The sequence below is a fragment of the Virgibacillus salarius genome, from assembly GCF_039521925.1.
In the GTDB taxonomy this organism is placed as follows: Bacteria; Bacillota; Bacilli; order Bacillales; family Amphibacillaceae; genus Virgibacillus; species Virgibacillus salarius.
Window position 1 is genome coordinate 1 of sequence record NZ_BAAACY010000145.1, and the last position, 57,486, is coordinate 57,486.

General features: G+C 36.7%; 60 protein-coding genes, 1 pseudogene and 1 riboswitch. Of the genes and pseudogenes, 45 read left to right on the forward strand and 16 right to left on the reverse strand.

From position 1 onward, the window contains the following. Positions 1–725: 725 nt before the first annotated feature. Positions 726–1,451, forward strand: coding sequence for a ZIP family metal transporter (locus ABDZ84_RS17515; RefSeq protein ID WP_121604954.1), 726 nt, complete (start codon positions 726–728; stop codon positions 1,449–1,451). Between the two features lie 483 nt (positions 1,452–1,934). Here ABDZ84_RS17515 and ABDZ84_RS17520 read toward each other — a convergent pair whose 3' ends face one another. Genes ABDZ84_RS17520 through ABDZ84_RS17530 form a run of 3 tightly spaced genes read right to left on the reverse strand, consistent with a single transcriptional unit; the run spans position 1,935 to position 4,308 of the window. Then, complete coding sequence (locus tag ABDZ84_RS17520; protein WP_026682251.1) at positions 1,935–3,335, reverse strand: nucleoside recognition domain-containing protein; 1,401 nt, start codon at positions 3,333–3,335, stop codon at positions 1,935–1,937. Next, on the reverse strand, positions 3,325–4,056 hold the full coding sequence (locus ABDZ84_RS17525) for a FeoB small GTPase domain-containing protein (RefSeq protein WP_026682250.1): 732 nt from the start codon (positions 4,054–4,056) through the stop codon (positions 3,325–3,327). The genes ABDZ84_RS17520 and ABDZ84_RS17525 overlap by 11 nt, the downstream gene beginning before the upstream one ends. Continuing rightward, on the reverse strand, positions 4,057–4,308 hold the full coding sequence (locus ABDZ84_RS17530) for a FeoA family protein (RefSeq protein WP_318279949.1): 252 nt from the start codon (positions 4,306–4,308) through the stop codon (positions 4,057–4,059). Positions 4,309–4,637: 329 nt separating this feature from the next. On the opposite strand from ABDZ84_RS17530, the pseudogene ABDZ84_RS17535 reads away from it, so the two are divergent. Beyond that, positions 4,638–5,602, forward strand: a pseudogene (locus ABDZ84_RS17535) (bile acid:sodium symporter family protein). A 74-nt stretch (positions 5,603–5,676) separates the two neighbouring features. Here ABDZ84_RS17535 and ABDZ84_RS17540 read toward each other — a convergent pair. Continuing rightward, positions 5,677–6,096 carry an Hsp20/alpha crystallin family protein gene (locus ABDZ84_RS17540; RefSeq protein WP_051388387.1) on the reverse strand — a complete coding sequence of 140 codons (420 nt, stop codon included), beginning with the start codon at positions 6,094–6,096 and terminating at the stop codon, positions 5,677–5,679. Positions 6,097–6,694: 598 nt separating this feature from the next. On the opposite strand from ABDZ84_RS17540, the gene ABDZ84_RS17545 reads away from it, so the two are divergent. The 8 genes from ABDZ84_RS17545 (at position 6,695) to ABDZ84_RS17580 (ending at position 14,111) form a co-directional block, all read left to right on the forward strand. Then, the gene (locus tag ABDZ84_RS17545; protein WP_343782423.1) at positions 6,695–7,855 is read left to right on the forward strand and encodes a hypothetical protein; all 1,161 of its coding nucleotides are present in this window, start codon (positions 6,695–6,697) and stop codon (positions 7,853–7,855) included. A 13-nt stretch (positions 7,856–7,868) separates the two neighbouring features. Further along, on the forward strand, positions 7,869–9,134 hold the full coding sequence (locus ABDZ84_RS17550; protein ID WP_026682246.1) for a metal-dependent hydrolase family protein: 1,266 nt from the start codon (positions 7,869–7,871) through the stop codon (positions 9,132–9,134). Positions 9,135–9,589: 455 nt separating this feature from the next. Next, a complete protein-coding gene (gene ectA, locus ABDZ84_RS17555) occupies positions 9,590–10,069 on the forward strand; it encodes a diaminobutyrate acetyltransferase (RefSeq protein ID WP_051388386.1) in 480 nt (159 codons plus the stop codon). A 42-nt stretch (positions 10,070–10,111) separates the two neighbouring features. Then, positions 10,112–11,356, forward strand: coding sequence for a diaminobutyrate--2-oxoglutarate transaminase (gene ectB, locus ABDZ84_RS17560; protein ID WP_343782495.1), 1,245 nt, complete (start codon positions 10,112–10,114; stop codon positions 11,354–11,356). 35 nt (positions 11,357–11,391) lie between these two features. Then, positions 11,392–11,778, forward strand: a complete 387-nt coding sequence (locus ABDZ84_RS17565; protein ID WP_026682243.1) for an ectoine synthase — start codon at positions 11,392–11,394, stop codon at positions 11,776–11,778. Between the two features lie 645 nt (positions 11,779–12,423). Continuing rightward, a complete protein-coding gene (locus ABDZ84_RS17570; protein ID WP_026682242.1) occupies positions 12,424–12,894 on the forward strand; it encodes a GNAT family N-acetyltransferase in 471 nt (156 codons plus the stop codon). Positions 12,895–12,948: 54 nt separating this feature from the next. Next, the gene (locus tag ABDZ84_RS17575) at positions 12,949–13,419 is read left to right on the forward strand and encodes a GNAT family N-acetyltransferase (protein WP_026682241.1); all 471 of its coding nucleotides are present in this window, start codon (positions 12,949–12,951) and stop codon (positions 13,417–13,419) included. Then, positions 13,416–14,111 carry an HAD family hydrolase gene (locus ABDZ84_RS17580; protein WP_026682240.1) on the forward strand — a complete coding sequence of 232 codons (696 nt, stop codon included), beginning with the start codon at positions 13,416–13,418 and terminating at the stop codon, positions 14,109–14,111. The genes ABDZ84_RS17575 and ABDZ84_RS17580 overlap by 4 nt, the downstream gene beginning before the upstream one ends. A gap of 41 nt (positions 14,112–14,152) precedes the next feature. Here the strand turns inward: ABDZ84_RS17580 and ABDZ84_RS17585 are convergent, their stop codons facing one another. The 3 genes from ABDZ84_RS17585 to ABDZ84_RS17595 are packed head-to-tail and all read right to left on the reverse strand — an operon-like array spanning position 14,153 to position 15,404. Beyond that, positions 14,153–14,503, reverse strand: a complete 351-nt coding sequence (locus tag ABDZ84_RS17585; RefSeq protein ID WP_026682239.1) for a DMT family transporter — start codon at positions 14,501–14,503, stop codon at positions 14,153–14,155. Between the two features lie 22 nt (positions 14,504–14,525). Then, positions 14,526–14,849: a DMT family transporter gene (locus tag ABDZ84_RS17590; protein ID WP_026682238.1), complete on the reverse strand. Its 324-nt coding sequence runs from the start codon at positions 14,847–14,849 to the stop codon at positions 14,526–14,528. 15 nt (positions 14,850–14,864) lie between these two features. Continuing rightward, entirely contained in the window at positions 14,865–15,404 is a 540-nt protein-coding gene (locus ABDZ84_RS17595; protein WP_026682237.1) for a TetR/AcrR family transcriptional regulator, read from the reverse strand. Positions 15,405–15,876: 472 nt separating this feature from the next. Here ABDZ84_RS17595 and ABDZ84_RS17600 point away from each other — a divergent pair, with 472 nt between their 5' ends. Continuing rightward, positions 15,877–16,713, forward strand: coding sequence for a metallophosphoesterase (locus ABDZ84_RS17600; protein ID WP_034679388.1), 837 nt, complete (start codon positions 15,877–15,879; stop codon positions 16,711–16,713). A 224-nt stretch (positions 16,714–16,937) separates the two neighbouring features. Here the strand turns inward: ABDZ84_RS17600 and ABDZ84_RS17605 are convergent, their stop codons facing one another. Then, positions 16,938–17,690 carry a DUF899 domain-containing protein gene (locus ABDZ84_RS17605; protein WP_226983503.1) on the reverse strand — a complete coding sequence of 251 codons (753 nt, stop codon included), beginning with the start codon at positions 17,688–17,690 and terminating at the stop codon, positions 16,938–16,940. 208 nt (positions 17,691–17,898) lie between these two features. On the opposite strand from ABDZ84_RS17605, the gene ABDZ84_RS17610 reads away from it, so the two are divergent. The 9 genes from ABDZ84_RS17610 (at position 17,899) to splB (ending at position 26,509) form a co-directional block, all read left to right on the forward strand. Next, positions 17,899–19,113, forward strand: coding sequence for a DUF819 family protein (locus ABDZ84_RS17610; RefSeq protein WP_343782430.1), 1,215 nt, complete (start codon positions 17,899–17,901; stop codon positions 19,111–19,113). Between the two features lie 247 nt (positions 19,114–19,360). Beyond that, positions 19,361–20,572, forward strand: coding sequence for a phosphoenolpyruvate hydrolase family protein (locus tag ABDZ84_RS17615; protein WP_026682233.1), 1,212 nt, complete (start codon positions 19,361–19,363; stop codon positions 20,570–20,572). A 51-nt stretch (positions 20,573–20,623) separates the two neighbouring features. Then, the gene (locus ABDZ84_RS17620; RefSeq protein ID WP_161629282.1) at positions 20,624–20,788 is read left to right on the forward strand and encodes a hypothetical protein; all 165 of its coding nucleotides are present in this window, start codon (positions 20,624–20,626) and stop codon (positions 20,786–20,788) included. Positions 20,789–20,883: 95 nt separating this feature from the next. Beyond that, complete coding sequence (locus ABDZ84_RS17625; RefSeq protein ID WP_343782433.1) at positions 20,884–22,110, forward strand: Tm-1-like ATP-binding domain-containing protein; 1,227 nt, start codon at positions 20,884–20,886, stop codon at positions 22,108–22,110. Position 22,111: 1 nt separating this feature from the next. After that, positions 22,112–22,936, forward strand: a complete 825-nt coding sequence (locus tag ABDZ84_RS17630; protein ID WP_281949159.1) for a phosphoenolpyruvate hydrolase family protein — start codon at positions 22,112–22,114, stop codon at positions 22,934–22,936. 53 nt (positions 22,937–22,989) lie between these two features. Beyond that, on the forward strand, positions 22,990–23,712 hold the full coding sequence (locus tag ABDZ84_RS17635; RefSeq protein ID WP_121604965.1) for a DUF981 family protein: 723 nt from the start codon (positions 22,990–22,992) through the stop codon (positions 23,710–23,712). A 257-nt stretch (positions 23,713–23,969) separates the two neighbouring features. Further along, the gene (locus tag ABDZ84_RS17640; protein ID WP_343782436.1) at positions 23,970–25,064 is read left to right on the forward strand and encodes an NAD(P)-dependent alcohol dehydrogenase; all 1,095 of its coding nucleotides are present in this window, start codon (positions 23,970–23,972) and stop codon (positions 25,062–25,064) included. A 181-nt stretch (positions 25,065–25,245) separates the two neighbouring features. Further along, a complete protein-coding gene (locus ABDZ84_RS17645) occupies positions 25,246–25,488 on the forward strand; it encodes a transcriptional regulator SplA domain-containing protein (protein ID WP_318279728.1) in 243 nt (80 codons plus the stop codon). Next, positions 25,481–26,509 carry a spore photoproduct lyase gene (gene splB / locus ABDZ84_RS17650; RefSeq protein WP_026682227.1) on the forward strand — a complete coding sequence of 343 codons (1,029 nt, stop codon included), beginning with the start codon at positions 25,481–25,483 and terminating at the stop codon, positions 26,507–26,509. Before ABDZ84_RS17645 ends, splB begins: the two co-directional genes overlap by 8 nt. A 280-nt stretch (positions 26,510–26,789) precedes the next feature. Here splB and ABDZ84_RS17655 read toward each other — a convergent pair whose 3' ends face one another. Beyond that, positions 26,790–27,179 carry a TIGR02328 family protein gene (locus ABDZ84_RS17655; RefSeq protein WP_026682226.1) on the reverse strand — a complete coding sequence of 130 codons (390 nt, stop codon included), beginning with the start codon at positions 27,177–27,179 and terminating at the stop codon, positions 26,790–26,792. 107 nt (positions 27,180–27,286) lie between these two features. Here ABDZ84_RS17655 and ABDZ84_RS17660 point away from each other — a divergent pair, with 107 nt between their 5' ends. From ABDZ84_RS17660 to ABDZ84_RS17710, 11 genes are all read left to right on the forward strand, one after another. Next, positions 27,287–27,913 carry a DUF1361 domain-containing protein gene (locus ABDZ84_RS17660; RefSeq protein WP_026682225.1) on the forward strand — a complete coding sequence of 209 codons (627 nt, stop codon included), beginning with the start codon at positions 27,287–27,289 and terminating at the stop codon, positions 27,911–27,913. Further along, complete coding sequence (locus tag ABDZ84_RS17665) at positions 27,903–28,214, forward strand: hypothetical protein (RefSeq protein WP_034679386.1); 312 nt, start codon at positions 27,903–27,905, stop codon at positions 28,212–28,214. The genes ABDZ84_RS17660 and ABDZ84_RS17665 overlap by 11 nt, the downstream gene beginning before the upstream one ends. Before the next feature lie 77 nt (positions 28,215–28,291). Beyond that, a complete protein-coding gene (locus ABDZ84_RS17670) occupies positions 28,292–28,633 on the forward strand; it encodes a hypothetical protein (protein WP_034679384.1) in 342 nt (113 codons plus the stop codon). A gap of 20 nt (positions 28,634–28,653) precedes the next feature. Next, a complete protein-coding gene (locus ABDZ84_RS17675; RefSeq protein WP_026682222.1) occupies positions 28,654–28,914 on the forward strand; it encodes a metal-sensitive transcriptional regulator in 261 nt (86 codons plus the stop codon). 121 nt (positions 28,915–29,035) lie between these two features. Next, complete coding sequence (locus ABDZ84_RS17680) at positions 29,036–29,515, forward strand: DsrE/DsrF/DrsH-like family protein (protein ID WP_281949157.1); 480 nt, start codon at positions 29,036–29,038, stop codon at positions 29,513–29,515. A 72-nt stretch (positions 29,516–29,587) separates the two neighbouring features. Continuing rightward, positions 29,588–29,887, forward strand: coding sequence for a rhodanese-like domain-containing protein (locus ABDZ84_RS17685; RefSeq protein ID WP_026682220.1), 300 nt, complete (start codon positions 29,588–29,590; stop codon positions 29,885–29,887). A 10-nt stretch (positions 29,888–29,897) separates the two neighbouring features. Continuing rightward, positions 29,898–30,470 (forward strand): sulfurtransferase TusA family protein, encoded by a 573-nt coding sequence (locus tag ABDZ84_RS17690; protein WP_121604972.1) that lies wholly within the window; start codon positions 29,898–29,900, stop codon positions 30,468–30,470. 12 nt (positions 30,471–30,482) lie between these two features. Further along, the gene (locus tag ABDZ84_RS17695) at positions 30,483–30,881 is read left to right on the forward strand and encodes a DsrE/DsrF/DrsH-like family protein (RefSeq protein ID WP_026682218.1); all 399 of its coding nucleotides are present in this window, start codon (positions 30,483–30,485) and stop codon (positions 30,879–30,881) included. Positions 30,882–30,896: 15 nt separating this feature from the next. Next, on the forward strand, positions 30,897–32,027 hold the full coding sequence (locus tag ABDZ84_RS17700; RefSeq protein ID WP_026682217.1) for an MBL fold metallo-hydrolase: 1,131 nt from the start codon (positions 30,897–30,899) through the stop codon (positions 32,025–32,027). 20 nt (positions 32,028–32,047) lie between these two features. Beyond that, the gene (locus ABDZ84_RS17705; RefSeq protein ID WP_026682216.1) at positions 32,048–32,275 is read left to right on the forward strand and encodes a sulfurtransferase TusA family protein; all 228 of its coding nucleotides are present in this window, start codon (positions 32,048–32,050) and stop codon (positions 32,273–32,275) included. Positions 32,276–32,321: 46 nt separating this feature from the next. After that, positions 32,322–33,110 (forward strand): sulfite exporter TauE/SafE family protein, encoded by a 789-nt coding sequence (locus tag ABDZ84_RS17710; RefSeq protein ID WP_026682215.1) that lies wholly within the window; start codon positions 32,322–32,324, stop codon positions 33,108–33,110. 150 nt (positions 33,111–33,260) lie between these two features. Here ABDZ84_RS17710 and ABDZ84_RS17715 read toward each other — a convergent pair whose 3' ends face one another. Next, entirely contained in the window at positions 33,261–34,724 is a 1,464-nt protein-coding gene (locus tag ABDZ84_RS17715; RefSeq protein ID WP_051388385.1) for a catalase, read from the reverse strand. Between the two features lie 276 nt (positions 34,725–35,000). Here ABDZ84_RS17715 and ABDZ84_RS17720 point away from each other — a divergent pair, with 276 nt between their 5' ends. After that, entirely contained in the window at positions 35,001–35,813 is an 813-nt protein-coding gene (locus tag ABDZ84_RS17720; protein WP_246484555.1) for a ZIP family metal transporter, read from the forward strand. Positions 35,814–35,968: 155 nt separating this feature from the next. On the opposite strand, the gene pabB is transcribed toward ABDZ84_RS17720, so the two are convergent. The 3 genes from pabB to ABDZ84_RS17735 are packed head-to-tail and all read right to left on the reverse strand — an operon-like array spanning position 35,969 to position 39,466. Next, positions 35,969–37,720 carry an aminodeoxychorismate synthase component I gene (gene pabB, locus ABDZ84_RS17725; RefSeq protein WP_026682213.1) on the reverse strand — a complete coding sequence of 584 codons (1,752 nt, stop codon included), beginning with the start codon at positions 37,718–37,720 and terminating at the stop codon, positions 35,969–35,971. Further along, complete coding sequence (locus ABDZ84_RS17730; RefSeq protein ID WP_026682212.1) at positions 37,686–38,297, reverse strand: anthranilate synthase component II; 612 nt, start codon at positions 38,295–38,297, stop codon at positions 37,686–37,688. The genes pabB and ABDZ84_RS17730 overlap by 35 nt, the downstream gene beginning before the upstream one ends. A gap of 53 nt (positions 38,298–38,350) precedes the next feature. Beyond that, positions 38,351–39,466 (reverse strand): methionine biosynthesis PLP-dependent protein, encoded by a 1,116-nt coding sequence (locus ABDZ84_RS17735; protein WP_026682211.1) that lies wholly within the window; start codon positions 39,464–39,466, stop codon positions 38,351–38,353. Between the two features lie 75 nt (positions 39,467–39,541). Next, positions 39,542–39,645, reverse strand: a riboswitch (SAM riboswitch). Between the two features lie 342 nt (positions 39,646–39,987). Between ABDZ84_RS17735 and ABDZ84_RS17740 the strand changes: the two genes are divergently transcribed. From ABDZ84_RS17740 to ABDZ84_RS17785, 10 genes are read left to right on the forward strand one after another with little or no spacing between them, the layout of a single operon-like run. Next, a complete protein-coding gene (locus ABDZ84_RS17740; protein ID WP_026682210.1) occupies positions 39,988–41,157 on the forward strand; it encodes an ROK family transcriptional regulator in 1,170 nt (389 codons plus the stop codon). 3 nt (positions 41,158–41,160) lie between these two features. Next, entirely contained in the window at positions 41,161–42,156 is a 996-nt protein-coding gene (locus ABDZ84_RS17745) for an asparaginase (protein WP_166529945.1), read from the forward strand. 15 nt (positions 42,157–42,171) lie between these two features. Continuing rightward, entirely contained in the window at positions 42,172–43,737 is a 1,566-nt protein-coding gene (locus tag ABDZ84_RS17750; RefSeq protein ID WP_166529946.1) for a glutathione ABC transporter substrate-binding protein, read from the forward strand. Between the two features lie 55 nt (positions 43,738–43,792). Beyond that, positions 43,793–44,713, forward strand: coding sequence for an ABC transporter permease subunit (locus ABDZ84_RS17755; RefSeq protein ID WP_166529947.1), 921 nt, complete (start codon positions 43,793–43,795; stop codon positions 44,711–44,713). A gap of 23 nt (positions 44,714–44,736) precedes the next feature. After that, positions 44,737–45,624, forward strand: a complete 888-nt coding sequence (locus tag ABDZ84_RS17760) for an ABC transporter permease (RefSeq protein WP_034679379.1) — start codon at positions 44,737–44,739, stop codon at positions 45,622–45,624. 16 nt (positions 45,625–45,640) lie between these two features. Then, complete coding sequence (locus ABDZ84_RS17765; RefSeq protein WP_200862567.1) at positions 45,641–46,627, forward strand: ABC transporter ATP-binding protein; 987 nt, start codon at positions 45,641–45,643, stop codon at positions 46,625–46,627. Next, positions 46,627–47,598, forward strand: coding sequence for an ABC transporter ATP-binding protein (locus ABDZ84_RS17770; protein ID WP_026682204.1), 972 nt, complete (start codon positions 46,627–46,629; stop codon positions 47,596–47,598). Before ABDZ84_RS17765 ends, ABDZ84_RS17770 begins: the two co-directional genes overlap by 1 nt. 59 nt (positions 47,599–47,657) lie before the next feature. Beyond that, positions 47,658–49,043, forward strand: coding sequence for a leucyl aminopeptidase family protein (locus ABDZ84_RS17775; RefSeq protein WP_166529948.1), 1,386 nt, complete (start codon positions 47,658–47,660; stop codon positions 49,041–49,043). Further along, positions 49,040–49,729 carry a copper homeostasis protein CutC gene (locus ABDZ84_RS17780; RefSeq protein WP_026682203.1) on the forward strand — a complete coding sequence of 230 codons (690 nt, stop codon included), beginning with the start codon at positions 49,040–49,042 and terminating at the stop codon, positions 49,727–49,729. The genes ABDZ84_RS17775 and ABDZ84_RS17780 overlap by 4 nt, the downstream gene beginning before the upstream one ends. A gap of 12 nt (positions 49,730–49,741) precedes the next feature. After that, on the forward strand, positions 49,742–51,034 hold the full coding sequence (locus ABDZ84_RS17785) for an alpha-L-fucosidase (RefSeq protein ID WP_121604981.1): 1,293 nt from the start codon (positions 49,742–49,744) through the stop codon (positions 51,032–51,034). 105 nt (positions 51,035–51,139) lie between these two features. Here the strand turns inward: ABDZ84_RS17785 and ABDZ84_RS17790 are convergent, their stop codons facing one another. The 3 genes from ABDZ84_RS17790 to ABDZ84_RS17800 all read right to left on the reverse strand — a co-directional run bounded on the left by ABDZ84_RS17790 (position 51,140) and on the right by ABDZ84_RS17800 (position 53,448). Next, positions 51,140–51,658, reverse strand: coding sequence for a spore coat protein (locus tag ABDZ84_RS17790; protein ID WP_026682201.1), 519 nt, complete (start codon positions 51,656–51,658; stop codon positions 51,140–51,142). An 80-nt stretch (positions 51,659–51,738) separates the two neighbouring features. After that, positions 51,739–52,788, reverse strand: a complete 1,050-nt coding sequence (locus tag ABDZ84_RS17795; protein ID WP_166529949.1) for a C45 family autoproteolytic acyltransferase/hydrolase — start codon at positions 52,786–52,788, stop codon at positions 51,739–51,741. A gap of 522 nt (positions 52,789–53,310) precedes the next feature. Continuing rightward, on the reverse strand, positions 53,311–53,448 hold the full coding sequence (locus ABDZ84_RS17800) for a hypothetical protein (protein WP_162986396.1): 138 nt from the start codon (positions 53,446–53,448) through the stop codon (positions 53,311–53,313). Between the two features lie 369 nt (positions 53,449–53,817). Here ABDZ84_RS17800 and ABDZ84_RS17805 point away from each other — a divergent pair, with 369 nt between their 5' ends. From ABDZ84_RS17805 to ABDZ84_RS17815, 3 genes are all read left to right on the forward strand, one after another. Further along, positions 53,818–55,071 carry a YeeE/YedE family protein gene (locus ABDZ84_RS17805; protein WP_166529950.1) on the forward strand — a complete coding sequence of 418 codons (1,254 nt, stop codon included), beginning with the start codon at positions 53,818–53,820 and terminating at the stop codon, positions 55,069–55,071. A gap of 228 nt (positions 55,072–55,299) precedes the next feature. Next, positions 55,300–56,673: an alkaline phosphatase gene (locus ABDZ84_RS17810; protein WP_240455738.1), complete on the forward strand. Its 1,374-nt coding sequence runs from the start codon at positions 55,300–55,302 to the stop codon at positions 56,671–56,673. 83 nt (positions 56,674–56,756) lie between these two features. Next, entirely contained in the window at positions 56,757–57,440 is a 684-nt protein-coding gene (locus ABDZ84_RS17815) for a hypothetical protein (RefSeq protein ID WP_343782451.1), read from the forward strand. The last annotated feature ends 46 nt before the right edge of the window (positions 57,441–57,486 follow it).

Sequence of the window (57,486 nt, forward strand, 5' to 3'; positions counted from 1 at the left end):
TTTGAATGATATAAAGTAAACGGGAGAAAAACGGAGTAATTCTGAGATAATTTTAATTTATAGAGGGAGGTGTCTCCAAAGACAAAACATGAAGGGTGAACTATAAAATTATCCTCCCAGATAAATTAACTGTAGTTGGCTATCATAAAGAATTAAAAAACATCATCCATTAGTAATGAGTCAATGGGCGATAAATGCTTTTGTTCCGAATATGCGCAGATGCACATACTCCGTCCTCAGTGAAGTTACCTAAATCAGGTGAGTGGCCAGTCTTCAATGCAGATGGTGAATTATTTAATTAGCTGGTTTATGAATTTAGCAAATAGTATTTTAGTGGATGCATATCTTTTGAGCAGAAATTAATTATGGACTAAATGGATTAAGAAGGTTGTAGCTTGAAAGGGAGTTGCTTTTCTTGCATACATAGAAAATTAAACATAGTAGATAATCATAGCCATAAGACAAATAGCAACTTTGGCAAGAAACCTCATTTGGATCCCTCCATACATGTATTATCTATAGCTTTAATTCAAGTATAAAGCAGCATTTTTAAGTATGTATGAAATGATGGTAAACAATGTGTAAAAAATGGATGAAAAATACACGTATTCATGAACATTTATCCCACATATAACTGGCAGTAAAACCCTCACTGATTGAATTTTCACTTTCATTCATAATTTTTTCTGAGCTTGTATAAATATATCCTTAAGGAGAGGTTGTGAATGAAATTAGTAGTCATCGTAGGTGTTCTTGTTTTTATTGGTCTTTTATTTGGAGGTTTCTTAGCATCGATTATGAAAATTATTTTTAACAAACAGACTGCAAATCTCTATCTGTTTGCTTCTGGTATACTTATAGGAATTGTAGTTTTCATGTTAGTTCCTGAGGCTATGGGTCATTATAATCGTTTAGGATTAATAATTGGAATTCTAGGTGGCGTATCCTTTATGTTATTTCTTGAAACCAATGTATTAAAATCTGTTAATAGTGACCAGCTGAGACCACGGATGATTTTAAGTTCGTTTTTTTTAATCATAGGAATTGTATTTCATAATCTGCCAGTTGGACTGATGGTAGGTATGGAATTAGATAGTGCTACCTGGTTGTTAGATGGAACACTATTAGGGCCATTTGTGATTCACCAGATACCTGAAGGAATGGCTTTATTTGTGTCTTTTTTAGCTTGGACAGATACGCTTTCTCCCTTTCTGATTACTGCGTTTTCGTTAGCATTTTTTATGATTTTATTTATAGCAATAGGACATTTTGTAATGGATTTTACATTCAAAACAAAATCTGTTTGCATGGGAATCGCGATAGGCACACTAGGATATGCTAGCATTCATGGTATTCATTATCGCAGGGGCAGTTTTTCAACATCTTATATTCATCTCCTATTAGGGGTACTGTTTATTCTCATTTATACCGTTTTGATTAAAAGTCATTAATGGACATTGGAAAATAAACATACTATTAAATCAATATAGTAGTTTCTACCCGAAAGTTTGGTAATTGTCCCTAGATCATCCAAATTTCTGTTTCTTGTTAATTACTGATAGAAAAGGTTGTTTGCCTATTTAGTAACCGCAGTGTAAGATGGATCTAGCAGAAATGACACACAGTATGTCCCGAGTTGGTAAGTGCATTGATAACGGACCAATGGAATTGTTTTGGAGAACTCAGAAATGTGAGAAGTATTATCTACATAGGTAAGGAACGTTTAAAGAGCTTTCAAAAGCAATTGATGATTATATCGAATGATAGATATCAAGTAAATGAAACGGCCTTAGTCCCTGTTGATAGAGCTAAAGCCGCTTAAATCCATTTTTATTATTAATTATTTCCACTGTTTACTTGACAGGGCGCAGTTCAGATATTGCCCACTAATCTTCGTATGTGTTGAAAGAAACAATCAACAACCAAGGTTAAGCTTATACAAGCCCTAAACCTCTAACGATTTGTGCAATTGTAAACGTTACTGTAATAGCAATTGCGGTTGGCAGCGCAAAAGCAGCAAATGTCCATTTAGGACTTTTAGTTTCTTTCCATATATTTAACATTGTTGTACCACAAGGATAATGTAAAAGGGAAAATAGCATCATGTTTAATGCGGTTAACCAAGTCCATCCATGATCAAGGAAAATTTGCTTTAGATCATTAAGATTATCTACTTCAATCATAGAACCTGTTGAAAGGTATCCCATCAATAAAATTGGTAGGACAATTTCATTTGCAGGAAATCCGAGTATAAAAGCCATTAAAATAAATCCATCTAAACCAATGGCTTGTGCGAATGGATCGAAAAAGCCAGCAACATGCTCAAGTATACTTAAATCACCAATAAATATATTTGCTAAAATCCACGTAATAACTGAAGCTGGTGCCGCAACAATAACAGCCCGTTTTAAAACAAACCAAGATTTATCTAAAGTAGCTCGGACAATCGTGTTCCATATTTTGGGTTTACGGTATGGAGGCAGCTCCAATGTATAGTGGGAGGGAACGCCCCTTAGTAATGTTTTTGAAAGAGCCCATGATACAAATAGTGTCATGATTACACCGAATAATACAATTCCTACAACGACAGCAGCTGATATGAATGTATTCATTCCCCCAGAAAAGCCTGCAGCCATGAATAAACCTGCGAGCAATATTAATAATGGCCAGCGCCCATTACATGGAACAAAATTATTTGTTAAAATGGCCAGCATTCGCTCTCTTGGAGATTCGACAATACGTGAAGACATTACTGCAGCTGCGTTACAGCCAAACCCCATAGCCATCGTTAACGATTGTTTGCCATGTGCACCTGATTTTTTAAAAAAGCGATCTAAATTGAAGGCAACCCTTGGTAAATAACCAAAGTTCTCCAATAGGGCAAACATTGGAAAGAAGATTGCCATTGGTGGGAGCATTACACTAACCACCCATGATGTTCCACGATAAAATCCCTCTATTAGGATACCGTATAGCCAGTCTGGTGCTTGCAACCACTGAAATAATGCCGTTAACCAATCTTCCACAGTGGCAAAGGCTTCCGCAATGACGACACCAGGATAATTTGCACCAGCTATAGTTAAATAAATTACAACACCAAGCATAAGTAGCATAATCGGAAATCCGAAAGCCTTTGACGTGAGAATTTTGTCTAAATTTTCATCTAACCATGAGACTTTTTTATTCGAATATGCTACTGATTTGTTAGTTAGATCCTGAGAAGATGTATATATACGTGAAACAATGTGATCTCGTAAGTCATCTGATTGCATATTTTCTTGTTCATTAAAGAGATTATCTAACTGGTGTAGCTTCTGTTCAACATTATGCTCCATGACAACAATCCCCCTTTACTAATTGTTGCTGAGAATGGACGAAGTTAGGGTCTCGAATATAAGCTTTTAGTGCCTCAAGCAGTTGCTTATCTCCATCCAATAATCGAAGGGATAGCCATCTGGAAGGTAATAAGTCACCAAAAATAGCTTGTATTTTAGGCTGTAATTCATGTATTTTTTGTTCCACCTCGTCTGCGTACTGAACTTGAAACGGATGTGTCTGTATTTTGCCATCAATCATTTGGTCGATCGTTTTAAGTAATTGAATAATACCAATTTTTTCTCGGGCTGATATTAAAATAACCGGAATTCCCAATTGGCGAGATAGCTCTTCCTTATCTATGTGTATTCCTTTTCTTCTTGCTTCATCAATTAAATTGATGCAAAGAATAGCATTGCTTGTCATTTCAAAAACTTGTAATGCTAAATTTAGATTTCGGTCTAATGAAGTTGCATCTACGACAACTAAGGTTATATCTGGCTTTTCAAAAATAATAAAATCTCTTGCGACTTCTTCATCCGCAGAGTTGGAATAAAGGGAATAGGTTCCAGGTAAATCAATAACCTGATAGATATGATTATCCGTTTTAAGTTCTCCTTCCGCACGTACGACTGTTTTACCTGGCCAATTTCCAGTGTGCTGTTTCAATCCAGTTAATAAATTGAACAATGTACTTTTTCCGGTATTCGGGTTACCTGCTAAGGCAATCGTGTGACTCATTTATATCACCTCGCGATTCATTTTTTTTGCATAAATAAGTGAGCTTTCTTCTTTACGCAAAGCGATTGTTGTATGAAACACTTTAAACGCTACAGGGTCACCTAATGGACTTTTTTGTACTACTTCTATAGTCACTCCAGGTACAAAACCTAAATCTAGTAGTCTTCTTCGCATTACATTTTTTAGTTTAATAGATGTAATCTGTAGTTGATCTCCAACTTGATATTGGTAAATTGGCTTACCCTCTATCAATTTTGTCATCTCCTTTTGGTCGTTGTATAAACAGTTGGATTAGGGCAACTTATGAGTACATATAGGTATAAATATGTACGTTAACTTAGAATGTGCCTGTTTTTCTTCATTGAATATATTATGATTATAAACCAAAATTTTTACCGTGTACAACAATGGATCTTGAAAAACATATTTCTGCTTGGCTAATTAGCTTTGGTACTATACTCCTGTTTTTGTCACTTCAGCAATATGTGTAATAGGTCTTAAAAGGGCAAATTAGTACTAGACTTTATTATCAGATTTTTGTTATTATATTGAAATATTATTTAAATAAGGGGGGAGTCCACTTGAAGCTATTAGAAAAAATTAGTACAGTTGCAGGCAACACATTTGCCATCTGGGTTATTCTATTTGGGACTCTAAGTTTTATATTTCCAAGTGGTTTTTCTTGGATAGTTTCATTCATTCCGCTACTTCTAGGAATCATCATGTTTGGTATGGGGTTAACACTTTCCACGGCTGATTTTAAAGGTGTCGTTCAAGCACCAAAAAGTGTCATGCTTGCAGTATTAGCACAATATACCATCATGCCTTTATTGGCTATGGCTTGGCCATCCTTTTTCAACTTCCATCAGAAGTAGCAGTCGGTGTTATTTTAGTTGGTTGCTGCCCAGGTGGCACAGCATCCAATGTTATGACGTTTCTAGCAAAAGGTAACACCGCACTATCTGTTTCCGTAACAGCAGTATCTACAGTGCTTGCCCCAGTTTTAACTCCAACAATGACTTGGCTATTGGCAAGTGAATGGCTGCCGATTTCGGCTGGTAGTATGTTTTTGACCATTGTAAAGATCGTTTTAATACCAATTATTCTAGGCATTGTTATTCGTATGGTATTTCGAAGACGAGTTGAACAAAGCATAAAAGTTTTACCGCTCGTTTCAGTTATTGGCATTGTTGCAGTTGCAGGTGCTGTTGTATCTGTGAATACAGAAAATATTACTTCATCAGCATTTACTGTCTTTTCAGTTGTAATTTTGCATAATGGATTAGGATTACTACTTGGATTTCTGCTAGCAAAAGTTGTAAAACTTGATATCAAAGATCAAAAGGCGGTGGCAATTGAAGTGGGTATGCAAAATTCTGGACTTGGTTCAACATTGGCACTTGCTTATTTTTCACCGATCGCGGCGGTTCCGAGTGCCTTGTTTAGTGTTTGGCATAATATTTCGGGACCTATTCTAGCAACCATTTGGGCAAAGCAAAGTGAAAATATTGATCCACCACAAGATAATGAAGAAAAATTAGCATAAATATGAAAGGAGAATGTCCTTACATTCAAAACACCATCTTAACAAAATGTTATGTTAAAATGGTGTTTTTTCTGTCAGTCATTAATATCAATGAATCGTCTACTTGAATTCTTCTTAGGAATGGTTATTTGTAATATTCCATTGTTTAAGTCAGCCTTTGTTTCTTTTTCCGATATGGTGAATGGAATCGTAATTGTTCGTTCCGCACGTTGGCCGCGGTAGCTTCTTTCCTGCTCATTGGATGAAAATTCTTCCACTGCAATACGTAATTGATTTCCGATAATCTCTAATTGGATTTGGTCACGTTTATATCCAGGTAATTCTGCTTCAACAATTACATTTGACTTTGTTTCATAGGTATGGACGTTTAAAGGGCGTTTTACCAATGAATTGAAATTCTTTGCAGATTCATTAAAGAATGCATCCATTTGCTCCATTAAGCCATGAAAGGGATTCCGTTCAACTCGCTTTAAACGATTATCGTTATTATCCACAAATAATCACCTCTTTGCTTAAATCTACACTAATAACCTATGCTTTAATGGAATAATAGTAGTGGGCGCAAGTGTAATTAGAAGCGCTATTAATAAGATAGGATAAAAATTTTAAAAACAAAGAATGATAACCAACTAGAAATAACGGTTCGTGCAACGAAGCTGCTCCTGAAAGATACTTTACTTTTCCTCTGCTGGCTTGTTAGCAGCCTTATGCTAATGTACAGAGGGTTTTATGTTTTCCGTCCGAAACCTTTTCTTCCGTAATCGTTTATCTACGCATCTGAAGATAAAGAGTACGTTGTCCGTCTTTTAAGTAGAGCGTTTTTAGATATAAACGCCACATAAATTTCTATATTCCTTGAAAATCAAAAAATATTTTGTCGAAATTCGTCGTATATGAGCGGGAATTGAAATCATGTATCGATAATAAAGGAACCGTTTTCTTTGCTGATAAATCAATAATTGGGATAGTTAATTCGAAAAAATTAATTAACTTATACTATTAAAACTGTAATAAATTGTCTGAAAAAACAGTATAGACAAAAATTTAAGCTGGTGATATAGTAATAAAAATTCATTTTGAGGAGGGGTTCTCTTGTTAAGTAATCCACTTATTGCTACTGCACTTATTTTTGCGTTAATTGCCCTAGGAGAATGGCTCTCCATTATTTCTAGAGCTCGGATTCCCATGCTCCTAACAGCCATGGTTGGATTCCTAGTTTGTGTCTGGACAGGAATATTTCCTGAAGACATTTTAGAAAAATCACAATTTGCTGCTTTAGGAGCTATTTTAGTAGGACCAGCTATTTTGCATATGGGGACGATGATCCCACTATCTTTGTTAAGAAGCCAAGTAAAAGCTGTATTGATTGCACTTGGTGGAGTTATTGTATCAGGAATTATTATTCTTGTTATTGTTTCGCTCATGTTTGATTATGGCACGGCTGTTGCTGGAGTTGGACCTCTAAGCGGTGGAATTATTGCTCTCCTCATTACTTCTGAAGAACTTGCATCGATTGGAAGATCAAGCTTAGTTGTTATTCCTGCTTTAATCGTAGCTTTTCAAGGTTTGTTCGGGATGCCTCTTGCACTAAATTTTATGCGCAAGTATGCAGTGAAAATACAAAACCAACTGGATAATGGAACCTTTGTGCCTATGGTAAATGAAGTTGCTGCAACCAAAGAGAAAACAAAAGCTAGTCCACTAAGAGAAAGCGCGGTTCTTAAGTTATTTTATATATTTATCGGTGCAGCTATTGGTACTACGTTAGGTGAAGTAACTCCTATTCATGCTACATTATGGTGTTTGGCAATTGGAATTGCAGGACTTAAAATTGGGATTTTTGAAACGAAGACATTAGAAAAAGCAAATTCATTCACCATTACGATGATTGCGATTGTCTTTGTAGTAATTGGTACAATGGCAGATGTAACACCACAAGAAGTACTAGCCAATTTACCAAGCATTCTATTAATTCTAATTTTGGGAACATTTGGTATTGCGCTGGGTGGGTTTATTGTTTCTAAGCTAGTCAAATGGGATCCATTAAAAGGAATGCCAGTAGCATTAACTGCATTGTTTGGCTTTCCAGGTGACTATCTCCTATGTGAAGAAGTTAGTCGAAGTGCTGCACGAAATGAAGAAGAAGAGAAAATTATCTTTAATGAATTACTAGCTCCAATGCTTATTGGCGGATTCACTACTGTTACTGTTGCATCTGTTGTTATTGCTGGGTTTTTGGTTCAAACACTATAAGGAGGAAGATTAAATGAGTAAAATAATTATTGAAAATGGCTCTGTAATTGACGGTACAGGAAAAGAACCATTAAAAAATTCAATTGTGGTTATTGAAGATCAGAAAATCACCTATGTAGGTAAACAAGAAGGGTATGCGAAATCCGGAGAAGAAGCTGTAATAGATGCTCAAGGAGGCACTATTTTACCTGGATTAATTGATTCTCATGTGCATATGATGATGGAATTTTCGCCAATTGCTGATAGGCTTGCAACACCATTCTCATTTATGTATTATCAAGCAGCTAAGTATTTAAAGACTACGTTACATGCAGGTATTACTTCAGTTCGGGACGCATTGGGGACTGATCTAGGAGTGAAAAAGGCCATTGAAGAAGGGCTTATTTCTGGACCAAGATTACAATTAAGTATTAACGCTTTAACAATTACTGGTGGACATGGAGATGGTTATACAGTTTCCGGAAATGTAGTTGATCTTTTACCTTCTAATTATCCTGGAATGCCAAGTGGAAAGTGTGATGGGGTAGAAGAGGTTCGTAAAAAGACAAGAGAAATGCTACGTGCAGGAGCTGAAGTTATTAAAGTTCATGCAACTGGTGGAGTATTGAGTGCCACAGATCACCCAGAATTTACTCAATTCTCATTAAATGAACTTAAAGCGATCGTAGAGGAAGGACGTTTTCGGAAAAACGTAAAAGTTATGGCACATGCACAAGGTGCTGAAGGGATTAAAAATGCTGTTAAAGCAGGAATTCATTCCATTGAGCATGGAATATTTTTAGATGATGAAGCCATTGAAATGATGCTTGAAAATGGTACGTTTTTAGTACCAACCTTGCTTGCGCCAGTTGCCGTTCTGGAAACAGCAAAGGAAACAGGCATGCCTGATACAGCCGTGCAAAAATCGAAAGAGGTAATTGAACAGCATAAAGCAAGTATTGCTAAAGCACATCAAGCTGGTGTGAAAATAGCAATGGGTACGGATGCTGGCGTAATGAAGCATGGGACGAATCTTCGAGAATTAGGGCTTATGGTAGACGTTGGAATGAGCCCTATGGAAGCTATTGTTGCTTCGACGAAAACGGCTGCTGAATGTTTAGGATGGGAAGAAAAAGTAGGAACAATTGAAACAGGAAAGTTAGCAGATGTTATTGTTGTAAAGGGGAATCCATTGGAGGATATTTACTCGCTTGCAACGAATGAAACTGTACAAGTTGTTATTAAAAATGGGGAGATAGAGAAAAATATGCTAATAAAAGAAACGATAGCGTCGAATTAGTATTTAATAGAAGTGCTATTGCCTTAATAAATAGGGTTATGGTACTTCTTTTATTTAATATTAAAAAGCGGAAATAATTGAATGCTTGTAACATACCAATATGGTCGAGGATTCTTAATGATATATCTGCTAAATGGGCTCATTCCTATATTTTAGACGCTTTTTGGCGAAATTGAAGTTTTTTTGGAATTGCAACTAATTGAATTGGTATAACCATCGTATTTTTTAGAATTTTTGGGCGCTATTCTTAAAGGATTGCCCTTTATTTAACTGTCACCGTAACTCAGCAAGTTTAATCAAGCTATATAAGGTTTAAAGGCTTTTGACGCTTCCCCCTAATTATTTATAAGCTTATATAGTAGATTATTTACCAAAGTCTGGGAGGTGGAAGCATCCAAAGAACCATTAGCACGATTACAAAAACACGTGAAATTGATCAGGAACTTGAGTTTCGTATGCCTACAAAAGATGATGGGGCAGCTGTGTGGGAACTAATCCATGAAATTGGTAACCTTGACCTTAACTCTTCTTATAGCTATATCCTATGGTGTGATATGTTCTCAGAATCATCCATTGTTGTGAAAAGTGAAGGGGAAACGGTCGGATTCATTTCTGGGTTTATTCATCCGAATAAACCGAATACATTATTCATCTGGCAGGTTGCTGTTCGAGAAACTCAACGGGGTAAAGGGTTAGGAACGAAAATGTTGATGAAGTTGTTAGAGCGGGAACAATTATCAGATATTCGATTTATTGAAGCAACGGTATCGCCATCCAATTTACCTTCTCAGTATTTATTTTTAGGTTTAGCAAAAAAGCTAGACACAGAATGTGTGGTTGGAAATTATTATTTATCAATTGATTTTCCACGAACAGGACATGAAGATGAGCAACTGTATAAGATTGGCCCTTTTCAAAAGGGAAATAATGAATAAAAGGATGATTTGGTGACTACAGCAGTATTAAATAATGAAAAAATGAAAACCTTTGAAGAATTGGAATCATCGGTTAGAAGCTATAGCAGAGGCTGGCCAACAATTTTTACAAAGGCTAAAGGATATAAACTATGGGATATAGATGGAAAAGAGTATATTGACTTTTTTGCTGGTGCTGGTGCATTAAATTATGGTCATAACAATGATGTTATGCAGCAAAAGCTGATTGAATATATTCAAAATGACGGAATCATTCATAGTTTGGATATGGGCACAACTCCTAGAAAGAACTTTCTAGATCAGTTCAACGACGTTATACTTAAACCTCGTCAACTAGACTATAAAATAATGTTTCCGGGACCAACTGGAACGAATACTGTAGAAAGCGCCTTGAAAATAGCTAGAAAGGTAACGGGGCGCGACACGGTTATTAGTTTTACAAATGCATTTCATGGAATGACAATAGGTTCATTATCCGTGACTGGTAACTCATTTAAACGTCATGGTGCAGGAATACCTCTTCACCATAGTGTTTCTATGCCATTTGACGAATATGTAGAGGATCAGGACTCAATTGCTTACTTAGAGCGGTTCCTCGAGGATAGTGGAAGCGGTGTAGCATTACCTGCAGCAATTATCTTGGAAACTGTACAAGGAGAAGGCGGAATCAATGCGGCTAGCATGGAATGGCTAAAGAAAATCGAATCTATCTGTAAGCGTTGGGATATTCTGTTAATTATTGATGATGTTCAAGCTGGATGTGGTAGGACTGGTACATTCTTTAGTTTTGAACCTGCAGGAATTAAACCTGATATTATTTGTCTCTCTAAATCAATAGGGGGTATTGGTCTACCTATGGCTATTACATTAATTAAACCAGAATTTGATCAGTGGGGACCAGGTGAGCATAACGGGACATTCCGTGGGAATAATTTAGCGTTTATTGCAGCTACGGAAGCTTTAACAAATTGGGAAACAAATGCCTTTAGCAACTCTATTCAGCAAAAGGCTAATCTTATTCGCGAACGTATAGAATCTATTATTAATAAATTCTCCACGTTACAAGGTGAGGCACGAGGTCGTGGGTTTATGCAAGGTATTGCGATACAAGAAGCAGATCTTGCCAATAAGATTTGTGCGGAGGCATTTAATCGCGGATTAATTGTTGAGACATCTGGACCAAATGATGAGGTTGTAAAATTCCTTCCTCCTTTAATAATTGAAGAAGAAGGGATAAATAGTGGTTTTGATATTCTTGAAGAAGCTATTAAACAAGTATTGAAGTAAACATTTTATATAAGATAGAAAAGAGGAGATTATTCATGATCGTAAAATCACTTGAAGATATTATTGGAACAGAAGATGAAACATCTGGGGAAAATTGGTCAAGCCGTCGATTTATTTATAAAAAAGATGGTGTAGGTTTTAGCATGAATGATACCATTATTAAAGCGGGTACCAACAACTTCTTCTGGTACAAAAACCATATTGAACTTGTCTATTGTATCGAAGGAGAAGGTGAGATTGAAAAATTAGAAACTGGTGAAGTATATCAATTAAAACCAGGAACTATGTACCTTTTAGATGAACATGATAAGCATGAGCTTCGTGCCCGTACACAAATGCGTATGGTATGTGTATTTAACCCACCATTAGTTGGTAGCGAAACGCATACAAAAGAAGGATATTATCCTCTATTAACAGAATAACTAAATGAAATAAATGTACTTCACCCCAAAAGTGAGAGTGAAATCTTTCTTTTGGGGTGTTTCTTTATGGCTAAATATAGTGATCCATTTAAGTTAATAGTAGTAAGAGCATATTAAGGGGTTATTTAGGATATGACATGTTGGCTAAGAAGCATGGATTGACAAGCAGTTCCCGCGTAAACGGTGGGTTGAAGAATTGTATAAGAAATTTGGGAGGGAAGGATTAATAAGGCAACGGGAATAGCAAGTTTATTCTGTTCCATTTACACTGGATGTATGAAGCTTTATGAAGAGAACAGATTCTTCATAAACGGAGACAGTCATTTAATTTGGAGCTACAACCTCCAATAATTAATTCATGGAAAAAACTGTTAGTGAAGGTGATAATGAGGCCTTGGGAAACTCGAAAGGACGACCACCTATGACTGATAAAGCTAAGAAAAAAGGCAATAAACAAACAAATGAAAAAGAAATGGCATAGGAACAAAAATTGGAACCACAGAACGAACTTCTTCGCCTAGAGGTAGAATTACAATCCATTAATTTAAACGAAGTGAAAAAGCTTCAGAACGTATGATATAATTAAAATTCAGAATAATATGAAGTGGGATGTGGAATTAGTTATAAAAGAAGGGGGTTGATTTAATGAATATTCGGTCTATCGAAGGATCCGATTACTATCGTATTTCACCTATCATAAATGAATGGTGGGGTGGGAGACAGATGGCAGATATGGTACCAAAATTGTTCTTTGAGCACTTTAATAATAGTAGCTTTATAGTTGAAGAAAACGGAGAAATCATTGGTTTCTTAATAGGCTTCGTATCTCAATCCCAGACAAACACGGCTTATATTCATTTTATTGGTGTACACCCAAATCACCGAAATATGCAAATCGGAAAACGATTATACCACACGTTTTTTCAGGTTATGAAACGGTTTAACGTTGAAGTAATACGCTGTGTCACTTCGCCAAAGAATAGAAACTCAATAGCATTTCATACCCATATGGGTTTTGATATTGTTAAGGGAGATAACGTTGTAGATGGTATCTCTATTCACACGCAATATGATGGGATAAACCATGATCGAGTTTTGTTTAGGAAGCAAATATAATTTAACTTCAAGTTTAATTATAGAAAAAGATACAACACGATTGGAGAATCCGATATGCATTACTTTTTTAAACCAATGACGCAGGAACAGGCTGAAATTATTGCTTACGAGTGGCATTACGATGGAGAGTATCGCTTCTATAATATGGAAGAAGATCAAGAAGATTTACAAGAATTCCTTAATCCTGAACGACGTCAAGGTTCTCATTTTATTGTACATGATGAAAAGAATGAATTAGTAGGTTTTTTTACCTATCATTGTGGGGATCATAAAGTAGAAATCGGGCTTGGGATGAAGCCAGAATTAACGGGGATTGGTTTAGGGCTAAATTTTTTGCAAGCGGGTATTCAGTTTGCAGAGAAAAAGTATATTTGTCAGCGTTTAACGTTATCGGTAGCTAGTTTTAACCAGCGAGCTATAAAAGTGTATAAAAAAGCCGGATTTCAGACTGTGGAATCCTTTACGCAGCATACGAATGGATCTAATTATGAATTTATCAAAATGATGAGGAGTAAGGGAAAATGATAGAAGCTGTTATTTTTGATTTGGATGGAACGTTACTTCATAGAGAAGCTTCTATAAAACGGTTTGTCACGAATCAATATGAACGCTTCTATCCTTATTTCAGTCATATACCTAAAAAATGCTATGTCAATCGATTTATAACATTGGATAAAAGGGGACATGTATGGAAAGACAAAGTATATCAACAAATGGTTAAGGAATTTAATGTGACTGGCATAACACCTAAACAGTTATTAACTGATTATTTGGTTCAATTCAAAACTAACTGCATCCTTTTTCCTGAAGTTTTAAAATTGCTGGAAGCACTGCAAGAACGATCATTAAAACTTGGCATAATTACAAATGGACAAGGACCGTTCCAAATGGATGTCATTCGTAAAACAGGGATCTTTCCGTTTATGGATGAGGTTTTGGTATCTGAATACGAGGGAATAAAAAAGCCAGACTTAGAGATTTTTAGAAGCGCTTTAGATCGGTTACAAGTTGCCGCAGCAAGAAGTATATTTGTAGGTGATCATCCCCAAAATGATGTCCATCCTGCTAAAAAGTCGGGGATGATAAGTATTTGGAAAAGAGATGCATATTGGGGAAGTGCTAATGCGGATTTTATCATTGATGATATGATGGAATTACTTCCTATAATCGAAGACGAATCATTTCATATTGGGATGTGTAAAGAGCTTTCGTGCTAATTGTATATCGTTTATGATGTGGATATCCATCTATCTAATCATTAGCTTGATGGATGCAAAACTTTATCCTCTTGATTATTTGGCATATTTAGTAAGACAACTCCTCCAATAATGAAAATCAATCCAACCACGGTCAAGAAGCTAAATGGTTCATTCCAAATTAGTATTCCTATTAATGCAGTCAATGCCGTTCCAATTCCAGCCCAAATAGCATATGCCAAGCTTAGGGCTACTGTTTTTAAACAAATAGAGAGGAAATAAAATGCTGAAGCAAAGGAAACTACGACACCAAAAGATGGTAAAGGATTAGAAAAACCATCGGATATTTTAAGCATTGTTGTACCACATACTTCACTTATAATTGAGATGGCTAACATGACATATCCTTTCATAAGAAAAACCTCCAATCTACTATTATACTCCGCTCGATAATTTTAGAGAAATAACGCCACCAATAATAAAAACTAAGCCGATTATTTTTTTAAAATTAAATTTTTCTTTATAAACAAGAACTCCAATGAGTGCAGTCAATGCAGTCCCTGCACCAGACCATACTGCATATGCAGTACTAAGTGGTATAGCAGTAAGCGTGAGCGATAGTCCATAAAACGCTATCCCCATTCCAAATATAACTCCTAAGGAAGGGAGGAGCCTTTTGAATCCGTTGGACTGCTTCAACATAGAATTTCCAAACACTTCACCTAAAACAGCAATGATTAAAATTACAAATGGATTGATCATTAGGGGCACCTCCTATGTTGTCATTTGAATTAATTTTTCAATGACCTTCTCACGTAAATTCTCATCTAATGGAGCCATGTCAAGCATTTCCGAATAATAAATACCATCAATGGCAAGTCGGATAATACTAGCAGTAACGGGATCTAGATTGTCTTGCTCAACTTTATTTTGCATATAACGATATCCCTTGCTAAGTCCTTCTGAAATATCAGGATTTAGCATGGATGCTGCCATGATTCCAATATTTAGTTTCGCGTTATTATCCAAGTCCCATTTAGATGCTTCAATTAAAGCTCGTGTCCACTTTCCTTTTTCATTAGGATCGTTTTCTGCATGTTTATTAAATGAGTTGGTAAATTGCTCAAATATATGATCAGATAAACCTTTTAATAAAGCATCTTTATTTGGGAAATGATATAGTAAACCGCCTTTGCTAATTCCAGCATGATTAGCAACAGCGTCCAAGGTTAACGAATTAAAATCATTCTCAAGAATAAACGCTGTACCAGATGTTAATATATGTTCTCGTTTCTTCTCAGCTTTCGTATTCATTACCATTCCTCCAATTAACCAACATAAAAAAGACCAACCGGACGGCTTTTTTTAAAAATTGTAACAACTAGGTGATTTTTTGTCAAATGAGTATACAAGAGCAGCGAATATCACTGTTTCATGTAAGGAGAATTGTAGAAGGAGAACTGTAAAATAGAGAAGGGTTATGAAGTAGGTAAATCATTGTTTTTTTGTAGTCTAGGGAAATTATAAAATTTGCCAATGTTAATAAATATCGTTTGAGCCGCGTCCAGCTCCAGTGCCCTATGATAAGTCATCATCGGTTCACAAGCTCACCGTGATTCCTTTATCTCTGTAGACTTGCTCCAGTCGCTACGTTTCTAATCGGGCGCTTGCGCTTTTGTGCAACGATGAAAATTACAACCTACTAGGAATGCTATGTTATATCCATATATTACAAGTGAACAAACGATGATCACCCTTTATAATAGAGTACAGGGGTGATTTCTACATGTATATAAGTATTGGAATTATAGCATTATTGAGTTATTTTATATATATAGGCTATAGAAATACGCATTCTGTGGTTGTTAATCAAATTGATATAGAAAAAGATATAGAAACAAGTAAAGGGAAAGTACTAAAAATATTGCATATCTCAGACTTGCATATTGAAAATATATCGATAACTCCACAAAATATAATGCAACAATTAGACTCTCAATCGCTAGATTTAATTGCGTTAACAGGAGATTTCTTAGATCGTAAGAAAAGTATTCCCAAGCTTATACCTTATTTAGAGGAATTGAGTAAATTAAATCCTAAGTATGGTGCTTATGCGGTTTTTGGTAATCATGATTATGTGTTAAAGGATAGAGACTTTCAGCAATTAAAAGATATACTGAATCAGTATGGATTCAAAACGCTTCAGAATGAAAATGCGGTAATTACAGTAGATAGTGAGGCTGTTAATGTTATTGGCATTGATAATTTTAGTACAAATCATAGTAATCTAGTTAAATCGTTTGCAGGTTTGCAACAAGGAAGTAATCTTGTGTTAACACATGATCCAAATGTAGTTTTAGAAATGGACAAGTATCATTTTGATTATCTGCTTTCAGGCCATTTTCATGGCGGGCAAATTCATTGGCCAAAACCTTACCACCTTCGGAAAATGGGGAAACTGGTCAAGTTGAATATGGTTAAAGGACTTCATAAATTAGAAGGTCGTCCTTTTTATATTAGTGAAGGGCTTGGTCAAACAGGAATTAATATTCGAGTTGGAAGTCGTCCGGAAATTACCATTCATCATTTGCGCATAGGTAATCGGATCAAAGAAGTCATTTAGCCAGTGTTGGAAGTACAGCGTTGCGAAAATACTTCGCTGTCTCGCTATATAGGGGTTATTAAAACCAAACAACTAATTTAGAATTAGCCAAAGCACAACTAACATTTAAAAAGTTGGTACCGATCCCCAGAAGTTAGATTTTTTACTCTAACTTCTGAGGGTCGGTATCTTATTGTTCTGCTTTATTTTACTGAAAATTATTGATCTCAATCTCTTGATCTATGTCAAGACAAGGAGTCTGTGTATTTGTCATGATGTTTCCACCATTCATATCTTGGGGTTTTCCTGACCCAAGTAGGTGAGTTTTCCCAATCCTCTTGTCTGCCCATCGGGGTGATATCAAGATAGCTCCAATTACTACCTAAGTATTCAACACCACGTGCTCCTGTTGAATACGTATGATAAACCTTGTTGTTATCTTGTAAGAATACGCTGTATCCGTGCGTTTCTTCTCCTTGCTTCGTAGTTGCTCCAAAGTCATAATTGAAGTCACTGTTAAAGGAAGAGTACCATGGCAAGGTCCATTCCATTCGCTTTTTAAAGGGATGTATTTTTTCCATAGGAGCTCTAGAAATTAAGACCAACGTCGTGTCACGTGCACGTAAATGAGCTTGGTGTCCAATGTTATCTACCATCATAGAACAGCCATCGCAGCCTTCAACCCAACTGGGGTCAAACATGAAGTGATAAACAATAAGCTGTTTTTTTCCGGCGAATAAATCAAGAAGGCTATATTGCTCCTTTAATCCGTTAAATGTATAGTTTTTTGTTATTTCTACCATAGGTAAGTGACGACGTTCTGCATTTAATTTATCGCGCTCTCGAGTATGTTCCTTTTCCTTCTTTAAAAAGGCCTGATGTGCTTTATTCCAATCTTCTTTTGTTACAATCATCGCTTGATTTACATGAGTTTTGCGAAGCTGTTCATTATCAGCTGTATTATTTTTGCTACAGCAATGCTTCATTGATTCTGACATAAATAATCATTCCTTTCTCAAGTATATTCTTTCGGTAAGCAAAGAATAGCATATAGAAGAAGGAAGGGTTTCTCTTTTATTGCTATATGATCTACATAAAAGGAGTTATTTCCTCTTGACAATAATTAGAAAATTCTATATTATAATTAGTATTTTTATGATAGACGAACTAGGGGTATTAACTATCAACAATTAAAGAGGGGTTGGCATGATTACATCAATTATAAGTTCAGAAGATACATGGTTGTTATGGGCCTTTATGGCAGGTTGGGCTGCTGTAAGCATATGCTTAGAACAAAAATATAAGTGGGTCTCCAAGGTGACGGGTGCTATTATCGCTCTTGTTGGTGCGATGGTTCTCGTAAATATAAATGTGATTCCAAGTCAAGCACCTGCTTACGATGCTGTTTGGTCATATGTTGTCCCACTTGCTATTCCGCTGTTATTATTCCAGGCAAATCTTAAGAAAATATGGAATGAAAGCGGCAGAATGTTATTGCTGTTTCTTATTAGTTCAATAGGTACTGTAATCGGGGGCTTTGTTGCTTATATGTCTATGCATCAATGGATTCCAAATGCTACAAAGATTACAGGATTAGAAACAGGTTCCTATACAGGTGGAGGCGTGAACTTTGCTGCTTTGTCAGCTAAGCTTGAGGTACCAGGGGAATTGGCTTCTTCTGCTATAGTGGCTGATAATATTCTTATGGCGCTTTACTTTTTTACTCTAATTATGCTGCCAGCAATAACATTCATTCGTAACAGGTTCCATACACCTTACCTCGATGAATTGGAAAAAAACAATAATGATTCTCAAGAGAATGGAGTTCGTACCTATTGGAAACGAAAAGAAGTTTCATTAAAAGATATTGCTTTTGCTATTGGTATAGCATTTGCACTAGTAGCAATCTCGTTTAAACTTGCTGAAGTTATTGACCAATGGATTCCATCAGGAGAAGGTGTTGGTTTCTTTTACAATGTATTAAATGGTTTATTCGGCGATGGTTATTTAATGCTAACGAGTATTACCGTTTTTGTCGTCACTGTCTTCCATCGTTTCTTTGAAAATATTCATGGTGCTCAAGAAATAGGTACGTATTTAATTTATATTTTCTTTGTAGTAATTGGAGTCCCGGCATCACTTCCACTACTTATTAGTAACGCACCTTTATTATTGTTGTTTTTAGCTATTATGGTTCTATTCAACATGCTAGTAACATTTACAGTTGGCAAGCTGTTTAAATTCAGTCTTGAAGAAATGATAGTTGCTAGTAATGCTAATATTGGTGGCCCTACAACCGCTGCTGCTTTTGCAATTGCTAAAGGTTGGACGAAATTAATTGTTCCGATTATGTTAGTTGGTACATTAGGTTATGTGATTGGGAATTATTTAGGAAGTATGGTTTATTATCTTCTTCCATAAAAGTGAACTAGTATATAAAAGAGTGCCCTATGTTATCAATATTGTATGGAAAACCTTTTATATTGTAAATGAAAGGGCACATGTTTGCTAAGTAGCATAGTCAAGGCTAGATTATTAGGTAGTTTCGTTTTCCTACATATTTTATTTTCATTATAGTAATCTGTCTCTATATGCTATGATGGATTAAATAAGAACAATACGCGGAGTGGCACCACTGCACGTAAATAATGTTTCATGGAGAATAAAAATGGAATCGGTTAAAGAAAAGATTTTAGATAATTTATATAAACAACTAAAAACTAAAAATCATATCATTGGTGTAGCTACTGGATCTGGTTTAACAGCAAAATATGCGGAACAAGGTGGTGCAGATTTTATACTGGCGTTAAGTTCGGGTCGATTTCGTCAAATGGGTGTTAGCTCACTTGCTGGGTTTATGCCATATGCAAATAGTAATAGCGTCGTTATGGATTTTGCTCTAAAGGAATTATTGCCTGTAATTAAAAAAATACCCACCATTTTTGGTTTGTTTGCAACTGATCCAACGATTAATTTAGAGGCTTACATAAAAAAGATTCAGGATCATGGTTTTGCTGGAATAAATAACTATCCAACACTAGGATTAATTGATGGTGATTTTCGCGAAGCACTCGAGGAGCAAGGAATATCGTATCAAAGGGAAGTTGAGGCAATTCGTATTGCAAGTCAACGTGGCCTGTTTACTGTTGCCTTTGTCTTTAATGAAAGCCAAGCAAAAGCCATGCTACAAGCTGGCGCAGATATCATATGTGTCCACCTTGGTTTAACAACAGGTGGGATACTAGGCGCAAAACAAATACAATCCTTGCAATCAGCCAAACGAATAGCAATAGCCATATTTAGTGTATGTAATCAATTTAATCGGCCTGTCATTAAGATGGTTTACGGGGGGCCAGTTAACAAGCCAATTGATGTACAGTTTATGTATGATGGAACGGATATAAATGGTTATATCGGTGGTTCTGTCTTTGAAAGGATACCAGCAGAGCAACTTATTATGAAAATAACCAAGTCATTTAAGCAAACGTATGATGTGAAGTATGAAGAATTTATGCAAAAAATTATAAACGGCTTTAGTAGTAAACAAGATTATATTGCGTTTATTAAAGATTATATAAGTACACATTATATGGAGCAAATTACCTTGAATGATCTTGCGAGTATCTTAAACCTATCTAGGACTTATTTAAGCACATTGTTTAAAGGAGAGATGGGGATTTCATTCGTTAACTATTTAATTAACTTTCGATTAAATAGGGCCATTGAAATTATGTACGAAAAAGATCTTCCTTTTTCGACAATTTCAGAAATGGTTGGTTATCCAAACTATACGCAATTTAGTAAGATATTTAAAAAAAGATATGGATTATCACCCAAGCAATATAAAAAACAAACATTAGGACAAAATAAACGAACATAAATACATTAATTTTCCGCGGAGAAAGCGATATCATTGGGATAGAGGGATAAATTGAAATTGCAAAAAGATAGAGATTACCCCGCACTGAAGCAATGGGTCATTGCTAATGTCATCACATCCTTGAAAAGATATCGCTTTTTTCGTGCGAAGTTTTCTGGAGCAATTTTAACTTTTCCTCCAGCTACCTTTAAAGCAGGACAGGACATTGTAGACTAAATAACAGATTTAACCTAACCAAAATTGAATGTGTAGCCAGCTAGCAAAGGTAGATGTTACGTTTTTAAATTATTAAAAGAAAAGGGGAGTTGGAAATGTCGAAAACAATTGCATTAGCAGGTACTTTTGATTCAAAGGGTAAAGAGTTTCAATACGTTAAAGAGTTGATTGAATCACTTGGGTTTCAAACATTGACTATTCATACAGGTGTTTTCGACCCTGTTTTTCCTCCAGATGTATCTAATACAGAGGTATTTGTTGCGGCTGGGGAAGATAAACAACAAATCGTAGCGGCAAAGGATCGAGCTCATGCTACGCTCGTCCTCTCTAAAGGTATGGAACTACTACTGCCAAAACTATATGATGAAGGAAAATTTGACGGCATTCTATCTTTTGGTGGAACAGGAGGTACTTCTATCGTTACACCTGGCATGAGAGCACTGCCTATCGGTGTACCAAAAGTTATGGTATCAACAGTTGCATCCGGAAATACGGAGCCATATGTTGGGACAAGTGATATTATGATGTACCCTTCTATTGTTGATGTAGCTGGATTAAACTCTATTTCTACCAAAATCTTCACAAATGCAGTCTTTGCAATTGCTGGAATGCTGACATATGAAAACAAAACAACGATTGAAAAAAAACCTTTAATCGCTGCGACAATGTTTGGGTTAACGACTCCCTGTATTAACTATGCAAAAGCATATTTGGAAAAACAGGGATATGAAACATTAATTTTCCATGCTACAGGAGTTGGTGGCCGTACAATGGAAAACCTTATTGAGAATGGTTTTATTAAGGGTGTGCTTGATTTAACAACAACAGAATGGGCAGATGAGCTATTTGGTGGTGTATTAGCAGCTGGCCCACATCGATTAGAAGCAGCGGCGAAACATCGTATTCCTCAGGTTGTATCTGTTGGTGCAATGGACATGGTGAACTTCGGACCGTATGATACTGTTCCAAAGCATTACGCGGGTCGAAATTTTTATAGGCATAACCCTACCGTTACATTAATGCGTACGAGCGTTGAAGAAAATAAGCAAATCGGTGAAGCTATTGCAGCCAAATTAAATAAGGCTGAGGGAGATACTGCTCTTATATTACCGCTAAAAGGGCTTTCTGGACTAGATGTAAAGGGACAGGACTTTTATGGTCCTGAAGAGGATACGATGTTATTTGATACGTTAAAGGAAAAAGTAGATCGTTCAAAAGTACAATTGATAGAGCTTGATAATGTTATTAATGACAAAGCTTTTGCTGAAGCGGCAGCTGAAAAGTTAATTCAATTAATGGAAACTAAAAAAGGAGAGAACTAAATTGTATTCACGCGAAGAAATTTTAAATCGATTTAAAGAAGAGGTCAATGAAGGGAAAATATTATTAGGTGTGGGAGCTGGCACAGGTATAACTGCTAAAAGTAGTGAAGCTGGTGGTGCGGATCTGCTAATTGTTTATAATTCTGGTCGATATCGGATGGCTGGTCGTGGATCATTAGCAGGATTACTTTCGTATGGTGATGCAAACCAAATTGTTGTAGAAATGGGGAGCGAAGTGTTACCAGTTGTTCATCACACACCTGTACTTGCAGGGGTGAATGGTACAGATCCATTTAGAGTGATGGATGTATTTCTAAAGCAATTAAAGTCACAAGGCTTTAGTGGTGTACAGAATTTCCCTACGGTTGGTTTGATTGATGGGGTGTTCAGACAAAATCTAGAGGAAACGGGCATGGGATATGATCTTGAGGTTGATATGATTAAAAAAGCGCATGAATTAGATATGCTCACAACTCCGTATGTGTTTGATGAGGAGCAAGCGAGAAAAATGGCGGAAGCTGGAGCAGACATATTGGTTGCGCATATGGGACTCACAACAAAAGGAACGATTGGAGCTAAAACTGCGTTAACTTTAGATGACTGTGTAGAAAGAATTCAAAAAATCATCGATGCTGGGAAGTCCGTAAATCCAGATATTACAGCTATTTGCCATGGTGGACCGATAGCCGAACCGGAAGATGCAGCATATGTAATTGAAAGAGTAGATGGTATTGTAGGATTCTTTGGAGCATCAAGTATTGAAAGGTTTGCTGCTGAAAAAGGTATCAAAGAGCAAGCAGAAGCTTTTAAAGATATTCGAAACTAACGTAATTAATTTAGCTATAATGGGAAGAAATGTTTAAACAAGGGGGAGTACAAATGGTTATCGATTGGTCAGTAACGCAGGTGTATAATACGATTATGGCGGTAGCAACTGGTGTAGGTTTATTATTAATTCTGCGATTTGCATCACATGTGAACAGAGGGCGCGTTGGACAGCTGGAGGGGTGGGCCATTGGCTTTGCTATCCCTGGTTTTATCCTTACAATAACTGGTACGCATATGAGCTTAACATGGCCGTTGTCTAAAATTGGATTTCCCTTCGATGATATCATCTTTGGAGAACCATCCTTAGCTTTTGGGGTAATGTTGTTGGCAGCTGCTATTTTATTATGGAGAAAGTCAAACGTATATATGGCTGAAGGTATAAATATGAACCATAATAAGACGGTTTCTGAAAAGTTACAACAGGAGCTACCTTATTTGTTAAAACCATTAGCTTATTTTGCTGCAGCAATGGGGCTAGCACTTTTTTCAGTGGCGATTGCTGGAGTAACTTATCAGTTATTTGCTGCTCCACCAGAAGAACCGATTTCGGGTGCATTTGCAGATTATCCGCTAATCGAGGCAATGTTTATTTCAGGATTATACGCGATTACAGGGCTGGGGGCAGTGTTATTTCCATTTATCCTAAAGCCAAAGCCTAATAAAAGCTTATTAATCATTATTAAAATGGCTTGGACTATTGCAGGATGGGTTTTTGTTTTATTTGGTGTGATGAATTATTTTACCCATATCGGACTAATTGTTAACACGATGTGATTCATTTGTTCTTGGCTGTTATACAGTTTAAAAAGGTGAACGAGTTTACCGTAACTTGTTTACCTTTTTACTATTTTAGCGTTTTGATGGGTAACATATTCTAGATGGACATATGGTATGAAGCTTACTTGTTTTGGTATGATGCAGTATTTTGTCTTGTCTCAAGCACATTTATCGTTAGTTCCGATATATCAGTGTATAATAATATATAGTAACTAAATAATTATAAATAACTAAAAGATAGGAGTTGTATATGTTTGAAGGTTCAAGCAGCTGTTACACATAGTCAAGGTGATGATTTTAAACTAGAAGAGGTGGAGCTTTCTGAACCTAAACCCAATGAGGTTGTTATTAAAATTGTAGCTTCTGGTGTATGTCATACCGATGCAGTAGCAAGAGATGCGGGCCTTGCACCATTCCCCGCCGTACTGGGTCATGAGGGGTCAGGTGTTGTTCAAGAGATTGGAGATGCAGTCACTACAATTGAGCCTGGCGACCATGTCGTCATTGCATTTGCTTCATGCGGGCATTGTGAAAACTGTTTAACAGGGCATCCATCTGTTTGTCTAGCATTCAATGATTTGAATTTCGGAGGAAAGATGGAGGATGGAACATATAGAATTCATCAGAATGGACAAGCATTATCCACTTTCTTTGGACAATCTTCTTTTGGAACATTTGCTGTTGCTAATGAGAAAAATGTTGTGAAAGTCGATAAAGATGTTGACTTAGCATTATTAGGACCACTTGGATGTGGAATCCAAACTGGCAGCGGTACCGTTTTAAATAAATTAAAACCCGAATTTGGTTCATCAATTGCAATATACGGTAGTGGTGCTGTTGGATTAAGCGCAGTTATGGCTGCTAAGATTCAAGGATGTAAGCAAATTATAGCTGTAGATATTCATGAGAGTCGTCTAGAATTGGCAAAAGAATTAGGTGCAACTCATGCTATAAATAGTAAAACGACAGAGGATGTTGTGAAAGAAATAAAAGAAATAACCAATGGGGGAACGCACTATGCCATTGATACAACTGGAGTTCCTCCTGTGGTAAAACAATCCATACATGCGCTTCGCCCTTTAGGACAATGTGCAATTGTTGGTGTTACACCAGAAATAACGTTTGATGTGCATAATGATATCATGGCAGAAGGCAAAACGATTATGGGAGTAATTGAAGGGGACGCCATACCTAAAGTATTTATTCCTCAGCTAGTTGAGTATTATAAAAATGGACAATTTCCGTTTGATAAATTAGTTAAGTTTTATGAGTTCGAGCAAATTAATGAAGCCTTTGCAGATTCAAAGAATGGTGTGACGATTAAGGCTATTGTAAAAATGGCTGAATAGTATTTTCCATAACTATAAATAAAAATGAAGCGAATAGCTTGTTCGCTTCATTTTTATTTATATATAGCGTATAGCGCAAAGTATAGCAAATTAATACGATTGTTAGTTTTAAATCAATGGTGATTGCACATAATAAGGATAATAATTGTAGAAGTTTGGTGATTAGATGGAGATTAATAATATGTATCAACCTGGTGAAGTAGTTTATGTTATCATTCGCAATCCGCACGCACAGGATGTTGCCCAGGTTCAACAGGCGGCGGTGGTAGAAAATCCTGAACTGCCACAAGAATTAGCCCTGTTTATATATGAAACCTATTATCCATTAACGGACGAGATTGCCGTATATAAGTCTGCTAATGAAGCCGAAGAGGCATATCAGGCAGCTTTTGGCTTACCAGAACAAGGAGACTACAATGGTTAAACCATTTGTTCCACAGCTTGTCTATGTTGAACCTAATGCATTGACATATCCACTAGGTAAAAAATTAATCACGAAGTTTGAGGATATGGGTATTGAGATTAGAGAAACAACATCTCATAATCAAGTTAGAAATTTGCCGGGGGATAATCATTTTCAAAGATATCGAGTAGCTAAGTCTACACTAGTTGTTGGACTGCGTAAGACCTTAAAGTTCGATACCTCAAAGCCATCAGCTGAATATGCTATTCCTTTTGCTACTGGATGTATGGGGCATTGTCATTATTGCTATTTACAAACAACGATGGGAAGTAAACCGTATATTCGGACCTACGTCAATGTAGATGAGATATTCGAAGCCGCAGAGCAATATATGGACGAAAGAGCGCCTGAAACAACACGATTTGAGGCATCATGTACGTCAGATATAGTTGGAGTAGACCACCTAACACATACTTTAAAACGGGCCATTGAATACTTTGGCGAATCGGAATATGGCCAATTACGGTTTGTGACCAAATTTGCACATGTTGATCATTTATTAGATGCAAAACATAATGGTCGAACTCGATTTCGTTTTAGTATAAATGATGACTACATCATTAAATATTTTGAACCTGGCACATCTCGGTTGAATGAACGTATTGAAGCTGCTGTAAAGGTAGCAGAGGCTGGATACCCATTAGGGTTTATCGTTGCCCCGATTTATCTACATGATGGTTGGAAGCAAGGGTATCATGAAATGTTTGAAAAATTAGAAGCAGCTTTATCAACAAAAGCGAAAAAGGATCTAACGTTTGAAATGATTCAGCATCGATTTACCAAGCCAGCTAAACGAGTCATTCAAGAAAATTATCCAATGACAAAATTGGAATTAGATGAATCGAAACGGAAGTGGAAGTGGGGAAGGTACGGAATAGGAAAATACGTTTATATGGATGAGGAGCAAGAAGATATGAAGGATACGTTAGGTGGATATATTCATAAATATTTTCCAGAGTCTAACATAGAATATTTTACGTAATGTTAGACCGTGACATCATATGTGAATGCCAAGCCTATTCGAAAAGCTTTAGCTTGTCTTTGAATTGGCTCGGCTTTATTTGATGTTAGATTATCTAAACTAAGTAGCGTAGGTGAAATACAATGGCTCTCCTAGCGAGAGTGGGCCCCAATAATGCCCCTGAAGGGATCCAAAAGTTTGACAGTGAAGTAATCTCCCACAATGCAGTACAAAATCTCAACATTCCGTAATAGACCATTCTTTTTTAGAGGATAGGGTATAGTATTGCCAAGCTTTTTAATCAACGGTTACTAAGAATAACCCCTTTTTCCCTTAAGTTATCGATACATTCCTGCAAATATGAATTATTATGCTCGGGGTATATGGGATGATCGATGTTACGATTTGCATCCATACCGTAAAAACTTTCGGCATCATGTGGTTCTGAATTTTTCCCCCGGTAATATGGATCTTCCCATGATGGATCAATATTATATTCTCTCTTCTTCATTTCAATCATAATGCGTTTATGATATAAAAAAAGTCGATATGGGGAGTAGTGGAACACATAATTTACCGTAGCATGTTTTTTCCCCCATCCCTTGCCTCGTAACGCACAGCATTCACGGTGTTGTCCTAGTAATTGTTGACGTGGCAAAGCTTTAATTAGGGATTCGTGCCAAAGACGCATTGAAAAAACCTCCTTACTATATCTATCTCATAAATAAACGATATCGTTGCACATCGTATCTTCTCATTGTAATATAGATAAATGTACAAATGAAGGGGAGCTTAATTATGAGCAAGCGATCAAAGGCAAGAATTATCTTTTTCCTTTATATTTTAGTGTTATTATGTTTTGATACAACCTATTCGTTTATGATTTTTAATTTATTTCTTGCTTTTGCTGCATTAGAGCTTTCTTTTTTACTTCCTCTATTTCGAATAAGAAATAATAAAGAAATAGTGATGAGTATGTTTTTTGTTGTTACTTTTATTTTGCTATCTCCAAATGCTATTTATGTAGTAACAGATTTAATTCACCTAACTTTTTTTGATTTTGATTTTATGGAAGGACTAGAGTTGAAGGAATGGTGGAATTTTACGATATTAGTTAGTGGCGTATTTTTGGCTTTATTTTATTATGTGCTAATGATGGACCAAGTCCGAGCCTTTTTAGGAAGGTCAAAGTGGATGAATTTGATATTACTATTAATGATTATATTATCAAGTATTGGTGTATATATTGGTAGGTTTTTACGCTTCCATTCTATTCACATTTTTACAGAGCCATTAACTGTAGTTTTTCAAATTGTTCATTCACTAGACTATTCTTCTGTTCTATTTATAGGTTGGATGACGATATTGCAGATAATTATATGCTGGTTGTTTTTAGATGAAGTAGGTGTTAAAAATGGTACATAATCTATGGACAGAATTATATATTGTTCTATTACTACTAGCAGCAGTTGTGATTATTTCGCAATGCTATATTACATATCTATTTCATAAGTATGAGCAAGCAAAAATTTGGAAAGTTATTGGCATTCTTTTCCCATTAGGTCTAAATATATATATCTATCAAATTATTAAACTTGAAAAACGACTTAACAATTTTCTGCAAATAGCCTCAATGGAACGAAGGGATTGGCGGACTGCTTATTTACTTGTTTTGGCTCAATACCTACTGCTTTTTGCTGTCTTCGGCTTATTTGCTTCTCCATAATAAATAAAATACCTCCTTGACATTATACCTATAGGGGTATAATATAGATGTAGATTACAGGAAACAAGGAGGGAAATATGACTGTCTTACTATTAGTTATGATTAGTTTATTATTGCTTGTCCTTTATCGACGATATATACCCGTTTGGGGTATTGGAAAAATAAATATTGATCGTGTCTCCTCATGTAATGATAAGATAACCATTGTAGATACGAGAGACTACCAAATATCATCACAGGACATGATTGATAATGCGTGTTGTTTACCAATGCCGTACCTTCATCGTTATTATAATGAATTACCAAATCATAAACTCATCATTGTAGCAAAGGATCGGGTTGATAAAAATTTAAGCTCTCGTTTTTTACGAAAAAAAGGAAAGCACGTTATAGGCTATCATGTAGCTGCTAATGAATAAAGGAAAGGAGGGCTGGAGAAATGAAGTACAATTCGAATGTGAAAAATAGAATGAAGCGGGTTGAGGGGCAGATTAGAGGCTTGTTAAAGATGATGGAAGACGAAAAAGATTGCCGTGATATTGTTACGCAAATGTCTGCTGTAAGAAGTGCAATTGATCGTACGGCTGCACTGATTGTAAGTACAAACTTAGAACAGTGTATTCGAGAAGAAAAAGAAAATGGTGAAAGCTCAGAGGAAATTATACAGGAAGCAGTACAATTACTGGTTAAGAGCAGGTAACACATTGACAAACTAGTAGCAAACTACTACCATGTAGAAGGGGTTAACTTAACCCTATTTTTTATAAACGATATAATACCCATTCGGGTATTAGTAAAATCCGAAAGAAGGTGCTGTGAAGATGACTGAAAAAAAGAAAACAACAATTGTATTATTTAGCGGGGACTATGATAAAGCAATGGCCGCTTATATTATTGCTAACGGTGCTGCTGCATATGACCATGAGGTGACTATTTTTCATACCTTTTGGGGGTTAAATGCATTACGTAAAGAAAATCAAGTTCCAGTAAAAAAAGGTTTTATGGAAATGATGTTTGGGAAAATGATGCCAAAAGGTACTGATAAAATGGGATTATCTAAAATGAACTATTTAGGGATGGGTCCCAAAATGATAAAAAGTGTTATGAAAAAGCATAATGCTATACCACTTCCTCAGTTAGTAGAAATGGCTCAAGAACAAGATGTAAAATTAATTGCCTGTACAATGACAATGGATCTACTTGGATTACAAAAAGAGGAATTATTCGATGAAATTGAGTATGGTGGTGTTGCTGCTTATATTGGTGATGCTCAGGATGGGAATGTAAATCTATTTATCTAATTTTTTTCGGGTTTATATACCTGTACCTGTATATGTGTTTTACCAACTGTGAATGAATAGGAGGAAAGTGTAATGAAGGAGATTACTACCAAGGAATTAGCTCAAAAGGTTTTGGCGGGAGAAAAACTATATATTATAGATGTCCGCGAAGATAATGAAGTAGCTCAAGGAAAAATACCTGGAGCTAATCACATTAAATTGGGTGATATTCCTGATAAATTAGGAGAATTAGATCAAAAGAGACACTATTATATGGTGTGTCGATCCGGTGGTAGAAGTGGAAAAGCAGCTACATTTTTAGAAGATAAAGGATTTGATGTTACGAATGTTGCTGGCGGCATGCTCAATTGGGAAGAAGAACTAGAAAAATAGGAGGGATTACATGAGTATACAAGCAAATGATGTCTTGGATGCAAAAGGATTGGCTTGTCCAATGCCAATTGTAAAAACAAAAAAAGCTATTAAAGAATTAGATCCAGGTCAGGTAATGGAGGTGCAGGCAACTGACAAAGGTTCGACAGCTGATTTAAAAGCATGGGCAGAAAGTACAGGTCATCAATATTTAGGCACTGTTGAAGAAGATGATATATTAAAGCACTATGTACGCAAAGCAAGTGTTGCTGAAGCTAAAGAAGAAAAGAAATATGAGAAAATAGCTGAACTATCTACCTTGCAAGCTAAATACAAAGAGGGTGCAACTATTACTGTTTTAGATGTACGTGAGCCAGCCGAATTTGCCTTTGGTCATATACCTGGGGCAGTAAATATTCCGTTTGGTGAATTGGTAGAACGCTTCGAAGAACTAGATAAGAAAAAAGAATTATATATTATTTGCCGTACCGGGAGCAGAAGTGATTTAGCTGCCCAAAAGTTAACAGAAGCAGGATTCACCAATATATGGAATGTTGTACCAGGTATGTCCAAATGGGATGGTCCATTAGCAAATGAACGTTAAGGAGGAAGTAAAATGTCAAATACAAAAGTAGCAATTATCGCAGCAAATGGGACGTTATTTGATGCATATAAAGTTTTTAATATAGCAACAGCAGCAGCTGCGTCTAATGCTGAGGTAGGGATATTCTTTACGTTTGAGGGATTGAACCTCATTCATCAAGATAAGTATAAAAATTTGCCACTTCCAGAAGGAAAAAAGGATTTTAAAACAGGCTTTGAACAAGCGAATGTTCCATCCATTAAGGAGCTTGTAGCTATTGCTCAAGAAATGGGAGTGAAAATGATAGCTTGCCAGATGACAATGGATGTTATGAAGTTAGAAAAGAAAGCCTTTGTTGAAGGTATAGAAGTTGGTGGAGCAGCTACCTTTATTGAATATGCCAAAGATGCCAATATTTCATTATCATTTTAGTTAGGAGGAAGAGTAATGGCAAAAACAATTTCAACTAAAGAAATGGCTCAGAAAATTATTAATCATACGAAAATTATTATTTTAGATGTGCGAAATACAGATGAATTTGATAATTGGAAAATAGAAGGGGGACAAGTTGAAGTTATTAATGAACCATACTTCAACTTATTAGATAGTGTTGATCCTGTGGCTAATAAGCTATCAAAAGACCAAGAAATAATTGTTGTTTGTGCTAAAGGTGGTTCATCTGAGATGGTAGCCGATCTCCTAGAGGAAGAAGGATATATTACTGTGTATAGCTTAGAAGGAGGTATGAAGGCCTGGAGCGAGCACTTAGAGCCTATTAAAATCGGTGATCTAAAAGAGGGTGGGTCATTATACCAATTCGTACGTTTAGGAAAAGGCTGTCTTTCTTACTTTGTCCAATCAAATGGAGAAGCAGCAATTATCGATACTGCACGTATGACAGATGTTTATGAGGAGTTTGCAAACGAAAAGGAAGTACGAATAAAACACTTACTTGATACTCACCTTCATGCAGATCATATTTCTGGTGGTCGAAAACTCGCTGAAAAAGTTGGAGGTACGTATTACCTTCCTCCAAAGGATGCAGAAGAGGTAACATTTGATTTTACACCTTTACAAGAAGGTAACGATATCATCGTTGGGAATACGGAGGTAAAGGTACAGCCTATCTATTCACCTGGCCATACCATTGGAAGTACGTCATTCATTATTGACGATACCTATCTATTAACTGGTGATATTCTATTTGTTCGATCAATTGGTCGTCCAGATTTAGCGGGTTTAGCGGAAGATTGGGTAGGTGATCTACGTGAAACACTTTATTCTCGCTATAAAGAGCTTTCTAATAATTTAATTGTTCTTCCAGCTCACTACTCTTTTGCTGAGGAATTAGGAGAAGGTGGAGAAGTATCAGCACGATTAGGTGATCTTTATGCAAGAAATGAAGGATTACAGGTAGAGGGTGAACAAGAGTTCCGTAAAATGGTGACGGAAAATTTACCACCACAACCAAATGATTATCAGGATATTCGGAGAACCAACATGGGTAAAATTGACCCAGATCAAGAGAAACAAAAAGAAATGGAAACTGGCCCTAACCGTTGTGCGGTTGAAGGTTAATTTTAAAGGAGGAAGTTATGATGAAATCAACAAAAGTATTAGATGCAAAAGGGTTGGCTTGTCCAATGCCAATTGTACGTACAAAGAAAGCAATGGAAGAATTGAATTCTGGAGATATACTGGAGGTTCATACAACTGATCAGGGCTCAAAGAGTGATCTTACGGCATGGGCTAAGGCAGGGGGACATGAATTGCTGAAGGATACAGAAGAGGATAATATATTAAAATTTTGGGTTAAAAAAGGATAAAGGAGGCTCACTTAGGTGAGCCCTCTCTATTTAGGGGGATTTAGATATGGAATATAGTCTATTGTTTATCGTTACCATTTTCTTAATTGGATTTATTGGGTCATTTATTTCTGGTATGGTTGGTATTGGTGGATCTATTATAAAGTATCCAATGCTTTTATATATACCATCATTGGTCGGATTAACGGCGTTTACTGCCCACGAAGTATCAGGAATAAGTGCGGTACAAGTATTATTTGCCACTATAGGTGGTGTTTGGGCCTATCGTAAAGGTGGGTATTTAAATGTAATCTTAATCATCTATATGGGTATTAGCATCTTACTTGGTAGTTTTATTGGTGGCTATGGATCGCAATTTATGAGTAATGGCGGAGTAAACCTTGTTTACGGTATTCTTGCTACCATAGCAGCTGTCATGATGTTCGTACCTAAAAAGGGAATTGATGATATTCCGATGGATCAAGTGAAATTTAATAAATGGCTTGCAGCATTTCTCGCCTTTTTAGTAGGTATCGGTGCTGGTATCGTTGGTGCTGCTGGAGCATTTATCTTGGTCCCGATTATGCTACTTGTATTAAAGATACCGACAAGAATGACAATTGCTACTTCCTTAGCTATCACCTTCATTTCTTCTATTGGTGCAACGACAGGAAAGTTGTTGACAGGACAAGTTTTATTCATTCCAGCAATTCTTATGATTGTGGCAAGCTTGATTGCTTCACCATTGGGAGCTAATTTTGGGAAAAAGGTAAATACAAAGCTTTTACAGTGGATATTAGCAATTCTTATCTTAGGAACAGCCATTAAAATTTGGTTGGATATTCTCGGATCATAAATTAGTTTACGCGATACGTTATTGAATCGATATAATTACTGATTTATCCCACATATAATTGGCAGTATAGACCCATTTCCAGCAAAAAAGTGAAACCAATATGGATAAGTGGGAGATAAACAAAATCTCCCAACTGATTGAAGTCTCACTTTATTTGGTTAGTCTTTCAATTTGATGAGAAGTCTGCTCTCCTAATTCCGATGCAGCATTATATAAATATTTTAAAACAATGCTACGTATTTCAGGAGAAATTCCAGTGAGATCCCTAGCGAGATTAGTTACTAAATGTTTTTGTTGTTGCACTGGGAGAGAGTTATAATACGCTCCAGCCTGTGCAAAGTCATCTTGCTTGGGGGTTCCCGACCTGGCAAGCCTACCTTCCACATACCTGTCACTGCCACTCGTAACAAGGTCGCCTGGCCACCAATTTTCTTGATGGTTGATCGGAATTTTACGGAAATCGGGTCCGATTCGTCTGCGCTGTGAATCCCAGTAAATATTGGCTCGACCCTGTAGCATTTTATCGTCCGATAACTCCGCACCTTCTAAAAGGTTAGAAGGTGAAAAAGCGATCTTTTCCACTTGCTCCATATAGTTATCAGGATTTCGATTTAATACCATTTTTCCAACAGGCAACATTGGATATTGCTGCTCATCCCAGACCTTTGTATCATCTAACGGATCGAAGGGAAGCTTATCTGTATCAGCAGGGTCCATTAGCTGCACGTATAGACCATATTCTACAGTCTTTCCAGCAGCGATTGTATCATATAAATCTTGACCAGCGATATCCGGGTTTTCACCCGCAAGCTTTGTTGCTTCACAGCTATCTATATATTCTACTCCCTCAAAAGGAATCCAATGGTATTTTATGTAATGTCTTACTCCTTTAGCGTTTTTCCACACATAAGTGTTCACACTATGTCCCGGTAGATGGCGAAGACTTTTTACCGTTCCTGCGTCAGAATAAATTCTAACAACAAAATGGGTGGACTCAGGTGCTCGAGCTACAAAGCTCCAGAATCTTTCAGGATCAAGTAGATTATTTTTGGGCGATGGCAAAAAAGCTTTGATGGATTCTGGAAAACGAATCGCATCCCGGACAGAGAAGACCGGAATATGATTACAAATTAAATCAAAAATGCCGTTCGTTGTATAGAATTTCGTAGAAAATCCGCGAACGTTTCGGGATGTATCTGGTGTGCCTTTTGTGCTTACAGCAAGCGAAAACCTTACTGCAACGGGAACTTTATGACCAGGGGATTGTAAAAAGGAGAGTTTTGTATACTCAGACATTGCATTTATTGTCTCAAAATAGCCAAATGCTCCGAAGCCTTTTACATGTACTGGTCGCTCTATCATTTTTTCATGTACAAATGATTCAAGGGTTTCATGAACAATATTATCTTGTTCTAGAACAGGACCTCTTTTACCAACAGTCTGTGAGTGTAGCTTTGCAGGTAAATCCTCTGCCCACTTTTGAGCTTTGTGAGATGTTTTAGAATGTTTATCCTGCTGATTCGATTTCTGTTTATGGACAGGTGATTGATTCGAATTAGACTTATTTAGAGAATTATTATGTTCTTGATTAAACCAACCATTATTACGATCCATTGTCGTACCTCCCGTGTTTGCATGTTTATTCTCGATGTTACATTATTATGTATGTAGATTTTTAGATAATTATGATTTCATTCCCTAGGAATAAAAAAATCTCGGACAACATAAATCCATAAGCTTAAAACAGCTTACTTGAATAACCAGAATGAAAAGGAGTAAGCTATTCACGTAGTAATTTTAAAAATATATGTTGTTAATTAAACGTATGCTATAAGAGGAATTGTAATAATATTTGTTTATGTTGCTGTTGAGAAAGGGGAGTTGAATGTGATGGATTACTTTTTATCGTTACATCCAGTAGTACAAGCTACAATTGCGACATTATTTACTTGGGGAATGACAGCACTTGGTGCGGCGCTAGTCTTCACTACAAAGAACTTTAATCAACGACTGATGGATGCTATGCTCGGATTTGCAGGAGGAGTAATGATAGCGGCTAGTTTTTGGTCCCTTCTTTCGCCTGCATTGGATATGGCAGAAGCTAGCGGAACAATTGCATGGATTCCAGCAGCTGTTGGATTTATGCTAGGAGGGCTATTTCTTTGGAGCATTGATAAAGTACTGCCACATTTACATCCAACCTCTCCAATGAAGGATGCGGAAGGCATACATCCCACTAGAAAAAAGCGAAGTACGCTTTTAGTTTTGGCAATTACGTTGCATAATATTCCAGAAGGCTTAGCAGTAGGGGTTGCATTTGGGGCAATTGCAGCAGATTTATCAACATCGACTATCACAGGTGCAATTGCTCTAGCAATAGGTATTGGTATTCAAAACTTCCCGGAAGGTTTAGCTGTTTCTATGCCACTTCGCAGAGAAGGTATGTCAAGAAGGAAGAGCTTTATGTACGGGCAATTTTCAGGTATGGTGGAACCGATTGCAGGAATAATTGGTGCAGTTGCTGTTACCTTTATTCAACCATTGTTACCATATGCTCTGAGCTTTGCAGCCGGGGCAATGATATTTGTGGTAGCAGAAGAAGTAATTCCTGGTTCGCAGGAGGAAGGGAACAAAGACCTTGCTTCCATGAGTTTAATGATTGGTTTTACTATAATGATGATTTTAGATGTGGCCCTTGGTTAATTCCAAATCAAAACCACCAGAGTAGTTAGAACTGGTGGTTTGCTCTGTGGCTGAAAGCCTCTATTATCGGCGCCTCAGCCTTAACTAAATGGCTAGCAGGTTCTTTTTTTTAGCCATACTATATCTACCATATTTGCCTTGTTTGTGCATGTCCACTAATCCTTTATGTGAACCACAACTGGTACCCATTTACGTATACTATTAATCAACCATATATTTGCGCAATTTTTAATTTCTTCTATTCTAATTTTTCGTTCTGAAATAATGTTATCATCTAAAAGTTTTTGACGAAATGTCCCCGGTAATAAGCCACATTCAAGGGGGGGTGTATAAAGACCACCATTTATTTCAACAACTAAATTTCCGATTGTAAATTCAGTTAACTCGCGCTGTTCATTCCACAAAAGCACATCAAAAGCTTCAGGGAATTCATTAAGGAAAACCTGATATATGGATCGATGGGTTGTCTTATGATAATAAAAGACATCCTTCTTGTTAATTGGGTATTTCGCAAGCTCCACCTTAGCAGGAGAAGCAGGCAACGTCGTTACATCCTTCTCAGCAGATATGGTTATATCTCCTAGGTTAGAAATAACCAATCGTACTCTAAAGGAACCGATACTATGTTGATTGGCGGTTTCTACCAGTAGTTTATAAAGCTTGTCCCGATGAAGTGGTATTGAAAAGTATGCTGCAGATTTTTCTAATCTGTTCATATGGTAATCGATTAGATAATATTCACTATCTATAAGGGAAATAGTTTCTAAAAGTTCCACTGATGATTGAGCCTTACTAAGAAATAATGCTTTCGTTAAAATCTCGGTATATTCTTCATCATCAGTCGAATCCCAAGTAATACCACCGCCTACCCCGTATAGTGCATTACCGGTTGTATTATTTACTAGGACAGTACGTATCGGTACATTAAAAATTGCCTCTTTTTCCGGGGTAATATAACCTACTGTTCCACAGTATACCTCTCTTGCCGAATCTTCTAGCTGATTAATTATTTTCATCGTGTTAATCTTAGGTGCTCCAGTAATCGAGCCGCAAGGGAATAATGCTCTAAAAATGGTAGTAATATCACTATCAACTTCAGCTTCTACAGTAGATGTCATCTGAAAAACGGTTGGATAACGTTCAATTGCAAAAAGCTTCGGAACCTTAACAGTACCAGGTTTTGCAATTAACCCTAAATCATTTCGTAATAAATCTACGATCATTACATTCTCTGCTCTGTTTTTATCAGAATGGTAAAGCCAATCTGCAAGTTGCTTATCCTCCTGCTGTGAATTGCCTCGTTTAACGGTACCTTTCATTGGTTTTGTCGTTATCTTGCCATCCCTTAAATGGAAAAATAATTCAGGGGATGCAGACAGAATTGAATGGTCTCCAATGTCCAGATAGGCTGCATAATTAGCTGATTGCGCTTGTGCCAATTGTTGAAAATAACTTCGAGTATCACCGTTAAATTGGCTCTGTAGCCGGACTGTGTAATTAACCTGATAGGTGTCTCCGTTCTCGATATGTTGCTTTATCATTTTCAAATTTTGTTGATAATCTTCAAGGGAAGTTGTAGGTTTCCACTCTGTTAAATGAAAGGCTTTAGTATCAGCCATTATTTCATCTGATGGCTGAGCGAAAATACCGAACCACAATAGTGGCAAGGTACTACAGTTGTTTACTTGCTGAGCCGGATCAAAGGCAGGCGCTGCTTCATATGCAAGGTATCCAGCTGCATAGTAACCAGCTTCGATATACTGTTGAATAGATTGCATACAAGGTATTACTTCTTCTAACTTTGTAGTGGTTATAATAGTAATGGGATCTTTAAAGGTCATGGGCTGTTTATTACCTAAATGATTGGCAAAGTCAAAGAATAGGAGTGGTTTTTTTGGCGAATGCATCTATTTGTCCAACCTTTCGTGTGAAAAAGTTCTCTAATAACTGTAGCCCTTGTTCGGATAGTATTGCTTCAGGATGAGCTTGAATTCCTTCTATTGGATAAGTTTTATGGCGAATTGCCATAATCTCACCTGTAACTGATTTTGCGCTTATTTCAAAGCAAGAAGGTAGGGTAGCCTCCTGAACAATAAGTGAATGATACCTTGTGACAGCTAACGGATTTTTAAGCTTTTTGAATATACCTTTATGATCATGGGTAATCATTGAAACCTTACCATGCATTGGTTGTTTGGCTTTTACAATACTAGCACCAAAGGCTTGAGCAATCGTTTGATGCCCTAAACAAATTCCAATTATTGGATATAGCGTATACAGTTTTCTTACAATCTCTAGACATATACCTGCAGAAGCCGGGTTTCCAGGTCCAGGAGAGAGCAATATGCTAGATGGGTTTAATCGTTTAATGTCTGCTATTGAGATTTCATCATTGCGAGCGACATATACTTGCTGGTTTAGCTGCTTCATATATTGTACAAGATTAAATGTGAATGAATCATAATTATCGATGACTAATATCATGTAGTTACCTACTCTCTTATAAACACTTCATGCGTTATTATAGCAAATGTAGGTTAATAAGCATATGTATCCACTTCAATTAATGCTTGTTTTAAATCCTCTATTAATTCATTTGGTTGTTCAATTCCAACTGAAAACCGTAGCAGTTGGTCGTCAACACCACGCTTTATTCTTTCATCTCTAGGTATGTCAGCGTGAGTTTGTGTTGCTGGATAAGTAATAAAACTTTCCACCCCTCCTAAACTTTCAGCAAAAATGATAAGCTTCAAACTTTGAAGGAAAGGATCTATCCATTTACTTTTTCGTAAGCGAAAAGATAACATACCACCTCTTCCTGGATATAGAACATTATCAACCATTGGATGCTCTTGCAAAAAGGATACGATAAGCTTTGCATTGGCTTCATGTTTTTCCACCCGAAGCGCTAGTGTTTTTAATCCTCGAATTAATAGCCAAGAGTCAAAAGGTGATAGCACAGCACCTGAAGCATTGTGGTAATTGGCTAATTTTTCAGACAAGGATTTACCTTTTGCCACTACTAATCCAGCGAGTACATCGTTATGACCACCAATGTATTTCGTGCCACTATGAATGACGATATCAGCCCCTGACTCAATTGGCCGTTGAAGTAGCGGGGTCAGAAAAGTATTGTCAACAATTAATAGTACATTATATTGGTGCGCTAATTCCGCAACTTTTACAATATCTATCTCTTGCATTAGGGGATTTGTAGGTGTTTCAATAAAGATTGCTCTTGTTTTCGAGGATATCAGTCGCCGCGTTTCTCCGTCATTCTTGAAATCTGTATATGTTGTCTGAATTTGATATGCAGCGGCGTAATGCTCTAATAATCGGTACGTTCCTCCGTATACATCACTCGTTACAATGAGTTCATCCCCAGCATTAAAAAGAGAGAATACTAATTGAATGGCTGCCATTCCAGAACTGCAAGCATACCCACTGTCAGCGGATTCCAATTTAGCGATTCCTTCCTCTAGTAAGGTTCTTGTAGGATTTTTCGTTCTTGAGTAATCATAGCCTGATGATTGTCCCAGTCCGTGGTGCTGGTAGGCAGTTGACAAATAAATAGGTGCGCTAACTGCTCCAGTAGCTTTATCACTCTTATTTCCTAATTGTACTAATTCTGTTTCAATGCTTCTTCGTGACATAATATCCATCCCTTCATTCGATGAAAAAAGCCTCTTCTAATTAAATAAGAAGAGGCTTACATCATTCGGTTACTCTTCCTATCTGCATGCTTTCGAGCATCTGGAATTGGCACAGTTCTCTTTATAAGTCTGTTGCCGAGGCTTCAAAGGGCCAGTCCCTCCACCTCTCTGGATAAGAAAATAGTTTATGTAATTTTTAAAATAGATTACAGTTGTTTTTGCTATTTGTCAAGGGAAACTTAGGGATTTACTCCAATGTACAGTTTACAGCATTTAGATAACATGGTTTCATCTGAAGATAAGTGGAAAATAAAAGCAGATACGAAATATCGCAAGAAATAAATTAGTTAAAACATTCTAAAAATTAGTTGACTAATTTTTCTCGCTAATCTATACTATTAATAACTTCACAGGAGAAACTATTTGGTTAAATACTGGAAAAATATAATAAATAGTAAAAAATCAATGGAAAAAGCCATTTAATTCTGGTTATTAATTACATGATGTTAATAGGTGATCAAATGAAAATTAAGAATCAAGATTTTTTAAAAAAAGAAAATAGAAGTTTAGTCTTAGAAATAATTCTTAATCAAGGTCCGATCTCACGTGCCGAAATTGCCAAACAAACGTCGATGAGTCCTACTTCTGCTTCTCGAATTGTTGCATCATTACAAGAAAATAAGCTAATAAGAGAGATGAATATGTCTAGCGAAGGAATTGGCAGGAAGGCCACTTATTTTATTCCAAATGAACATTCTGTATTCTCAATTGGTGTTGAAATTGACCAGAAAGTTATTCGGATCGGTTTAATGAATTTTATAGGAAAGTTAACCATTCTGAAGTACTTTGACTATCAATCAATAGATCCAGTGGCAACAGTTCAATTTATAGCAGACCATATATTACAAATGATTGACGACGAAAATCTTACATCGGATCAAATTGCTGGAGTTTGTATTGGCTTACCAGGACTTATTGAGAATGACAAAGGTGAGGTGAAATTATCTGCGCAATTTGATTGGAAAAATATCCCTTTACAAGAGATGGTTGAAGAGAAAGTAGGCTTTACCGTATTCGTGGACAATGAATTAAAATTGAAAGCGCTTGCTGAGTATATTAGTGATCCTGAACCAAAAAAAGCGTATATGGCAATGATTGGTTTTGGTAGTGGGGTAGGTTCTGCGTTAATAAAGAAAGGAGAAATCTATCGAGGTGAAGGAAACTTCTCAGGAGAAATCGGACATACTATCGTTGATCCTTATGGAATTTATTGTCCATGTGGGAATTTTGGCTGTCTCCAAACGTATATTGCTGAAAAGTTTTTGTTAGATGAAGCATCTAAAACAAAAGAGATTGAAAATATTCAGGCCTTAATCATTGAATATGAAAATGGAGAAAAGTGGGCAAGAAATATAGTTGATAAAGCAATTACCTATGCAGCAATTACGATTAATAATGTTGTTTGCGTATACAATCCAGATTCCGTCGTTCTTGCTGGTAGTTTAATTGAAAGGTTTCCGCAAATTAAAGATCAAATTATTGAAAAGTGTGAGAATCAGATGTGGGCACCTGTCATGAAGACATTTCAATTACGCACTACAAAAACGGGAGAAGATGGCGTTGTGATAGGAGCTGCCATGATTGTACTACAGCATTTTATAAAAAATATTCATGAAAAGAGTGGGGTTTAACCTATGATATCAACACCTATTATTGCTGAAGAATATAGAGGAGGAACATTAGAAAATGTTTATCAGGGATTGATTTGTGTTTTAAATGAAAAGAAGGAAATACTTTATGAATACGGTGATGTAAAGCAGTCCGTTTTTTATCGGTCAGCGATGAAACCATTACAAGCAATTCCCTTATTCACCACAGATATTATGGAAAAGTATGATTTAACAACAGAAGAAGCAGCTTTATTTACGGCATCTCAAAGAGGTGAATCCTATCATCAAGAGGCTTTAGAACGTTTAATGAATAAACTGCAATTGTCAGAAGACATGCTGGTCTGCCAACAGAGCTATCCCTTAAATGAACAACCAAAGATTTCCTATATCCGGGAACATTTACCTAAACGTAAACTTTTGCATAATTGTTCTGGTAAGCATTTGGGGTTTCTTGCTTATTCCAGAGAGAAAAACTATGATCTATCAAACTATGAATGGTTGGGTCATCCGCTTCAACAAGAAGTTTTAAACTATGTAGCAGATTTGTCGGAAACCCCGAAGAAAGAAATAAAAACCGCAATTGATGGTTGTGGAGTTCCTGTTCATAGCGTTCCGCTAAAAAACATGGCTATTTCATTCTTAAAGTTCATTCAGCCTTCGATGATACATGATAGTCGGGTTGCAACGGCTGTAAAAAGAATAGGAGAAGTTATGAACAAACACCCTAGAATTGTCGCTTCACATAACTTTATTTGTACAGCTCTGCTTGAGGATGAAAATATTATTGCAAAAGGAGGAGCTCAAGGAGTCTATTGCTTGGCGTTAAAGAGAGAAAAAATAAGCATTTCCTTAAAGGTGTTAACTGGTTCTGAATTAATTTGGCCACTATTAGTAGCTAAGCTACTACAAAAGTTAAATTATCATAATAAAGAAACGATTGATCGTTTGCTTAATATTCGATCAAACGAAATCTTCAATGATAATGGGAAAGTGGTTGGAGAAACAAAAATTCGATTATAAGAGGGGGAGCAATCAATGACAAATAAATGGATACGTCTAATGATATTACTAGGAATAATAGTAGTTGTATCAGCGTGTTCTTCAGATGCAAATAGTGATAATGATCAAGGAAATAAAGGTGAAGGCGATAAGGAATTAACCATTGCAATTGATCAAAATTTTGTTACATTGGATCCGCAAAATGCTGGAGATACCGTTTCAATTTTTGGTACAAGAGCAATGTATGAAGGGCTAGTAGGTTTTAATGAACATATGGAGATTGAACCTGTTCTAGCTGAAGATTATCAAGTGAGTGATGATGCTTTAACCTATACATTTCAGTTAAGAAAAGACGTGACATTTCATGATGGAGAACCTTTTAATGCTGACGCAGTAAAAGCTAATTATGAGCGTATTATAGATGAGGATAATGATTTACGTGCTAAAAGAAACCTTCAGTATGTGGAAAAACTTGAAGTTATAAATGAGTATGAAGTTGCGTTTATATTAAATCAACCATTCAGTGCCATGTTAAATAAATTTGCAATGGTGCCCTTTATAAGTCCAAAAGCACTTGAGGATGATGAAAAAGACATCGCGTTACATCCTGTTGGAACAGGGCCCTTTAAATTTGTTGAATGGAATCAAGGAGACTCACTTGTTTTAGAAAAATATAATGATTATTGGAATGCTGCCAATTCCGATGCAGAGAAGGTTACATTTAAGCCGGTCCCGGAAAACGGCTCTAGAGCTGCTATGTTAAAAACAGGAGAGGCGGATTTTGTTTATCCTGTTCCTCAACAAGATATAAAAGAATTAGAATCGAATAGCGATGTTGTGATTGAAAAAACACCATCTACAATAGCCAGATACGTTTCTATTAATACATTTAAGGAACCATTTAATAATGAAAAAGTGCGAAAAGCAATGAATTATGCAGTGAATAAGGATGCATATATAAAAGTAGTAAAGAATGGGTATGGCAATATATTAGACTCAACCATGTCAACGGAAACACAATACTATACAAAGCAAGAACCATATGAATTCAATTTAGAAAAAGCGAAGGACTTATTGACTGAAGCAGGCTATGAGAATGGGTTTGAGGCAGAGATCTGGGGGAATACAAGCTCAGAAACACTTCAAGGCATGGAATTTATTAAACAACAGCTGGCCGAGATTGGCATTGATGTAACGATTAAGTCAATGGAAGAGGGGACGCTATCTGATGAAATATACACGCCAGAAACACCAAAGGATGCAAAGGTACAAATGTGGTATGTAAGCTGGTCTCCTTCATCTGGAGATGCTGATGGAGCAACTCGCTCGTTGTTTAGTAGTGAATACTTCCCACCAAATGGCGCAAATACAGCATATTACAACAACAGCGATGTAAATACATGGATTCATGCAGCAAATGAAACTTCCAATATTGATGAACAGGAGGAAATTTATGCCAATATTCAAAGTACTGTTTATCGTGAAGCACCTTGGATCTTTTTAGCAACAGATACGATTCTATCAGGTCACCGTATAAACCTTGAAGGTGTTTATGTTTTACCTGACGGTTCTGTGAGCATTAAAAACGCGCAATTCAAATAAATAGGCTGCGGGAGCTGGTTGTTATCAGCTCCCTTTATTGGAGGTGTTAAAGCATATGTGGCAATACATAATTAAACGAGTGCTTGGACTAATACCACTTGTCCTTGTCGTCTCATTTGTTATCTTTATGTTTATTCATTTAATACCTGGTGATCCAGCTCGATTAATTGCTGGTAAAGAAGCAACATATGAAGAGGTACAGCAGATTCGTGAAAGTTTGGGCTTAGAAAAACCTCTATTCGTTCAATATTTTGATTATCTTAAAAGTCTTTTATCTGGTGATTTAGGTTATTCAATCCAGTCTGGTGCTCCTGTCAGTGAATTAATAGGAGAAAGAATTATGCCTACGCTTGGTTTGACCTTTCTGAGTATTGGATGGGCACTTGTCGTCGGAATTTTATTAGGGATTATTTCTGCTGTTTTTCGAAATAAGTGGCCGGATTATTTAGGGATGCTTACAGCAGTATCTGGTATTTCCCTTCCTAACTTTTGGGTGGGGCTAGTTCTTATTCAACTATTCTCTGTACAATTGGGGCTGCTTCCGACAGGGGGGGCTGATGGCTGGCAAAGTTATCTCATGCCATCGTTTGCGTTAGGTGCAGGAATTATGGCTATGATTGCTAGATTTACGCGGTCTTCATTGGTAAATACCTTGAAACAAGATTATATCCGAACAGGTAGAGCAAAAGGGCTAGGCGGTAATGCAATTATATTTGGGCATGCGTTAAAAAATTCTCTGATTCCTGTGGTAACAATTGCTGGTCTACAGTTTGGATTTTTATTAGGCGGTTCAGTAGTAGTAGAAACCGTTTTTAGTTTTCCTGGACTAGGTCGACTACTAATCGATTCCATCCAAATACGAGATTACCCAGTAGTACAAGCGGAAATTTTACTTTTTTCCTTACAGTTTATTTTGGTGAATCTGCTTGTTGATATCATTTATAGCTTTTTGAATCCGAAAATTCGATATGAGTAAGTGATTGGAGGGATATGGTACGTATGATACAAACAGAAGCTATAACACAGGAACAGTTAGATAAGCAAAGGCAAGGACGTCTATACAGCTTTTGGAAAGAATTTCGTAAAAAGAAGCCAGCGCTGTTTTCCCTATTTTTTATTGGATTTTTAGTTATTGTTATGATAATTGGTCCCTATGTTGTCCCCTATGATCCTGCTGCTCCAGATTATAATAAATTACTAGAATCACCATCATTACAGCATCTATTTGGAACGGATGCATTTGGGAGAGATATCTTAAGCAGACTTGCGGTAGGAGCAAGAATTTCGTTAACAGTAAGTATTTCTGCAGTTTTATTAGGAGCCATAGTAGGGACAGTGCTTGGCTTAATAAGTGGTTATTTTGGTAAATGGATGGATCGTTTAATTATGCGAATATGTGATGTATTATTTGCTTTTCCAGATCTGATTTTGGCAATTGGGATTGTAGCCATTTTAGGACCAGGTTTAAAAAATGTTGTTATAGCCGTGTCCTTTTTTAGTATCCCATCGTTTGCTCGAATCGTAAGAAGTGCAACGTTGGAGTCGAAGGAAATGCTGTTTGTAGAAGCTACAAGATCTATTGGAGCCAGCAATCGCCGTATTATATGGAAGCATATTTTTCCGGAAACTATTCCAACAATTATTGTTTATTTCACGATGAAGGTAGGTACCGCTATTCTAGCAGCAGCTAGCTTAAGTTTTCTAGGACTGGGTGCAGAGCCATCATCACCTGATTGGGGTGCAATGCTGAGTAAATCTCGAGATTATATTGATTCAGCATTTCATTTAGTCTTCTTTCCTGGGTTGATTATTTTTCTTACCGTACTTGCATTCAACGTATTGGGTGACGGACTTCGTGATGTATTGGATCCAAAGACAAAGGATTAATGAAAGGAGGGGTATAATGGAACGCCTACTTCAAGTGAATAATTTACAAACAGCTTTTCAAAATGAAGGCAGGCTGCAAACTGTTGTTCATGGAATTAGTTTTCATGTGAATAAAGGTGAAATAGTTGGAATAGTGGGAGAATCAGGGTGCGGAAAGAGCGTTACATCCTTATCCATTATGCGACTATTACATGATACGCCAGGTGAAATAATTAACGGAGAAATTATATATAAAGGGGAAAATTTGACGCAATTGCCGGAAAAGCAAATGAAAAAGTATCGTGGAAAGGAGTTATCCATGATTTTTCAGGAACCGATGACTTCGTTAAATCCGGTATTGAAAATTGGTAAACAATTAAGAGAATCTATTCAATTACATCTAAAGCTATCAAAGCAACAAGCACATGAACATGCAATAAATATATTAAAATCTGTCGGCATACCGCGTGCAAGTGACCTGATGACTGAGTATCCGCATCAATTGTCTGGAGGCATGAGGCAGCGCGTGATGATTGCGATGGCCATCTCATGTGAACCGTCCTTACTGATAGCAGATGAACCAACAACGGCATTAGACGTAACCATTCAGGCTCAAATATTGAATCTAATGAAAGATATTCAGCAAAAAAGCGATATGGGGATACTAATGATTACACATGATTTGGGGGTTGTCGCGGAAGTATGTGATCGAGTGATTGTCATGTATGCTGGAAGAGTTGTAGAGGATTCGACAGTTGAGGCGTTATTTGCTAGCCCCAAGCATCCTTATACAAAGGGATTAATCGACTCTGTTCCTAAAATTGGCAGTGGAAATCAACGCTTGTATTCTATTCCAGGTACGGTACCTAATCCAAAAAATATGCCAATAGGCTGCAAATTTGCTGCAAGGTGTAATGATGTTATGGACATTTGTACAAGGGAGGAACCAAATTTATTAGAGGAAAAAGGACATTCTTGTCGATGCTGGCTCTATCATGACCAGCAGAAAGAGGTGAACATATAATGAATAACGAGATTTTATTAAATGTAAAGCATGTTAAGAAATACTTTCCTCTTTCTAAGAAATGGTTTGTTGAAAAAAAGTATGTCAAGGCAGTAGATGATGTATCGTTTTTTATTAAAAAGGGGGAAACATTTGGGTTGGTAGGTGAATCTGGTTGTGGTAAATCTACGACTGGCCGACTTATTAATGGATTGATAAAAGCTGATACCGGAGAAATAAATTTTCAGGGAACGAACGTAGCAAATATATCGGAAAAATTATGGAAGCGATATCGAAAACCGATGCAAATGGTCTTTCAGGATCCGTACGCTTCCCTTAGTCCAAGAATGAAGGTTAAAGATATATTAATGGAACCTTTAACGATTCATTATCCAAAAATGTCAAAGCAAGAAAAAGAAATACTAGTAAAAGATTTACTTGAAAAGTGTGGAATTAGTGAATTTCATTTGTCAAAATATCCACATGAATTCAGTGGCGGGCAACGTCAAAGAATAGGCATAGCTCGTTCTCTCATTCTGAAACCAGAGCTAATTATTGCGGATGAGCCTGTGTCAGCACTAGATGTCTCCATTCAATCGCAAATTCTTAATCTGATGAAAGATCTACAGGAGGAGTTTGGGCTTACGTATTTATTTATCTCACACGATTTAGGTGTTGTAGAGCATATCAGCGATCGAGTTGGTGTTATGTATTTAGGAAGCTTAGTAGAGATTGCCACGAAGAAGCAAATATTTGCAGACCCCAAGCATCCCTATACCCAAGCATTATTGTCATCCATACCAAAGCCAGATCCAAAAGAAAAAAGGGAACCTATCATGTTGGAGGGAGAAATTCCAAGCGCCTCCAATCCTCCAGTAGGCTGCAAATTTCATACAAGATGTCCGTTGGCGATGGATATTTGTAAACAAAAAGTGCCTGAATTAAAACAAATTGAACAAGAGCAGCAAGTTGCTTGTCATCTATTTGATTAAACGGAATGGAGCAGGAAAATGGAAGGTAAATTTATTGTGGAGTAAAAGGAGTTTTTGTGTTGAATATAAATGTTGTTATGATCGAAAATCTGGATGAAAAAGCCCCATTCATTATTCAAAAACAAATGATTTTTTATGGACGAACGCATTTAATTCAAGTGAATAATACGTTTTATTTAACTGTAGGTATGAATAAGACGGAGAAAACTATGGAAGACATCCGTTTTTTAGGGGGAGAAACTAGAAAGGCAATTGACACCTATGATATTACAAGTGTATCCATAAACTTTGATAGGCTGTTTAAGCATTATACCTCATATTCGAATAAAGACATTGTCGTCTCATTTATGGAGGGGTGGTATTTAGCTGGGTATTCGTTCCTCACCTATCAAATGCGTGAACCAGAGCACGAAGTCTCTCTGCAACTGGGAACACAAGCTTACGAGTATTACGCTGAAGTTGCAAGAGTACGTGCCAATGCCGTCTGTATTGCTAGAGATTTATGTAATGAACCTGCGAATAAATTAACCCCAAATACATATGTTAAGAAAATTAGATCGATCTTTCATGATTCACCCGTCCATGTGGAAATATTAGAATCAGAAGAGGATTTATTAAAGCATGGATTAGAGGCAACTGCAATAGTAGGTAAAGGAAGTTCTCGTTCGCCGAAGTTTGCTGTTCTCACTTTAAAGAATAGTAACGTATCACATATAGGGTTAGTTGGAAAGGGAGTTACTTTTGATTCTGGGGGAACAAATAGTAAGATTGCAAGTGATATTGGGGAAATGAAAATGGATATGGGGGGGGCAGCTGCTGTCATTGGAGCAATGAAACTATTAGCTGATATGGAGAGCCCTGTTCATGTAACTGCTGCAGTACCGATCGTGGAAAATGTTTGTGGTAAAGATGCTTTTTTACCTTCTGATGTGATAAAGTACAGAAATGGGCTTACTGTTGAAGTAGGAAATACAGATGCAGAAGGAAGACTAATAGTAGCAGATGGAATCTTATATGTTCAAGACTTAGGTGCAGATACAATCATTGATATTGCTACACTTACTGGTACCATCGGCCAAGCGCTTGGGCTAAAGGTAGCAGGTATATTTAGTAATCGAGAAAATGAGCTTTGGAAGTATAAAGAATTAGGTGACAAAACTGGTGATCACGTGTGGCCAATGCCGGTTATTAATGATTATCAGTATTATTTACAAAGCAATACTGCTGATTTTTCGAATATGAGCACTTCGAAATTCGGCGGTGCGATTACTGCAGCGTTGTACCTGAACAACTTTATTCAAGAGGAGAAAAAATGGATTCATATAGATATGGCAAATACAGTTAGACCATGGAGAGAAATAGGTTATTATGTTTCTGGAGCATCTGGCTTTGGCGTACGCCTGTTAACAGAATTAATTCTAGAAGAGGTTGGTAATAAGACATGAAACTTGAAGTAATAGTAAATAACGGTATAGAAGCAATCCAAGCAGAAGCATTAGGTGCTGATCGATTAGAGTTAGTATCAGCTATAAATGAAGGAGGACTGACTCCCAGCTACGGTACGATCAAACAGGTGTTAAACAGTGTATCCATCCCTGTCCAAGTAATGATACGTCCGCATAGCTATCATTTTTGTTATTCAAACAATGATATGGAAATAATTTGTGCTGATATTGAACAATTACTGGATTTAGGAGGAAATAGAATAGTGTTCGGTGCGTTAACGGAAGATAACAAAGTGGATACGACTATACTTGAGAAAGTAATTACCATTGATTCTAGTTTGGATATTACATTTCATAGAGCCTTTGATGAAACAGCTTCGTTAACCGATGCATACCGCACGCTGAACAATTATAAGAATGTGAAAAGGGTATTAACGTCAGGTGGAGCAGCTAATTGCGATAACGGTAAAGAAATGCTAAAAAAATTGGTTGAAATGGAAGCAGATTTGAATGGACCAAAAATTATGCCTGGTTCAGGTTTAACGCCATATAATATCAAAGAGATACATGATGCCGTACAGGCTGATAATTATCATTTTGGTAAAGCTGTAAGAATAGACAATGATTTTAAGTATGGATTTGATAAAGCAAGTATGGAGCAAATAAAACAAATAGTAAAAGGGTAGGGAGGAAAATGAATGACATCTACGTTGGATTGGCCAGACAGATACGGGGATCCATCATGGTTTCTTCAGGATCGTTTTGGTATGTTTATACATTGGGGATTATATGCACTAAAAGCAAAAGACGAATGGGTAATGACACAAGATAAAATAGCAAAAAAAGAATATGAAAAGCTTGCAAATCAATTTAATCCAGATTTAGCGGATCCATATGAGTGGGTTGCTCAGGCAAAACAAAGTGGGATGAAGTACATTGTATTAACAACGAAGCATCACGATGGCTTTTGTTTATGGGATAGCGCGTATACAGATTATAAAATTACGAATACAGCCTATGGGAAAGATATCGTAGCTGAATTTGTAGCGGCATGTCGTAACGAAAATATAAAAATTGGTTTTTATCATTCACTTATTGATTGGCATCATGAACATTATACAATTGATGGACTACATCCACAACGTGATGATGAGGCTGAGCGATCGAGAGAAAGAGATATGGTTGTATATCAAACGTATTTATATAATCAAATAGAAGAGCTTGTTACTAAGTATGGTAGAATTGATTATTTTTGGTTTGATTTTTCCTACGATGATCGAGATTGGGGTTGGTCAAAGGGCAAAGGACCAGCTGATTGGCAAGCTGAAAAATTGGAGAATATGATTCTTAACTATCAGCCTCATATTCTATTTAATAATCGATTAGGGCTAGATCGAGGAGTGTATACACCAGAGCAATATCAACCAACAGAACCATTATATACAGATAATGGGAAGAAACGTATTTGGGAAGCATGTCAAACGTTAAATGGCACCTGGTGTTACAATCCAACTAATTTACATTATAAATCCGCAGAAATGCTCATAAAGCTTTTGATCGATACCGTCTCGAAGGATGGTAATTTACTGTTAAATTTTGGACCTACAGCAAGGGGGAATTTTGACTCAGCCTCCACGGATATTTTGAATGCGTTGCAAACATGGATGAATGATCATCACGATGCTATTTATGGTACAGGTGCAAGCTATATGGAATGTCCGCAGGATTGTAGACTTACTCAAAAGGGGAATCGTTTGTTTATTCATATATTCTCGTGGCCGTTTCGTACGATTCATCTGAAAAATTTAGGCAATGTGAAATATGCTAGATTTCTTCATGATCATAGTGAGGTACCTGTAGTAGTTTATCAAGATTCGAACATATTCCATCATGATATGCCTGTAGTTGCTAAAAACGAGACAGTGTTGGAGTTACCTGTTATAAAACCTAAAGTAACTGTACCGGTAATCGAGGTTTGTCTAGGTGAATAGGAGAATTCGCTCTTTCTATATAAAAACCTGTTGCTTTTTGCAAACAGGTTTTTATTTTGTGAATTATTTTTTCAATAATTAAAATTTTGTTCTCGCAATCTTTCGTTACCTATTAAAAAGTTGTTGGAAATGATAATATGTGTTTAATTGTTCCTCACTGGTGGTGTAGGGAACAAATGTCCACCCCATATTCTTTAAAAAATCTTCATAGTTTTCTTGTATTTTTAACTGTTGTAAAGCCATTTCTACATGAATATCTCTTACATGTTGGTCTTGCATCATCAGAGCAGATATAAAATTATCATTTGCCATACTTTTTGCTGAAGTATGGGCTTCAGTGGCAATCCATTTATCATTTTTAGTGGCTGTACTATGTTTTACATTTTGATCAGAATGGGTATTATCCATTGATGGTAATTTAACTGGCTGCTGGTGATAAGGATTTATTAATGCAAGCATTACTAAAACATGAGCATACATCACATTTGATTGTAGCTTAAGAATATTTTTTAACTGGCTACTATTAGCGATGGCAAAGTACATGTTTAATTTACAAAGTTCCCCTTCGTGTGCAGCTAAATGTTCAGACATTAATCCAAGATCAATAGCTGGTAAACGTTCCATTGCATACCTCCATCCATATCGTCTTTATGCTATACCATATGATAGGGAACGAGATTATGTACAATGTCCCATTTTCATAGCTATAGATATTCCATATTTACAAAGGGATCTTTGGCATCGAGTTCTCCTTTAATTCGCTTTGCGTTTAGGTCTTTTCCATACAGCCATTTTTGAAAATCTATAATAAGCGGTTTTCTGTCTCCGCCAAGCGCAAACCATGCTTTTAAATCATTAGAAAAATAAGCAGCGGTATGTAATGTTCCTGCCCATGCTCCATATTTCTTAGAAAACACGCCTTTATCAGTATCATTTAACATTCGAAAGGCATGATAAGGATCAACAGCATGCTGCTGCTGTGAATAGATTGCTTCATAACGTTGATATGAGTCATCCATTCGATAACGGTTCTCTTCTACTAAGTGCTCAAAGTGGTTTGTACAAATATTGGATTGTCGTATTGCGACTGCTCGCGGAGATGCTTCAACAATGCTGGACTTCCCGAGCCCATCCATTAAAACATAACTAAAGGAGTGGCGGTGCGGTATTTCTTTTAGTAATGTTATTGCCTCTTCCAGATTAGCGCAGCTTTCTAACACAATTCTGCCAATCATATTACAAAGAAAACCATCTGCAGATTTTTTTCGATTAATGAAATTATAACCCATAGCAAGACCTTTCTCATTAATTCCATCTGTGCGCCCAGTAATTTGCATAGTTGGTCCTATGGTAGCGTAGCCATTATCATTTGGCTGATACATAACATAACGCCCCTCATAAGTAGAAGGGTCATTATCATAGTTGCGAATCATATAATGTGATCCTGTGAAAATAGAACAGCCACTTCTAATAAATTCCAAATAGTAGCCACCAAAATCTTGGACGGCTTCCTTGATCGTCAGTTGTAACGCATCGGCTAAACCTTGTAGCTCATCCCATATTCTAGGTGCAAAATAAAGGAGCATTTCTTTCACTGTATCAAGTTGAATAATGAAATGGCGTCGCTTCTGTGATTCCCACTGTTTTTTTCGATTAACTAAAATAGGTGTTTGTTTAAGAATTTCACCTTGATAATACCCGAAGTCATAATGGCTACCGCGGTATTCTACAACGTCACTAAAGACGGTCTTCATTTTCGTATCTCCTTTACTGGATAAATAGCGCATTAATCATGCATGTTGAGTGTACTTTATATCTTATAAAATAGATATAAATATGCACCGTATTTAAACTGGAGATGGACAAAAGGATATGCTGTAATTTCAGCCTAAAATATTCATTTCGTAAGTAAATTAGTTCTATTGACGTATTACAGGATGATACAAACAGAAGTAGGCTGGGACGAAACTAAAATAGCTAAACCAAAAGCCGAACGATAAAAAATGTTCATACGATGCGCAGTCAAAATACGTAGACTCCTTGAAAAAGAAGAGCGCTTTTCTGCCTGCGATGTATCGCTTCTGAAGGCTTCCTTATCTTACGGCAAAAGTACGACTGAAGATCCTACAGGAAAGCGAAGCATTTTGACTAAGCGATGAATAAACTACCGAGATCCAAAACAAAAACCCAACCTTATCTAAAATATTCAGATGAAGTTTGGGTTATTCATCGCTTAAAAATTCTTGCGTCACAGCCACAGATAGCGATTTTTCTATTTACTTTCGTTTTTTCTGTTCAATTGTATTAAATTCATTCTCGCTTGCAAATTCTACGTGATCCTGTTGTTTATTATGTTTGTTTCTGTTATTTTGCTTATTCTTATCTTTATTGCGATTTTTGTTTTCCTCAGACATGTAAAAACCTCCTTATTCGTTTAGATAGTTTAGCGATGCCCAAAGCATAAAAAATTATGTATCACTATACGAAATAACGATAACGATAACGTAATAACGCTTTATTATACTATGTTGAATTAATTTTTAAGCTTTTTCCTCTAGTCAAAGCTAGTGAATCTCTTCGTGTGATATAAACGTTTTGCCATTTGAGAAGCTGTTACTACATGGAGGTTCATTATTTCGATCGTACCAATAAATAGGTCTATTATCCAGATCTTCTCCGTTAAATTCGGACCAATATGCATAGCGAATTATTGACAGTAATCTGCATAGCAGTTATCATAATGAAATAAATCTGACTAATTTCATCAGAAAAGGGTGTTTTGGATGTCGACAAAGATTCAACCAATCAGAGAAGTAAAAGATCCAATTCCTAAAAATACAACGAAGTTAAATAAACCACAAATTTCTTTAATTATTGGGGGGATACTGGTAGGAGCGATTCTGCTAATCTACTTATTCGCTAAGCAACCTATTACTCAGCCGTTACTGTTAATAATCGGGCTATTGCTTGGTTATACGTTATTCCATGCGCGTTTTGGCTTTACTTCCGCTTTTAGAAGATTTATGTCAGTAGGTAATGGGCAAGCACTACGTTCACATATGCTCATGCTAGCAATTGCAGTGACATTATTTGCACCTATTTTAGCGTTTGGTCATTCCTTCTTTGGTGGAGAAGTCGCTGGCTACGTATCACCAGTAGGTATAAGTCTATTAGTAGGCGCCTTCATGTTTGGAATAGGGATGCAACTTGGTGGTGGTTGTGCTTCAGGAACATTATATGCTGTTGGTGGGGGACGATCCGTCATGTTTGTAACCTTACTTTTCTTTATTATCGGTTCCACCATTGGAGCGAAGCATCTCCTGTTTTGGACAGAAGAATTACCAGCTTTTGAACCTATTTCATTAGCAACCTCAACAGGACTTGGGTATGGTGGTGCTTGGATTGTATCCATTGCATTATTTGGATTAATCGCTTGGATTACGTTTAAAGTGGAAAGAAAAAGAAAAGCACCTAAGATGGCACCTGTTCCTTCAACAAACGGTTGGAAACGTATCTTACGAGGTTCTTGGCCATTATTTGTAGCAGCTAGCATATTAGCTATATTAAATGCTCTTACACTACTTACGCGTGGAGCTCCATGGGGAATTACATCAGCATTTGCGCTATGGGGTTCTAAGGTAGCACAATTCTTTGGTGTCGACGTTGCTAGTTGGGGCTATTGGCAGGGAGCAAATGCTCAGGTACTAAAATCGTCTATATTCACAGACTCTACCACTGTACTAAATTTAGGTGTTATTCTTGGTGCGTTTCTTGCCTCAGCAGCTGGTGGGTTATTTAAATTTACAAAATTAAACTTCAAAAACGTAGTAGCTTCTATGCTTGGAGGGCTATTAATGGGCTATGGAGCTCGCCTTGCATTTGGCTGTAATATTGGCGCTTATTTTGGAGGGATAGCTTCTTTTAGCCTACACGGTTATGTCTGGGGGATCTTAGCATTAGCTGGTACATTTTTAGCCCTATACCTTCGACCATTATTTGGATTATCAGTCCCAAAATCAAAGGATTCCTTTTGCTAAATGAATGGTGTAAAAGTTAAAAACTGTCGCTTGATAGGATATCACTACAAGCGGCAGTTTGTTGTTTTCTGAAGAGAACTTAGAAGAAAACTTAAAGTGATGTGGCTTTTTGACCAGGAATTTTTTCCCTTTTATTTTTACTCTATTCTTATATACTCTTAACCATAGATTAATAGTTTCTCTGTAAAATCTGTAATGGAGTCCAAATACAAATGAGGAGGAATTGTTTTGATCAACAAAAGGTGTGGGAAAAGATTACTAACCTTAACAGTTATCACTTCTTTAGTACTTGGTAGTTTTATAGCTGCAGGTCAAGAGGTGGAAGCGAAGAGGCATTATCCTAGTCAAGCAAAAGTCAAAAATGTCATCTTTATGATAGGGGACGGCATGGGGCCAACATACAATACAGCATATCGGTCATTTAAGAATAATCCATCGCCTTATCTGGAGGAAACTGCTTTTGATCAGCATTTAGTGGGAATGCAGCAAACCTATTCTTGGGATTCAGAAGAGAGTATTACAGATTCAGCGGCAGCTGCAACTTCGTTATCCTCTGGGATTAAAACATATAATGGTGCAATTGCCGTTAATATGAAAAAGAATGAAGTAAAGACAGTATTAGAAGAAGCAAAAGATAGAGGAAAAAGAACAGGACTTGTTTCTACATCACAAGTAAATCATGCTACTCCAGCCTCTTTTGGAGCTCATGATAAGTCACGTCATAATTATAATGATATTGCTGATGATTATATAGATGAAAAAGTAGATGGTAAGCATAAAGTGGATGTTATTTTAGGAGGGGGTATCTCCTATTTTGAAAGAAAGGATCGCAATCTAGCAGAAGAATTTCAAGATGCCGGATATAGCTATGTAAATACAAGAGAAGAATTAGTAGCTGATACGAATAAGCAAATCTTAGGTTTGTTTGCTCCGGTTGGGCTAGATAAAGCAATTGATCGACCACAAGAGCAGCCATCTCTAGAAGAAATGACGGATACAGCAATAGATCGCTTGAGCACAAACAAAGATGGTTTCTTTTTAATGGTAGAAGGCAGTCAAATAGATTGGGCGGGTCATGATAATGATATCGTTGGTGCGATGAGTGAAATGAAAGACTTTGAGAAAGCTTATGAAAGAGCGATTGATTTTGCAGAAAAAGACAAGCAGACGTTAGTAATCACTACTGCTGACCATTCTACTGGTGGTTTGGTGATGGGGGTCGATGGAGAATATAAATGGGATCCAACACCCTTGAGAGCAGCTAAACGTACTCCTGATTTTATGGCAGCTGAGATTAGTGACGGCAAGGATGTTAAAGAGGTTTTGGATCAATATATTGACTTGGATCTAACAGCGGAAGAAATAGAATCTGTAAAAAAAGCGGTTGAAACTGACGATACAACAGAAATTGATAATGCGATTGAACGAATTTTTGATGTGCGTTCTGGTACTGGATGGACAACTGGCGGACATGATGGTGTAGATGTAAATGTATATGCTTATGGTCCACAGGCAGATCAGTTTATTGGCTTAAATGATAACCATGAGGTTGGGCGCAAGGTGATGGATATATTAAAAAATATTCGAAGCGCCAAGCCATAACCTAAATAACTATGTATACCATGATCCCGTTACTTAAGCAGCGGGATCATTTACATAAATGGAGGCAGGAGGGGCTTAGATTAATGATTAAATGGTTACTTATGCTGATAGCTATTCTAGTTGTATTTGGTTGTGCTAGGCATGATGAAAACGCGGAAGCAGAAAATGGTGCTGTAAATTCTGAACAAAAAGGAAAAGGGATGCAAGCAATAAAAGAGGAAGAGAAAGAAGTTGATCAATATATAAATAATCCACAGGCACCTGATACGAGGTCATTGAAAGAAATTGGTGATACATATGAAGATGAAGATGGCAAGGTTACTTTAGTAGCAAGCGCAGACGATAGTAAAAGACTAGAAATTGGACCAATTGAGCTCACATATAAGAATTTGAAGGTGATGGAATATAGACCTGCTCTTCATTTGATAGATTACTTCCATCAATTCACTCATCATGAAGATAGATTTAATTACTTGAAGCTACAAGTAAAGATTCAGAACAAAAGTGAACAAACGATTAATGTTGCACCTGTATCGGTATTGGAGACGAGTGAAGGGGAACTAAAGGGTTTTGAAGATGATTTTTATCTACAAGAACTTCATGGAAAGCTATCACCTGGACAGGTGAAAACAGGTGAACTTGCATATATTCTTGAGAAATCAGATCCAGAACAGTTAAACTCCATTTCAATAACGACAAGTGATGTGTATGAAGACAATAAACAACAAGCAATAGAAAAGGGAAAGAAAGTGGAACTGGCGTTTTAAATTATCTATGCTTACCTCACGTTAACAGGCAGTAAGACAATTTCAA

What these genes read in the sequence shown, in the direction of transcription:
- ABDZ84_RS17515 (WP_121604954.1), top strand. Translation starts at nt 726, where the DNA reads ATGAAATTAGTAGTCATCGTAGGTGTTCTTGTTTTTATTGGTCTTTTA.
- ABDZ84_RS17520 (WP_026682251.1), bottom strand. Translation starts at nt 3,335, where the DNA reads ATGGAGCATAATGTTGAACAGAAGCTACACCAGTTAGATAATCTCTTT.
- ABDZ84_RS17525 (WP_026682250.1), bottom strand. Translation starts at nt 4,056, where the DNA reads ATGAGTCACACGATTGCCTTAGCAGGTAACCCGAATACCGGAAAAAGT.
- ABDZ84_RS17550 (WP_026682246.1), top strand. Translation starts at nt 7,869, where the DNA reads ATGAGTAAAATAATTATTGAAAATGGCTCTGTAATTGACGGTACAGGA.
- ectA (WP_051388386.1), top strand. Translation starts at nt 9,590, where the DNA reads ATGCCTACAAAAGATGATGGGGCAGCTGTGTGGGAACTAATCCATGAA.
- ectB (WP_343782495.1), top strand. Translation starts at nt 10,112, where the DNA reads ATGAAAACCTTTGAAGAATTGGAATCATCGGTTAGAAGCTATAGCAGA.
- ABDZ84_RS17565 (WP_026682243.1), top strand. Translation starts at nt 11,392, where the DNA reads ATGATCGTAAAATCACTTGAAGATATTATTGGAACAGAAGATGAAACA.
- ABDZ84_RS17570 (WP_026682242.1), top strand. Translation starts at nt 12,424, where the DNA reads ATGAATATTCGGTCTATCGAAGGATCCGATTACTATCGTATTTCACCT.
- ABDZ84_RS17575 (WP_026682241.1), top strand. Translation starts at nt 12,949, where the DNA reads ATGCATTACTTTTTTAAACCAATGACGCAGGAACAGGCTGAAATTATT.
- ABDZ84_RS17580 (WP_026682240.1), top strand. Translation starts at nt 13,416, where the DNA reads ATGATAGAAGCTGTTATTTTTGATTTGGATGGAACGTTACTTCATAGA.
- ABDZ84_RS17585 (WP_026682239.1), bottom strand. Translation starts at nt 14,503, where the DNA reads ATGAAAGGATATGTCATGTTAGCCATCTCAATTATAAGTGAAGTATGT.
- ABDZ84_RS17595 (WP_026682237.1), bottom strand. Translation starts at nt 15,404, where the DNA reads ATGAATACGAAAGCTGAGAAGAAACGAGAACATATATTAACATCTGGT.
- ABDZ84_RS17600 (WP_034679388.1), top strand. Translation starts at nt 15,877, where the DNA reads ATGTATATAAGTATTGGAATTATAGCATTATTGAGTTATTTTATATAT.
- ABDZ84_RS17605 (WP_226983503.1), bottom strand. Translation starts at nt 17,690, where the DNA reads ATGTCAGAATCAATGAAGCATTGCTGTAGCAAAAATAATACAGCTGAT.
- ABDZ84_RS17610 (WP_343782430.1), top strand. Translation starts at nt 17,899, where the DNA reads ATGATTACATCAATTATAAGTTCAGAAGATACATGGTTGTTATGGGCC.
- ABDZ84_RS17615 (WP_026682233.1), top strand. Translation starts at nt 19,361, where the DNA reads ATGGAATCGGTTAAAGAAAAGATTTTAGATAATTTATATAAACAACTA.
- ABDZ84_RS17625 (WP_343782433.1), top strand. Translation starts at nt 20,884, where the DNA reads ATGTCGAAAACAATTGCATTAGCAGGTACTTTTGATTCAAAGGGTAAA.
- ABDZ84_RS17635 (WP_121604965.1), top strand. Translation starts at nt 22,990, where the DNA reads ATGGTTATCGATTGGTCAGTAACGCAGGTGTATAATACGATTATGGCG.
- ABDZ84_RS17645 (WP_318279728.1), top strand. Translation starts at nt 25,246, where the DNA reads ATGTATCAACCTGGTGAAGTAGTTTATGTTATCATTCGCAATCCGCAC.
- splB (WP_026682227.1), top strand. Translation starts at nt 25,481, where the DNA reads ATGGTTAAACCATTTGTTCCACAGCTTGTCTATGTTGAACCTAATGCA.
- ABDZ84_RS17655 (WP_026682226.1), bottom strand. Translation starts at nt 27,179, where the DNA reads ATGCGTCTTTGGCACGAATCCCTAATTAAAGCTTTGCCACGTCAACAA.
- ABDZ84_RS17660 (WP_026682225.1), top strand. Translation starts at nt 27,287, where the DNA reads ATGAGCAAGCGATCAAAGGCAAGAATTATCTTTTTCCTTTATATTTTA.
- ABDZ84_RS17665 (WP_034679386.1), top strand. Translation starts at nt 27,903, where the DNA reads ATGGTACATAATCTATGGACAGAATTATATATTGTTCTATTACTACTA.
- ABDZ84_RS17670 (WP_034679384.1), top strand. Translation starts at nt 28,292, where the DNA reads ATGACTGTCTTACTATTAGTTATGATTAGTTTATTATTGCTTGTCCTT.
- ABDZ84_RS17675 (WP_026682222.1), top strand. Translation starts at nt 28,654, where the DNA reads ATGAAGTACAATTCGAATGTGAAAAATAGAATGAAGCGGGTTGAGGGG.
- ABDZ84_RS17680 (WP_281949157.1), top strand. Translation starts at nt 29,036, where the DNA reads ATGACTGAAAAAAAGAAAACAACAATTGTATTATTTAGCGGGGACTAT.
- ABDZ84_RS17685 (WP_026682220.1), top strand. Translation starts at nt 29,588, where the DNA reads ATGAAGGAGATTACTACCAAGGAATTAGCTCAAAAGGTTTTGGCGGGA.
- ABDZ84_RS17690 (WP_121604972.1), top strand. Translation starts at nt 29,898, where the DNA reads ATGAGTATACAAGCAAATGATGTCTTGGATGCAAAAGGATTGGCTTGT.
- ABDZ84_RS17695 (WP_026682218.1), top strand. Translation starts at nt 30,483, where the DNA reads ATGTCAAATACAAAAGTAGCAATTATCGCAGCAAATGGGACGTTATTT.
- ABDZ84_RS17700 (WP_026682217.1), top strand. Translation starts at nt 30,897, where the DNA reads ATGGCAAAAACAATTTCAACTAAAGAAATGGCTCAGAAAATTATTAAT.
- ABDZ84_RS17705 (WP_026682216.1), top strand. Translation starts at nt 32,048, where the DNA reads ATGAAATCAACAAAAGTATTAGATGCAAAAGGGTTGGCTTGTCCAATG.
- ABDZ84_RS17710 (WP_026682215.1), top strand. Translation starts at nt 32,322, where the DNA reads ATGGAATATAGTCTATTGTTTATCGTTACCATTTTCTTAATTGGATTT.
- ABDZ84_RS17715 (WP_051388385.1), bottom strand. Translation starts at nt 34,724, where the DNA reads ATGGATCGTAATAATGGTTGGTTTAATCAAGAACATAATAATTCTCTA.
- ABDZ84_RS17720 (WP_246484555.1), top strand. Translation starts at nt 35,001, where the DNA reads ATGGATTACTTTTTATCGTTACATCCAGTAGTACAAGCTACAATTGCG.
- pabB (WP_026682213.1), bottom strand. Translation starts at nt 37,720, where the DNA reads ATGCATTCGCCAAAAAAACCACTCCTATTCTTTGACTTTGCCAATCAT.
- ABDZ84_RS17730 (WP_026682212.1), bottom strand. Translation starts at nt 38,297, where the DNA reads ATGATATTAGTCATCGATAATTATGATTCATTCACATTTAATCTTGTA.
- ABDZ84_RS17735 (WP_026682211.1), bottom strand. Translation starts at nt 39,466, where the DNA reads ATGTCACGAAGAAGCATTGAAACAGAATTAGTACAATTAGGAAATAAG.
- ABDZ84_RS17740 (WP_026682210.1), top strand. Translation starts at nt 39,988, where the DNA reads ATGAAAATTAAGAATCAAGATTTTTTAAAAAAAGAAAATAGAAGTTTA.
- ABDZ84_RS17745 (WP_166529945.1), top strand. Translation starts at nt 41,161, where the DNA reads ATGATATCAACACCTATTATTGCTGAAGAATATAGAGGAGGAACATTA.
- ABDZ84_RS17750 (WP_166529946.1), top strand. Translation starts at nt 42,172, where the DNA reads ATGACAAATAAATGGATACGTCTAATGATATTACTAGGAATAATAGTA.
- ABDZ84_RS17755 (WP_166529947.1), top strand. Translation starts at nt 43,793, where the DNA reads ATGTGGCAATACATAATTAAACGAGTGCTTGGACTAATACCACTTGTC.
- ABDZ84_RS17760 (WP_034679379.1), top strand. Translation starts at nt 44,737, where the DNA reads ATGATACAAACAGAAGCTATAACACAGGAACAGTTAGATAAGCAAAGG.
- ABDZ84_RS17765 (WP_200862567.1), top strand. Translation starts at nt 45,641, where the DNA reads ATGGAACGCCTACTTCAAGTGAATAATTTACAAACAGCTTTTCAAAAT.
- ABDZ84_RS17770 (WP_026682204.1), top strand. Translation starts at nt 46,627, where the DNA reads ATGAATAACGAGATTTTATTAAATGTAAAGCATGTTAAGAAATACTTT.
- ABDZ84_RS17780 (WP_026682203.1), top strand. Translation starts at nt 49,040, where the DNA reads ATGAAACTTGAAGTAATAGTAAATAACGGTATAGAAGCAATCCAAGCA.
- ABDZ84_RS17785 (WP_121604981.1), top strand. Translation starts at nt 49,742, where the DNA reads ATGACATCTACGTTGGATTGGCCAGACAGATACGGGGATCCATCATGG.
- ABDZ84_RS17790 (WP_026682201.1), bottom strand. Translation starts at nt 51,658, where the DNA reads ATGGAACGTTTACCAGCTATTGATCTTGGATTAATGTCTGAACATTTA.
- ABDZ84_RS17795 (WP_166529949.1), bottom strand. Translation starts at nt 52,788, where the DNA reads ATGAAGACCGTCTTTAGTGACGTTGTAGAATACCGCGGTAGCCATTAT.
- ABDZ84_RS17800 (WP_162986396.1), bottom strand. Translation starts at nt 53,448, where the DNA reads ATGTCTGAGGAAAACAAAAATCGCAATAAAGATAAGAATAAGCAAAAT.
- ABDZ84_RS17805 (WP_166529950.1), top strand. Translation starts at nt 53,818, where the DNA reads ATGTCGACAAAGATTCAACCAATCAGAGAAGTAAAAGATCCAATTCCT.
- ABDZ84_RS17815 (WP_343782451.1), top strand. Translation starts at nt 56,757, where the DNA reads ATGATTAAATGGTTACTTATGCTGATAGCTATTCTAGTTGTATTTGGT.